The following is a 50,611-nucleotide window of genomic DNA, read 5'->3' on the forward strand; positions in this document are numbered from 1 at the left end:
TCGAAATCTATTAGGTATAAAAACCTTTCTATTTAACTCAACATCTGTCAATAAAACCCAGAAGTGATGGGCTATCCCAGCCACGCAATTAAAAGTCCTGCCACATAAAAGTAACACTAAATTTAATTACGTAAAAAACAATTAACATACTTTTTTAATATAAACGTGATAAAAATAGCATAAAACAAATAAACAATTGTTTTATACAACATAGCTATTTAAGACAAAAAATATCGCTAATTTCTTATTAGTGTTTCCTTTTTAAAATTATTACCAATTTAACTATACATACAGTGAAATTAAAAGTTTTTATAAAATCATTATTAATAATTTTATAAAGCAACTATTAGAATAGGCCACAAAAATAATGGAAATATGTATTACCAGATAATACTTTATCTATTCTATAAAGTTTTCTCTTGAGAAAATTAAATTGGATTTATTGTAAAAATAGAAATATCAGTTGAGAATGATTTTATTTAAAAAAAGAGTTAATATAATAACTGAATTATTTATAGGTTATTATGATTTGATTTTATTCGTTTCGCAATTATCTTTGTCATTGGATTTTATTATTTTCAATAACCTATTTAACATTACCATATATATGAAATAAAACTGAATTATAATTATCTCGACCTTATTTATATTAAGAGAACTATTTACTCTATTGAGTAATCGGGAGCGCCAGACCAACAGTATACAAATAACGACTTGATACTTATAAGGGCGCATCCAAGGAAGTCTATTACGCATTTTCTCCTTTTTCCCCATATTTAGGATCGTTACGGATCATTCCGTTTATGGTTGGCCGTTTCTGATTACTGGTAATTACATGCCATTTTAGCCATAATAGCTATTCGAGCCATTTTAGACGGTAGGTGATGTATGGAAATTATTCCCGCACAGCTAGCTAAGAATCAGTTTGGTGATCTGCTTATGAAAGTTCAGCGTGAGCCAGTGACAATTAGTAAGCATGGTAAGCATGTGGCCGTGGTTATCTCTCCTGAAGAGTATGACCAGTTCGCACAGCTCAAGCTACAGAGTTTAAAAGCCGTTTTGGCTGAATCTATTGCACAGGCTGATCGTAGTGAATTACATAGCATTGATGATGTGTTTGCGCCGCTAACAGTTGATGAACTTGAGGGTAAGGCTTAGGGATGAGCGTTCGGTTTACTAAGAAGGCCAGAGAGCATATTCGTGCAATCAAACTCTATTCTATGCGTCGATGGGGGGTGATGTCGCGGAAGCTTATGCCACTTCGTTGCGTGTGACCATGACGGACATTCTTGATCGTCTGCCATCCCCCGGTCGCGATCGTAGCGAGGATCTTTATTTTGGTGTGCGGAGTTTCCCCGTTGAGAGCCACATTAGGAAGCGGCAAATATGTGGGAATAACAGATTATCCACTGCCTCATAATTCATGGAGAAAATGATGGAAACTGTGGATTATTTTGCCCAGAGGGTTCTAATTATGTCCAAGTCTGAGCCCGGTATTTTACTGGACTCAGACTCTTTAATTTCTACTTGATTCGGTAATGGTTGTGGTAATAAATGGAAGCTCCCAATTCTACCGACCACTATTTATCACTCGCTAAATAGTCATTTATTCATTACCGGAATATTTCCCCGTAACCAACTACCTAATTTACGCTGGTAAAATGGCTGCGTATGCTGAATTAAATAATGGCTGATGCCACGCTCTTTTTCATCAACTAAACAGAAGTCAATCGGTTCTTCTTCTGATGTGTATTCACAAGCAATACTGCCCGCTTCATGGATCAGTTGTTCAATTTCATCTACGGTGCCATTTATTTCCAACCCAATTAATAGATTAGGATTTTCATCCACATTTTTATCATGGGCTTGAATAATAAAAGCACGGCGAACAGGTTTACGTTGGCTAAATAAACTGACCAAAGCTTCAATGAGCTGCGAAGGATATTCTTCCGGTTGGCTAAGTGTTATTTTACTACCACTTGGAACATCCATCTCAACCGAAGTTAATTCACTTAATGAACTCATAAAAATCTCCAATCAGTTTTTTAGATAAAATAAATTTATTTTGCCTTCGCCAACAACAAATTAGCAATCGAACGAACCCCATAACCTGTTGCACCAGCAGACCAATGTTCTACCGCAGATTTACGATAAGTTGCCGAGCAATCAATGTGAACCCAACCTTTTTGGTATTCTTCCACAAAGTGAGACAGGAAAGCCGCCGCGGTACTGGCACCCGCAGTATGCGATGGCGCAGCAACGTTGTTTAAATCAGCAAAATTCGATGGCAGTTGGCTACGATGGAATTCAGCTAATGGTAAACGCCAGAACAATTCATTCTCGGATGCAGCCGCCGCCAACAGATCAGCCGCCAGTTTGTCATCAAAGCTGAGTACAGAGTGGTAGTCATTACCCACCGCTGTTTTCGCTGCACCGGTCAAGGTTGCCGCATCAATGATTAATTTCGCTTTCTCTTTACTGGCATCAATTAAACCATCAGCCAGCACCAGACGACCTTCCGCATCCGTATTCATCACTTCAACAGATTTGCCATTACGGTAATGAATAACATCACCCAGTTTAAAGGCGTTACCGCTGACCATGTTATCCGCTATGCAGAGGAACAGTTTAACTCGCTGTTTCAAGCCACGACTGATTGCCAGCGCCAATGCGCCTGTCAGAGTTGCTGCTCCACCCATATCCGATTTCATGGAATCCATAAAGGAAGATTGTTTCAGACTGTAACCACCAGTATCAAATGTGACGCCTTTACCTACCAGGCAGGCAAACACCGGCGCTTGTGGGTTGTCAGTTGGGTTGTAATCCAACGCCAACAAGATCGGATCACGAGAAGAACCACGGCCAACGGTATGAATGCCAGCATAACCCTGTTCACGTAAATCTTCGCCTTTAATAATGCGATAACTTACTGACTCACCAGCCATGCCACACATCAGGTCTATCGCACGCTTCGCCAATTGCTCCGGCCCAAGCTCTTCCGCCGACATATTGATCGTGTCACGCACCCAATCAATAATTTTAATTCTGCTTTCCAATTCCTGTTTTTCAGCCGCAGGCAATTGAGGCCATTCGATAGAACGGTTGCCTTTTGGCGCACGGAATCCTTGCCAGAAAGCCCAACTTTTCTCCAAATCCCAACCTTCGCCAACCAGAGCTACATGACGAATTCCCTGCCCGTCAATTTTACGTCCAGCACGTTGAACCGCCCCTAATTTACCTTTACCCACCAGATGAATCATCACCCCTTGATCACTGGAACTAATCAGCGCTTTTTCACCCCAGCAAGCTGCTGCTGGTTCATAAGACAGTGTTATTGGCATGATTTGTTTAGTCATTCTTTTCTCACCTCTTATTATTACCGCTTAATGGCAGTGAGAAGCTTATTCAAGCTTCTACCGATATAATTCTTCGTCTGCCAGATATTCATCCTATAAAAAAACCGGCCAAAGCCAGTTTTTCATTGAAGTTCAGCCTAACTTAAAACGATGACAGATAAATAACAAATTAATGCTATTTGTTATTCAAACTCATCTAACCAAACGAGCAGAATTGCTTCTAAAATCTTTTCATTGGATTTTTCAGGCACATCATCAAAGTCATCCAGTTCACAAATCCACTGGTGCATATCAGCAAAGCGAACGGTTTTTGGGTCCACCTCTGGGAATTTGTCATATAGCGCTTCACCGATTTCACGGCTGTTGGACCATTTCAGGCTCATTTATTTTTCTCCTGCCAATCAGTGCTCACGGGCATGGTTAATGGTGTATTTTGGAATTTCTATCACCAAATCTTCGTCAGAAACTTTAGCCTGACAACTCAGACGACTTTCCGGTTCCAGCCCCCAAGCTTTATCCAGCATGTCATCTTCCAGTTCAGAACTCTCTTCTAGTGAATCGAAACCTTCACGAACGATACAGTGGCAAGTTGTGCAAGCACAGGATTTTTCACAAGCATGCTCAATCTCAATCCCATTGCGCAATGCAACATTCAGAATGGATTCCCCCTCTTTGGCTTCCAGAACCGCACCATCAGGGCAAAGATCGTTATGAGGTAAAAATACAATTTTTGGCATAATTAAATCTCGTCCACAGAATGGCCCGCCAACGCCCGACGAATAGATGAATTCATCCGGCGGGCAGCAAATTCCTGCGTTTGCTTATCCAGTTGTTTAATTGCGTTTTCAATAATTTCAGGATCACTGCCCTGAACGCTTTTTATAAGTATTTCCACGGCAGCATCAATTGCCGCCTGTTCTTGTTCATTCAGTAGATCGGCATCTTTTTCTAACGCCTTGGTGACACTTTCCAGTACCCGTGCCGCTTCAACTTTTTGTTCTGCCAGTTTGCGCACACTGATATCTTCCTGAGCATTTGCCATAGAATCTTTTATCATGCGAGCGATTTCTTCATCAGATAAGCCATAGGAAGGCTTCACCTGAATAGAAGCTTCGACGCCAGTGGATTTCTCCAACGCACTGACATTCAGCAAACCATCAGCATCTACCTGGAAAGTGACCCGGATATGGGCCCCACCAGCCGGTAATGGCGGAATACCACGTAGGGTAAAACGGGCCAGTGAACGGCAATCACTTACCAATTCTCTTTCCCCTTGCACCACATGAATACTCATTGCACTCTGGCCGTCTTTGAAGGTGGTGAATTCCTGCGCTTTGGCAACCGGAATGGTCGTGTTACGTGGGATAACTTTTTCAACCAAGCCCCCCATCGTTTCCAGCCCAAGTGAAAGCGGGATCACATCCAACAGTAGCATGTCACTATCTGGCTTGTTACCCACCAGAATATCCGCCTGAATCGAAGCACCCACAGCTACCACTTTATCAGGATCAATGGAAGTCAGCGGTTCGCGGCCAAAAAATTCACCAACCCTGTGACGAACCAACGGTATACGGGTTGAACCACCCACCATAATCACCTGTAGAACCTCACCCGCAGAGACTTCTGCATCTTTCAATGCCCGGCGACTTGCCAGTAAAGTGCGTTTTATCAACGGGGTTATCAGGGCTTCAAATTCACAACGAGTGATTTTACCTTGCCAACCGGCAATGTTTATCGCTGCAATATCAGCATCACTCAAGGTGATTTTTACCTGAGTAGCCATATCCAGTAGCTGACGTTGCAAACTATGGTCATTTCGATTGCCAATCCCCGCCTGTTCACTGATCCAGTCAGCCAGTATCAAATCGAAATCATCACCGCCAAGGGCAGTATCGCCACCGGTTGCCAACACTTCAAAAACACCACGACTTAACCGCAGAATAGAAACGTCAAATGTTCCGCCACCTAAATCATAAACCGCAATCACACCTTCTTGACCAGAATCCAGCCCGTAGGCAACCGCAGCGGCAGTCGGTTCATTAAGCAAACGCAGAACATGTAACCCAGCTAAACGCGCCGCATCTTTTGTTCCCTGACGCTGTGCATCATCAAAGTAGGCAGGAACAGTGATCACAACACCATCAAGTTTCCCATCCAGTGTCTCTTCTGCACGCTGCGCTAGAGATTTAAGAATTTCAGCAGAAACCTGAATAGGATCGACCAAACCGGTTGCGGTATTGATCAACGGCAACCCGTTTTCACTCGCTTGAAATTGATAAGGAAGATTTGGATAACGTTGCTGAATGTCAGCCAGAGAGCGGCCCATCATACGTTTTACTGAACTGATGGTATTCGCGGGATCACACGCAGCCTGTTGACGGGCCTGCCAACCAATTTCAAGGCCCTTTTCATGGTAGCGAACAACCGAAGGAAGCAGGGAACGATCTTCACTATCCATCAATGTTTCCGCTTGCCCACTGCGAACAGTGGCAACTAATGAATGTGTCGTGCCTAAATCAATACCGACAGCTAAACGACGTTGATGTGGTGCAGCGGATAAACCCGGCTCGCTAATTTGTAATAAAGCCATATGCGCTTTCCTTAAAAGTCGTCCAGTAAACGTTCTTCCAGTTGCTCAATCTGCTGTTGCAATTTATCGAGAAAACGTAATTTACGTACCGTATCGGCTGCTTGCTCCCACTGCTGTTCATCTAATTGCTGCACCATTAGCTGACTACGGGTTTTAATCATCCCGTCCAGACGAGCAGCAAAATCAGCTAATGCCACTTCTGCATCGGTTTCACTGGCAATACTTTCCAATTCTTCCCGCAACATAAGCTGTTCCATCAGGAAAGCGTTGTCATTCATGGTGTGCTGTTCATTGGCTAAATCAAAACCATGCAGAGAGAGCATATATTCAGCGCGTTTCAGTGGATGTTTGAGCGTTTGATAACCGTCATTGATAGTCACTGCCTGCTGCAACGCCAGCGTTTTTTCACGCTCTGGCTGACTAGCAAAGCGATCCGGATGAAACTGACGCTGCAATTCTTGATAACAGCTTGCCAGTTGTTCACGATCAACAGCATAACGAGCCGGCAGCCCAAATAAAGTGAAATAGTCCATAATCTAAACTTACTCTGGATTTGGCCGAAAAACGGAATTAAACGTTAAAACTCTCTCCACAACCACATTCGCTGGAAACATTTGGGTTGTTGAATTTAAAGCCTTCGTTAAGGCCCTCTTTAACAAAATCCAGTTCCGTACCGTCGAGATAGACCATGCTCTTGCCATCTACGATAACTTTGACACCCTTATCTTCAAACACAGTGTCATCTTCGTTAATCATATCAGCAAATTCAAGCAGATAGGCCATACCTGAGCAGCCTGATGTTCTGACGCCCAGACGCAAACCAACACCTGTTCCACGGTTACCCAGGAATGACGAAACGCGTTGTGCGGCACTTTCTGTAAGGGAAATTGACATACAACAACCTCACTTATTAAAACCAGCAAAGGCGGATATCGGATGGTATGTAACAGCCAGTATCCACCAAATTTTTTTCTATTTTCTTATTATCAAGGGCAATTATTTGCCCTGGCGTTTACTTTTGTAATCCGCAATCGCTGCTTTAATCGCATCTTCCGCCAGAATAGAGCAGTGGATTTTCACTGGCGGCAGTTCTAATTCATCTGCAATTTCAGTATTTTTAATCGCTTCTGCCTGCTCCAGAGATTTGCCCTTCATCCATTCAGTCACTAAAGAGCTGGAAGCAATCGCAGAACCGCAACCGTAAGTTTTGAAACGCGCATCTTCAATAATGCCTTCATTATTGACTTTGATTTGCAGTTTCATGACGTCACCACACGCAGGGGCACCGACCATGCCGCTGCCAACCATAGGATCTTCACTATCGAAAGAACCGACGTTACGTGGATTTTCATAGTGATCAATTACTTTTTCGCTGTAAGCCATGTTATTACTCCTGAAACCGTCTGATTAATGATGAGACCATTCGATACTATTTAGATCCACACCTTGTCTAAACATTTCCCACAGTGGAGAAAGTTCACGCAGGCGGCCAATAGATTTGTGAATCAGTTCAATGGCATAGTCGATCTCTTCTTCTGTCGTAAAGCGCCCTAAAGAGAAACGGATAGAGCTGTGAGCCAGTTCGTCATTCATCCCCAACGCACGCAATACGTAGGAAGGCTCCAAGCTGGCGGAAGTACATGCAGAACCCGAAGAAACCGCCAGATCTTTTAATGACATCATCAGTGATTCACCTTCAACATAGTTGAAGCTGACATTCAGAATATGTGGCGCCCCGTGCTCTAAATCTCCGTTAAGGAAGACCTCTTCGATATCTTTGATACCCTGCCACAGGCGCAACCGCAGACCACGCAGACGCTGGGATTCACTCTCCATTTCCTGCTTAGCAATACGGTAAGCTTCACCCATACCCACAATCTGATGAACAGGCAAAGTACCAGAACGCATTCCACGTTCATGACCGCCACCATGCTGCTGTGCTTCAATACGAATGCGTGGTTTACGGCGAACGTACAGCGCGCCAATCCCCATCGGCCCATAAATCTTATGGGCCGAGAAAGACATCAGATCGACTTTCAATTTGGTTAAGTCAATTGGCAGCTTGCCTACGCTCTGAGTAGCATCAACATGGAAAACGATACCGCGACTGCGACACATTTCGCCGATAGCGGCAATATCCTGTACCACACCAATTTCATTGTTAACATGCATGATAGAAATCAGAATGGTGTCATCACGCACCGCGGCTTCCAGATCGTTTAAATCAATCAACCCGTTGCTCTGAGGTGCCAAATAAGTGACTGCAAATCCTTCACGTTCCAATTGACGGCAAGTATCCAGCACCGCTTTATGCTCAGTTTTGCTGGTGATGATGTGCTTGCCCTTTTTCTGGTAAAAATTAGCCGCCCCTTTAATGGCAAGGTTGTCAGATTCCGTTGCGCCAGAAGTAAAAACAATTTCACGCGGATCCGCACCCACTAAATCAGCAATCTGATTACGGGCAATATCAACCGCTTCTTCAGCCTGCCAGCCGAAACGATGTGAACGAGAAGCGGGGTTACCAAATATCCCGTCCCTGGTCAGATAGTTCATCATCTTTTCAGCAACACGCGGATCAACCGGTGTCGTTGCTGAGTAATCTAAATAAATTGGTAATTTCATTGCTCACATACTCCCTACTTCTAATACTTCAATTCATCACAAGTTCTGCTTATGGACGCAGATTGACATTAATTGTTTCTTGTGCTCTGCCGTTAGGTGCACGGCGTTTATCGTTATCCTGGCGACCAGCAACGTCCAATACTTCTTGGTTATTGACTAATTCTTCTAAACTGATACCGCTCAGGAAACCGGTAATACGATCACTTAAATCGCGCCATAAAGTATGAGTCAGACAGCGATCACCGCCCTGACACCCTTCTCTACCCTGACAACGGGTAGCATCTACTGATTCATCAACTGCGAAAATCACTTCGGCAACAACAATTTCACTGGCATCTTTGCCCAACAAGTAACCGCCACCCGGACCACGGACACTTGAAACCAGACCATTTTTGCGCAAGCGCGAAAATAGCTGTTCAAGATAGGAGAGGGAAATACCCTGACGTTCAGAAATGTCGGCCAATGGTACCGGACCTTCTTGTGAGTGTAACGCCACATCAAGCATGGCAGTTACTGCATAACGCCCTTTAGATGTCAATCTCATAAATGAATTACCCCGTGGTGAAATATGAATAAATTGTGTCATTCCTGAGTGTTTTAGTCAACTATTTAACCTAGTAATTTACTCAACTATTTCTTCGCCCATTTTTCAACGGAGGACAGGATGCCACGCAGAATATTCAGTTCCTGCATCTCAGGCCGGGCACGGGTAAAAAGCCGCCTTAATCTATTCATTATTTGGCCTGGGTGCGCTTTCCTAATAAAACCTGAATCATTTAATACACGTTCAAAATGATGATAAAAGCGTTCCATATCATCAGCTAATGGATATTCCACTTCATCGTTTTTTTGCTCAGTTTTATCCTGACGCGCCAAATAGGCCATACGGATTTCATAACTGACAAGCTGAACCGCCATTGCCAGATTTAATGAACCGTACTCCGGATTAGTTGGAATATTCAGATGATAATGGCACTTCTGCAATTCTTCATTGATCAACCCTACCCGCTCACGGCCAAAAACAATGGCAACTGGCGCATGTGCAGCCTCCTGAACACTACGCTCACCACATTCACGAGGTTCGACCACCGGCCATGATAACGTTCTTGAACGGGCGCTGGTACCAATCACCAAGCCGCAACCCGCCAGCGCTTTATCCAAACTATCGACAATCGTCGCATTACCAATAACATCGCTAGCACCCGCAGAAAGTGCAATCGCATGAGAGTCTGGCTGAACCAAAGGATTAACTAGATAAAGATTAGTTAATCCCATTGTTTTCATTGCCCGGGCGGTTGACCCCATATTTCCGGTGTGGGAAGTTTCAACCAAGATAATGCGGATATTTTCTAACATGACAACTTCTGAATAGTCTGGATGGTTATAAGAGCCAAATATCTTAACACAGCATTAGTCATTTTTCCGAATTACTGCTATACTATGCGCCGATTAATTACCCGTTCTTTAACATCCTGGTGGAAGATATCCCATGCATCCAATGCTGACTATCGCCATACGCGCAGCGCGTAAAGCCGGCAACCTAATTGCCAAAAATTATGAAACTCCCGATGCGGTTGAAGCTAGCCAAAAAGGCAATAACGACTTTGTTACCAACGTTGACAAAGCCGCAGAAGCGCTCATTATCGACGTTATTCGCAAATCTTATCCCAAACACTCGATTATTACCGAAGAGAGTGGCGAGTTGTCAGGAGAAGATACTGATATTCAATGGGTAATCGATCCACTGGATGGCACGACTAACTTTATCAAACGCCTCCCTCACTTCGCCGTTTCTATTGCAGTACGCATTAAAGGCCGTACTGAAGTTGCGGTTGTTTATGATCCAATGCGTAATGAGCTTTTCACCTCAACCCGTGGTCAAGGGGCACAGTTAAATGGCTACCGTCTGCGTGGCACCAATGCCCGTGATCTGGATGGTACTATTCTGGCAACAGGTTTCCCATTCAAAGCAAAACATCATTCCACTGTTTTTATTAGTATTTTGAGTAAATTATTTGTTAGTTGTGCTGATTTCCGTCGTACAGGTTCGGCTGCTCTGGATCTGGCTTATGTTGCGGCTGGCCGGGTAGATGGTTTCTTTGAAATTGGCCTAAAACCGTGGGATTTTATGGGTGGCGAACTGTTAGTTCGTGAATCTGGCGGTATCGTAACTGATTTCGTTGGCGGTCATAATTATATTCATTCTGGCAACATTGTTGCAGGTAATCCACGCGTTGTTAAAGATATTCTGGCTGAAATGCGTGATGAATTATCAGAAGCGTTGAAACGTTAATTCCAGTTAATTTTAAATAAGAATGGCAAGACGGTAATCAGGTAGACTGCAAAAATGCGGTCTACCCTCCGCTCCTACAATTCATTTAACAATAAAGACCATTGTTACTTCGTTAACCAATAAATTGTTACTCCGCTAACCAGTAAACGGCTTCATAAGGCTGTAGCTGCATATCTTTTGCAGGTAACTGGTTTTCAGGATAGTTCCCCATCAATTTAACCCATGAGCAATCGGATAAAGAAGCGTCCAGCGACCATTCCTGCACTTCAACACTGAGATTGGCAATAACCAACAACGTCTGATTTTCCCAACGACGCACATAGCACCAAAGAGAAGGATGAGACGGTAATAAGTCTTCATAGCTACCATAAGTCAATACAGGATATTCCTTACGCAGCTTGATTAAGCGTGCATAACAATGAAAAACTGAATCATCATCCTGCATAGCGTTTTCAGCATTCACATCCTGATAATCACTATTCAGCGCTATCCACGGCTCCCCTTGAGTAAACCCTGCATTAGCCGTCATATCCCACTGCATTGGAGTTCGACCATTATCACGAGATTTCTTCGCCAGGACCGATAAGATTTGCTGTTTATTATTGCCCTGCTCAATCTTCTCTTGATAAATATTTAAACTTTCTATATCCCGGTACGCTTCAATGTGAGAAAAACGAGGGTTAGTCATTCCCAGCTCTTCCCCTTGATAGATATAAGGGGTTCCCTGCATACCATGCAGTACCATTGCTAACATTTTAGCGGACGGCACCCGCCAAACACCTTCACCGCCAAAGCGTGAAACAATACGGGGTTGATCGTGATTACACCAGAACAGCGCATTCCATGCCCGTTCGTGCATGCCTTGTTGCCACTTAGCAAAAATTTTCTTCAATTCAATAAAATCGGGCGGCGCTGCAACCCATTTTTCACCATTGGGGTAATCGACTTTTAAGTGATGAAAAGCAAAAACCATCGACAACTCTTCGCCATCTAATGAAGAATAACGCTGACAATGTTCCAGTGAAGTAGAAGACATTTCCCCGACCGTCATCACTCCGGCAGGCTGGAATACTTCTCTGTTCATTTCTTGCAGAAATTCATGAATACGCGGGCCATCGGTGTAGAACTGACGCCCATCCCCCTGAGTTGATTCAGGAAAATCTTGCTGCTTAGAAACCAAGTTAATGACATCCAGACGGAAGCCATCAACACCAAGGCCAGCCCAGAATTCACAAATCTTTTTCATTTCAGCCCGTACTGGCTCATGTTCCCAGTTTAGATCGGCCTGCTCAACAGCAAACAGGTGCAAATAATACTGTTTGCTTGCTTCATGCCACGCCCAAGCATTACCACCAAATTTCGACAACCAATTATTAGGCGAGGTTCCTGGTACCCCATCCCGCCAAATGTAATATTGCCGATAAGGGCTATCAATATCTTGCGCTTGTTTAAACCAAGGATGTTGAGTCGAGGTATGGTTGAAAACAATATCCACGATGACACGGATATCACGTTGATGTGCCTCATCAACCAAACGCTTAAAATCATCCATTGAGCCGTAAGCCGGGTCAATCGCATAATAATCAGCGACATCATAACCGTTATCTACCTGTGGTGAGAGGTAAAAAGGCGTCACCCAAATAGCATCTACGCCCAGTTTCTTCAAATAATCAAGCCGATAAGTAATACCATTAAGATCGCCTGTTCCGCTACCCGTAGTATCCTGGAAACTCTTAGGATATATCTGATAGATGACACCTTGTAACCACCACGGAATGATTTTGTCCATCAAAAACACCTTATCAATATATTTCCTGAATTGAATAACCAAATGGTTATTTTTATATCTGTTACTTGTGAAGATTTAACAGCATTATTCAACAGCTAACATACCGGTCATATTCTTCTTTCGATAAACAACGGTCGTGAGAATCAACGGAACAATGATGGCGACAAACATAGCTAATGCGTAAATTAGCCAAAATTGCGGTTTAATCGAAAGAATACCTGGCAGACCACCCACACCAATACCGTTTGCCAATACACCACTCAACCCACAAATCAACCCAGCTAAACCGGAACCAATCATGGCACAGAGCATAGGGAATCGATATTTAATGTTAATACCGTACATTGCCGGCTCAGTAACGCCTAAATAGGCGGAGATAGCCGCAGGCACGGATAATTCACGTTCATTATGCTTCTTACTGACTAAAATAATACCAACAACCGCCGATCCCTGAGCAATATTAGATAATGCAATAATAGGCCAGATCGGTGTTCCACCTATACTTTGAACCATCTGCATATCTATGGCTAATGTGGTCTGATGTATACCGGTAATCACCAACGGCGCGTAAAAGAATCCAAATAAAGCAGCGCCAATAGGAGCAAAACTTCCGGTCATCAACGCCTTAACAACCCAAGCTACCCCATCACCAAGTAACCGACCAAATGGCCCAATAAGGCTATGCGCTAAAAAGGTTGCCAATATTAACGAGACTACCGGAACAATCACTAAATAGAGATAACTAGGAACCACCCGTTTTAACTGAACTTCAACCCACCCCAAAGTAATACCCGCCAAAAGTGACGGAATAACCTGCGCCTGATAACCCACTTTTCCAATCGTGAACAGGCCAAAATTCCATATATCAGGAATTTGTTGCCCTAAGTGATAAGCGCTCATTAATTGCGGAGAGACCAGTGTTATTCCCAATATAATACCTAATATCGGTGTTCCACCCATCATCCTAACCGCCGACCAACAAATACCCACTGGCAGATAGAAGAATATTGCCTCTCCTAGTAGCCATAAAAAATCATATATTGTTTTCCAAATAGGATATATTTGAGCTAAGGTTTTACCTTCACTAAAAGGAATATCACCAATAATGTTACGGAAACCTAGAATAAGCCCACCGCTAATTAATGCCGGTAAGAGGGGAAAAAATATTTCCGCAAACTTAGAAATGAAACGCTCTTGCCATTTCATATTTTTTTTCTCAACCTGTTGTTTATCTTTTTTATTCAATTCAGATTGACCAAGATAACCATTTAAAACCTGATAATAATCACCAACATTGGTACCTATCACTACCTGAAATTGCCCTGCATTGGTAAAACAGCCTTTAACCATCGGTAAATTCTTTATCTCATCCGGCTTGGCTTTAACTGGTTCAACTAATATAAACCTCAATCGGGTAATGCAATGAGTTACACTGGCTATATTTTCACAACCACCGATTAATGTAATTAGTTTTTCTATATCTTTAGAATTTATTTTATTTTTCATAATAGCCAGTCATCATAAGTTAGTATCAATTACTAATTAGCATGCTTAGTAAACTAATTTCATCCTAATATCATTTGGTTATGCTTGTCATGGGAACGTTCCCAAAAGTGGGTTGAAGATCACATTGAGACGGAAATATTTCTTATTTTTAAGCCAACTTACTCGGAATGATTACTTGTTGTTTGGGGTATTGGCGATTTATTTGAGTAATCAATTGACCAGCTGCATATTTACCCGCCTCACTATAACCTAAATCAATAGAAAGCGTGTTAGGGTATAAAAAATTCAATAAAGGCGTATTACCAATGCTACCTATTTGTATATCTTCCCGATTATTTTGCTGCAAATATTTATATGCACCTAACGCCAAACTATCGGTTGCACAGATTAAAGCTGTTGTTTTCTCTCTCAATACCTTATTAACATGCTGAAACCCACTCTGATAGCTTAAATCACATTGAACAGAAAGTGGGCGCAAATCTTGCTGTTCACAACAAGCTAGATAGGATTGATGGCGAAGAAAACCTGTCGTGGTATCACAATCATCTACGCCAAGAAAACTAATATCTCTGTGCCCCCGCCGATAGAATTCATTCATCAATAAACGGACAGCACCAATATCGTCATAACATACAGAAGAAAAACCCGTATATTCACGGGCAAATACCACTATTTTGTCCCGCCAAGGGAAAAGAGACTCTTCTGACAATCCAGTAAAACCGAACAAAATAATGCCATCTGCATGACGTAATGCCAACTGACGTAGATGTTCCTGTAAAAGCTGTGGATCAAAATTGCTTTCCATAATAATAGGGTCGTAACCATGCTGGTAAAACAGGGGTAACATGGTACTTATCGATAAATTCTCTGAAAAAGATCCCAGACGTGACACAATTAAGGCAATGATTTTGTCACTCTTTACTCGCATCGCTCTTGCTGATTTAGATGGAATAAAATTATTTTGTTGGATAATCGCTTCAACTCTTTCACGTACTTGTGGACTTACACTATTTTCATTGTTTAATACCCGCGAGACTGTTGATTTACCGACATTAGCCAAGCGGGCGATATCTTTTATTGTTAATTTATTCGACATAATATCTCATAAAAATATTATTGAGGTCTTTAGTTTCTTACAAAAATATTGTTAATAATTATAAGCTTTAACCTGTGGTCGCAAGAATATAGCAGGAAAAGCAACTAAGGCCATCATCCAGAAAATTCCACTGTGAAGATAATCATACATAAATCCGGCAATTACCGTCATGACAGCGATACCGCCCCCCATTGCCAGTGCAGAATAGGCCGCTTGCAAACGCACAATTTCCCCTTCCTTTCTCGCACCGATAAAACGCATCGCTGCCAAATGGCAGACAGTGAACGTACCACAATGCAAGATTTGAACGATAATCAACACCGGTAATGAAGTGAATGTTCCCATCAATCCCCAACGAACAACACCACATATACCAGAAAGCAATAGAAGATTACGGGCACTCCAGCGCCGAAATAATTTATTACTCAAAGTAAAAATAATCACTTCAGCCACTACGCCCAATGACCAGAGATAACCGACTACCGAGGCAGAATAACCTGCCTTTTCCCAGTAAATCGCACTGAAGCTGTAATATCCCGCGTGGGCTCCCTGCAATAAAGCCACACATAACAGGAATCGACGTACCGATTTTTCAGACAACAACTGTTTAAATGACACAACATCCACTTTGGTAGATTTAGTTTCACCAACAGGCATGATAGAGGGACTAAGTAATGTCACCAACAACGTAGAGAAGACGCTAAACAATATCGTGATGAGGATGGCACGATGTCCCCAGACAGAAATTAATTCCCCGGTTAATGCTGAACTGATAATAAAGGCAATTGAACCCCAGACGCGTATTTTCCCATAATCAAAGGGAAATTGTTTCTGCCATGTTCCTGCCAGCGCATCACTCAATGGCATCATCGGCGAAAAAAATAGGTTGAAGCCAATCATGACGAACAGGAGCCACGCCCAATGATTTCCTAATGTAAAGGCAACAACGAAAATAAAGGTTAGTAATGCCGATATGCGCAACGCAAAAATAAGTTTTGCGGGATCTTTAACGGTAGGCGTGATTAATAAACTCCCCAGGAAACGGGAAACCAAACCAGCACCCAATAAAATCCCCATCATATCGGGTTTTATTCCCTCACCCTGGAGCCAGACTGCCCAGAAAGGCAAAAATATCCCGTAAGAAAAGAAATACGTGAAATAATCTAACGCCAGCCAGCGCGTCGATCGAATAACCATTAGTCCTCCCTGGTAAAAAATGCAAAAAACCCGCCCTTAACTAACTTGGTTAACTCAAGCAATTAAGATATTGAGAGTTATCTTGAAATGGATATTTCTCAGGAAAAATCCACACATCACTCTTCAATTTCTCACTTAAGCAAACAATGTTAGCCGGAGCAGGTTTTATACCCGTTATCTTTCAAGTTGCCTCTTTGTTGGCTGCACTCACTCACCCCGGTCACATAGTTCGCTATGCTCCCGGGGATTCGCTCCCTTGCCGTCGCGATGCATCTTGAAATCCATAGGGTATATAATGACTTATTGAAATTTTAATTTATGCGTAAACCGGATATTTTGCGCAAATAGCCAGAACTTTCTGCTTAGTTGTTTCAATGGTCGCTTCATCATTGATGTTGTCCAATACATCGCACATCCAGCCAGCTAATTCACGCGCTTCTGCTTGTTTAAAGCCACGGCGGGTAATCGCCGGCGTACCAACACGCACACCAGAAGTGACAAATGGGCTTTTCGGATCATTAGGCACGCTATTTTTATTTACCGTAATGTTGGCTCGGCCCAACGCAGCATCAGCATCTTTACCGGTGATGTCTTTATCAACCAGATCCAGCAGGAACAGGTGGTTCTCTGTACCGCCAGAAACTACTTTGTAACCACGTGCCAAAAACACTTCAACCATAGCTTTCGCGTTATCAGCAACCTGATGTTGATATGCTTTGAATTCTGGTTCCATTGCTTCTTTCAATGCCACCGCTTTGCCTGCAATAACATGCATCAAAGGACCACCCTGACAACCAGGGAATACAGAAGAGTTCAGTTTTTTATACAACTCTTCGTCGCCACCTTTCGCCAGGATCAAACCACCACGTGGACCCGCCAGTGTTTTATGCGTCGTGGTAGTGACGATGTGAGCATGAGGAACCGGGTTAGGGTACACCCCTGCGGCGATTAGGCCAGCAACGTGTGCCATATCAACGAACAGATAAGCACCAATGCTATCTGCAATTTCACGCATCTTTGCCCAATCAACCACACCAGAGTAAGCCGAGAAACCGCCGATAATCATTTTTGGCTGATGTTTTTGAGCTTGTGCCGCGATATCGTCATAATCGATTTTACCGCTTTCATCGATACCATAAGGTACAACGTTGTATAACTTACCAGAAAAGTTAACCGGAGAGCCGTGAGTCAAATGACCGCCATGTGCCAAATTCATCCCCAGAACCGTATCGCCCGGTTGCAGCAAAGTCATATAAACGGCCGCATTCGCCTGAGAACCAGAGTGTGGCTGAACGTTGGCATAATCAGCACCAAATAGTGCCTTAGCACGATCGATAGCTAACTGTTCAACAACATCTACATATTCACAACCACCGTAGTAGCGTTTACCCGGATAACCCTCAGCATATTTGTTAGTAAGTTGAGAGCCCTGTGCCTGCATAACTCTTGGGCTGGTATAGTTTTCAGAAGCAATTAACTCGATATGTTCTTCCTGACGAACAACTTCTTGCTCCATCGCCTGCCATAGTTCGGGATCATAACTAGCAATATTCATTTCACGCTTTAACATTGGGTTCTCCTGACTCAGCTAACTTCTCTTCAAACAACACCCCCAAAGGGCCGAATGGCACACAGTGTAAACCCTTTTCACCGAATGAGATAGTCTTGACAAAATATTTTACGCAAACGATTGCATATCCATTACAAGCAAAGTCTATGTCCTAAATAGTGTAATGAAAATTACGCTGCATTTTTCCTCTTTTGTCGGAATTTATGACCTAAAGTAGTCCTTTCCTTAGTGTAAATATCTTTTAGGAATATTTTTTTCACCATAAAGACCACACGCTATATTTACAAAGTCCCCAAAAGAGTATAAGTTGCATTTAAATTACATGTTATAACTTTCGTTACCCACTTGAAAGAAATTCAGGAGTTTCACTATGCTGGATAGCCAAACTATTGCAACTGTCAAATCAACTATTCCACTACTTTCTGCTACTGGTCCAAAACTGACAGCACATTTCTATGAGCGGATGTTTAAACATAATCCTGAGTTGAAAAACACCTTTAATATGAGCCATCAACTTAATGGTGATCAGCGTGAAGCCTTGTTCAATGCGATCTGCGCCTATGCAGCCAATATTGATAACTTAGAAGTACTACTACCCGCAGTGGAAAAAATCGCTCATAAACACGCTAGTCTGAATATTCAACCAGAGCATTATCAGATTGTCGGTACTCACCTGTTGGCAACGTTGGATGAAATGTTCCAGCCGGGAAATGAAATTTTGGACGCCTGGGGAAAAGCTTATGGTGTGCTCGCTGATGTTTTTATCAATCGTGAAGAGCAAATCTATCATAGTGGTGAATCAACAGACGGCGGCTGGCGTGGCTGGCGTCCATTCCATATCAGCCGGAAAGAGCTAAAAAGTGATGTCATTTGTAGCTTTGAATTTGTACCACAAGATGGCGGGAAAGTGATGGATTACAAACCTGGCCAGTATCTGAGCATTTATTTGGAAGATGATAGTTTTGCTAACCGAGAAATTCGCCAGTATTCACTGACGGCAGCACCAAACGGCTCCAGTTACCGGATTGCAATTAAACGTGAACCACAAGGAATCGTTTCCAACCATATGCACGATAAACTACAACAAGGTGATACCGTCTGGCTGGCCGCTCCACGCGGCGATTTCTTCCTCGATATTAAGCCAGAGACGCCGGTTACTCTGATTTCAGCGGGGGTTGGCCTGACTCCCATGATGAGCATGTTGCATCACCTCCACCAGCAAAACCATAATAGCCAGATTAATTGGTTACATGCGGCGGAACACGGCGGCCATCACGCGTTTAGCAATGAAGTCGCAGCGATTGCGCAGGCAATGCCGAATTTTGCTAGCACAATTTGGTATCGAGAACCAAGAGATGAAGATCAACAAGGTATTCATTATCAACACAAAGGTTTTATGGATCTGACGGTTCTGAATGAGACATTGAAAACAGAAGGAATGCATTTCTATTTCTGTGGTCCAGTCCCCTTTATGCAATATGTAGCGAAACAGTTATTAGATATGGGAATTGATAAACAATTTATTCACTATGAATGTTTTGGTCCACATAAAGTGATTTAAATTTTCAACTTAATATTACAGTGATAATAGCCAATAAAGTGAACTGAACAGAAACTATCTTTAAATTTATGGGCTCTAATATTCATGTATATTGAATGTGCTTAATATGACTGAAAAAACCAGTTCATCACTATTTTAGAGACTTTATGGCGTTTGTTTATCATGGAGCCGGCCCCATTGGATGTCAGCTCCATTGATTTCAAAAGCATCTAGCCGACACTTAGGCGATCAGGGAAAACCTGTTTATTCCGTAATGTATATCCGTTGGTTTTGAATGAAGCTCTAAGATGGTGGGTCGTGCAGGATGACTCGGCCTATGGCCTCGCCCTTCGGGCCAGCGCTCACGCGCTGTTGTCTCGCTTCGCTCGGCTCGAACCTGCAACCAATTGATTAAAAATCAACTGCTCTACCGACTGAGCTAACGACACATCTAGGGAATCCGTTTTTGAATGAAGCTCTAAGATGGTGGGTCGTGCAGGATTCGAACCTGCGACCAATTGATTAAAAGTCAACTGCTCTACCGACTGAGCTAACGACCCATCTAGGGGAATTTGTTTTGAATGAAGCCTCAAGATGGTGGGTCGTGCAGGATTCGAACCTGCGACCAATTGATTAAAAGTCAACTGCTCTACCGACTGAGCTAACGACCCATCTTGTGACTTCTCTCGGCAACGGCGGCATATATTACTGATTTCTCCGCGCCACGCAATGATTATTTTTTCAAATTACGTTTAAATGCTTATTAAGCACTCGATTAACCCCGAAAATGTATTACTACGCCCTTCCGGGGCCAATAATTACAGCGTAGAAAGCTTTTTCTCCGCCAATTTAGCCGCATTCGAACCAGGATATTGGTTCATGACCTGCTGATAAACCGATCTCGCTTTATCCTTTTGGCCCTTGTCTTGCATGATTAAACCAACTTTATAAAGCGATTCACCACTCTTCTGCGACTTAGGATACTCTTTTACTACCGTAGCAAAGTAATAAGCGGCTTCGTCTTTCTTACCCTTGTTATAGTGAAGTTGCCCTAACCAGTAATTAGCATTAGGCATGTAACTCGATTTTGGGTAACTCTTCACGAAATTCTGAAAGGCCACAATCGCTTTATCATACTCTTTGGTATTCACTGCCAAATGAACAGCCGCGTCATAATCACCCTTCTCACCGCCCGTGCCGACAGATGATGATGCCTGATTGCCACGATTACTTGCCGTTGAAGAAGCGGTATTTGCAGTAGGCTTACTCCCCTCAGAACTGGTAGCCCCTTCCAGTTGCTGATAAATATCCTTCTGCCGCTCTATAATCTGATTGAGCTGATATTGGTTCTCCTGAATCTGCCCTCGAAGCATGTCAATATCACGTTGAGAATCAGCTAGTTGTTGCTGGAGCTGAGTTAATAGCTGACTGTGAGCATTAGAAATACGCTCTAATTGGGTAAGACGCTCGTCGGTGGAGCCCGATCCGACATTACTGATTGGCGCTTGGGCAATAGCGGCCCAAGGAACCGCTACGCCAACCAATAACGACAGACCCAAAAAATGATGTCTGAAGTTACTGTTCATGAACTACTCTTAGTATGCCAGTACTGCGCGACGGTTTTTACCATAGGCTGCTTCGTCGTGACCCAGTACAGCAGGTTTCTCTTTACCGTAAGAGACGATAGAGATTTGCTCACCGGAAACACCTTTGCCTTGCAGGTACATTTTCACTGCATTAGCACGGCGTTCACCTAATGCGATGTTGTACTCAGGAGTACCACGTTCGTCAGCATGTCCTTCTACAACAACTTTGTAAGATGGGTTGCTGCGCAGGAATGCTGCGTGAGCGTCTAACAGCTGAGTAAAATCTGAGTTGATATCGTATTTGTCAAAACCGAAATATACGATGTTGTTGTTTTGTAGCTCTTGCATTTGCTGACGAGCTAATTCCTCTGCTGATAGACCCGCATTAGTTTCATTAACAGTGCCTACACCAGTCTGATCGTTATCAGCATTCTTGTTAGAACTACACGCTGCTACGGCCATAACGGGTAAAGCTAACATCAGCCCTTTTAGCACTTTGTTCAGTTGCATCTCTTTGATCCTTTTAAAATTTGCCATACATATTATTATGCATCACAGATACGGCGACCAAGCAGGAAATTTTACCTGTCCATCGGTTGCCGGAAGACGCGCTTTGAAACGCCCGTCAGTCGAAACTAGCTGCAATACAGTCCCCAACCCTTGGGTGGAGCTATAAATCACCATAGTGCCGTTAGGTGCGATACTCGGCGTTTCATCCAGGAACGTGTCCGTCAAAATTTGAACGGCTCCCGTTGCCAGATCTTGTTTAGCAATGTGCTGCTTACCACTCTCTGAGCTGACCATCACCACAAAATTACCATCTGCACTCACATCAGCATCCTGGTTTTGTGTGCCTTCCCAAGTGAGACGTTGCGGAGCACCGCCATTAATATCGATTTTGTATAACTGTGGACGGCCACCCTGATCAGAGGTATAAACCAAAGTCTGGTTATCTGGCATCCAACTTGGCTCAGTATTATTACTGCGGCCATCTGTAACCTGACGAATTTGAGCTGAACCCAAATCCATCACGTAAAGATTCAAACTACCCGATTTAGATAGAGCAAATGCCAATTTGCTGCCATCAGGGGAAAATGCAGGTGCACCGTTATGACGCGGGAAGGAAGCAACCTGACGTACTTCACCACTCGCCAAGGTTTGAATAACCAAAGCAGAACGGCCACTTTCAAAAGTCACATAAGCCAGTTTGGCGCCATCAGAAGACCATGCCGGTGACATCAACGGTTCTGGCGAACGGTGAACAGTGAACTGGTTGTAACCATCGTAATCAGATACACGCAGCTCATACGGGTATTTACCACCATTAGTCTTGACAATATAAGCCAGACGAGTACGGAATGCGCCTTTAATGCCCGTCAGTTTTTCAAATACTTGATCACTGGCTGTATGTGCAGCATAACGCAACCACTGTTTGGTCACTTTAAACTGATCCTGAGCAAGTACTGTGCCCGGAGCACTCGAAGTATCAACCAACTGATAAGAGATTAAAAAACCACCATCCGCACTGGGTTGAATCTGCCCAACAACAACAGCATCAATCCCCAACGCCGACCACCCAGCAGGTGTCACCTCAGATGCCGTCGTTGGTTGCTGTGGCATGCGGCTGATATCAATAGGGTTAAATTTACCACTGTTGCGAAGATCGGCTCCAACAATCGCCCCTATCTCTTCAGGTGCATTGCCCGCGCCAGTCCATTTAAATGGCACAACACCAATAGGACGCGCAGAATCAACACCTTGGGTGATCTCAATACGAACTTCCGCATGAACAACCGTGGCCCACAACATTAAAATGCCTAGCACTACTTTAAAAGCCTGCCTCATTAATCTCTCCCTTATCACGATGGAATAGTCGCAATAATTCGCAGAATATTAACAAACGTCAACAAACAAAACCAGATAGCTTAATAACATTGAATGGTTTTGTTTGTTATTAATAACTTCTCAATAACAACTTTATTGTGGTTTGAAATCAAGTGGAGCATTTTTAAACACTTCGTAAACCTCCTTGCTTGGTGGCTTCGGTATTTTCGCTTGCTTAGCCGCCGCTACCGCAGCCTGACACAATGCCTGATCCCCCCCTTCTGGTTTTACATCAATTAACAAGCCATCAGGAGCAAGCTTAATCCGTAATGTACAGGTACGTCCACGATACATGTCCGCATCGTAAAACTTATTCTGTATCGCTATCTGGATCTGCCCTAGATAGTTATTAATATCGGCATTTGAAGCTCCACTTTTCTTGCCACCACCTTTACCGGCGGCAGAAGCCCCTCCCTGCTGTTTTGGTGCATTAGAGGTTAAACCACCCAGTAAATCATCAACTTCACTTTCCTGTTTGGCCGCTTGTGCAGCCGCTTTTTTCTTGGCGTCAACTTCGGCCTTGGCTTTAGCCTTTGCATCTGCTTCCGCTTTGGCTTTAGCATCCGCTTCAACTTTAGCCTTGGCTTTTGCTTCAACCTCCGCTTTAGCTTTCGCTTCTTCTGTAGCTTTTTGTTTAGCAGCAGAGGCTTCAGCTTCTTTTTTAGCTTCCGCTTCGGCTTTCTTTTGTGCTTCTGCCTGCTCTCTAATCAATCTTTCTTTTTCAGCTTTGGCTTTAGCTGCCGCTTCTTCTGCCAATTTTTGCTCTTCACGGGCCTTTTTCGCGGCTTCCTCAGCTTGCTTTTTCTGTTCTTCCGCGGCCTGTTGCACTTTAATTCGCTCTTCTTCTACCGCTTTTAAACGTTCCTGTTCTTCAGCCTGTTTTTCCCTTAATTCGGCTGCCTGCTGTTCCGCTTTCTTCTTTCGTAACTGCTCTGCACGTTCAGCGTCAACCTGTTGTTGTTGCTGTTGATTGTACTGTTGTACTACCGCATTCGGATCGACCATAACAGCATCAATAACAGAACCATCCTGACCACCGCCACCCATTTCAGTTTTTCGTGTCAGGGACCCCCAAATAAGTAACCCAATCAAAATAATATGCAACACAACCGAAACGATAACAGCGCGATTTAATTTATTGTTTTGCCCGTTTGTCTTTCCCACGCTCGATATCCAAGATTTTCAAATAACAGCAACTGCCGGCTAAACTCAGATAGCCTGAGTCATTAAACCAACGGATTTCACACCTGCCTGATGCAGCATGTTGAGTGCCTTAATAATCTCATCGTAAGGCACTTCCTTCGAACCACCAATCAAGAAAACGGTTTTTGGATTCTCTTTTATTCGTGCCTGCGCTTCCGCAATAATCTGCGGCTCAGGCAATAGTTCCAACCGCTCATGGTTAATTATCATGGTGTATTGACCAACACCTGAAACCTCCACGATTACCGGTGGATTGTCGGAGTTGGAAACCGTTTTAGAATCTACCGCATCCGGCAGATCAACTTCTACGCTCTGAGTGATAATCGGGGCTGTTGCCATAAAAATCAGCAACAGAACCAACAATACGTCCAGTAAGGGAACGATATTGATTTCGGATTTCAGCTCACGCTTGCGACTACGAGTGCGAGTGCGTGCCATAGCTTCCCCCCTTACTATTTGTTTTCTGCTTTATTTTCAGCAGCGAAAGCCTGACGATGCAAAATAGCCAGAAACTCTTCCATAAAGTTATCGTAATTTTGCTCCAGCTTATTAACACGCTGATTCAAGCGGTTGTATGCCATAACTGCCGGAATCGCCGCAAACAGACCAATCGCTGTTGCAATCAACGCTTCTGCAATACCCGGTGCTACCATCTGGAGAGTGGCCTGTTTTACCGCACCTAACGCGATAAATGCATGCATAATCCCCCAAACCGTACCAAACAGACCGATATATGGGCTAATTGAACCAACCGTGCCCAAAAATGGAATATGACTTTCCAACGATTCCAATTCACGATTCATTGAGATGCGCATTGCACGTGAGGCCCCGGTTACTACCGCTTCTGGAGCATGATTATTTGCATGGCGCAAACGGGCAAATTCTTTGAACCCAGAATAAAAAATTTGTTCCGTTCCACCTAAAGAATCCCGACGCGACTGACTTTCCTTATACAAGCGTGATAATTCAATACCCGACCAGAATTTGTCTTCAAACGCTTCCGCCTCACGAGTTGCTGTATTGAGAATTTTAGTCCTTTGAATAATGATCGCCCATGAAGCAACGGAAAAGCAGATCAAAATAAGCATGATCAGCTGTACCAAAAGGCCCGCCTTCAGGAATAAATCGAGAATGTTCATGTCAGTCACTGCTTAAACTCCGCGACAATAGACTTTGGAAGCGCAATCGGCTTCATTTGAGATGTATTCACGCAGGCGATCAACACTTCTGCGCTGTTAAGAATTGTTCCATTACCATCAACAATGCATTGAGTAAATGTTAAAGACGCTCTACGAATATCGGTAATTTCGCTCTGCACCTCCAACATATCGTCAAGCAAGGCTGGGGCACGGTAATCAACCACCATACGCCGAACAACAAATGCAATTTGTTCATCAAGTAAACGCTGTTGATGAATTCCATGTTGACGTAACATCTCAGTACGTGCTCTTTCATAAAAGACGACATAACGACCGTTATAAACTATCCCACTTACATCTGTATCTTCGTAATAAATACGGATCGGCCACCGGAACAACGTATTACTCACTTTCAATCCTACATAAGGCGAATTAACGCTGCCACTATACTCAAGACAATGAGGCTTTGGAATAATGTGCAAATAAAAAATTTATGGGTTAAAAGCCCCATAACATGCAAAATTAACACACAAAGAAATGATACAAACCCCAAATCACAATCAAGAATGCCGGTAGAGGAGAAAAAAAGATACGCCAGACAATATTTCTTGGCTGAAAACCCACCCCAAAAGTCACACCTGTACATACAGACCATATTAGCAAAATACTTTGCCAAATCTGCAATGAACTGGTATTAGCCGCAAAACGAGCGGGGTCCCAGAATACACAAGCAGCAAACACTAATGCCATAATAAGGATAAGGCCCCGAACAGGGCCTTTATCCATTAGCCGATAATATTTATCTATCAACACGACTTCTCGCCATTTTTAGTGGCTTTTTCTTCTTCATTATGCTCAAGTGCTAAGGCTGCGATTATAGCGAAACTACAAGCCAAGAGCGTTCCGAGAATCCAAGCAAAATACCACATGCTCTGTGCTCCTTAGTACAGTGAATGTTTGTTATTTTCAATAAAGCTTTTATCCAAACGCCCAAACATTTTGTAGTAACACCAAATGGTGTATCCCAGAATAATTGGGACAAAAATCAGTGCAACCACAAACATGACACGCAACGTCATCAAGCTTGAAGTCGCATCCCACATTGTCAGGCTGACATTTGGATTAGTGATTGATGGCATAACAAATGGGAACATCGTCACACCGCAGGTCAAAATGATGCAAGCAATGGTCAGTGAAGAGAACAGAAATGCCCATCCTGCCCGATTCATACCGGTCATCAATATCGTCAGCAGAGGAGAAACAACACCCAGTGTCGGTAACGCCCACAACCACGGATAGTGATTAAAATTGGTCATCCAGGCGCCCGCCTGATGAGCAACTTCTTTATGCAATGGGTTAGACTGGGCCATTGTATCCAAGCCGCCAGTCACAACATAACCATCAATACCATAAATCAGCCATATACCTGCCAGCAGAAAAGCAACCATTGTCACCAGCGCACAGAGATAAGTTGCGCCACGGGAACGCAGACGCAGTTCACCGGTAGTACGCATTTGCAGATAAGTTGCCCCCTGAGTCACAATCATCATCAGGCTGATCACACCCGCCAATAAACCGTATGGATTTAGCAATCCGAAGAACGAACCGCTATAGAACAGGCGTAGTTGAGAATCAACGTTGAACGGCACCCCTTGTAACAGATTACCGAATGCAACACCGATAACTAATGGCGGAACAAAACTACCGACAAATATCCCCCAATCCCACATGTTGCGCCACTTACGGTTTTCCAGTTTGGAACGGTAGTCAAAACCAACCGGACGGAAAAACAGCGCGGATAACACCAGGATCATGGCGACATAAAAGCCAGAAAACGCGGCGGCATAAACCGTCGGCCATGCTGCGAACAATGCGCCACCAGCGGTGATCAGCCAAACCTGATTACCATCCCAGTGTGGTGCTACTGAGTTAATCATGATGCGGCGTTCAGTATCGTTTTTACCAATGATGCGTAACAGGACACCCACGCCCATGTCAAAACCATCAGTTACCGCGAAACCGATTAGCAACACACCAATCAGCAGCCACCATATAAACCGTAGTACTTCATAATCAAACATAAGTGGACTCCTGTTTACTGAGCTTCAGGTGCTAAAGTTGTTTTCTGTTCAAAATGATAACGACCCGTTTTCAGGCTACTTGGGCCAAGGCGGGCAAATTTGAACATCAAAAACATTTCCGCAATCAGGAACAAGGTATAAAGACCACAAATCAGCGCCATAGAGAACAGGATATCGCCGGCTGCTAAATTTGAACTCGCCACCGCAGTTGGCAGAACTTCACCAATTGCCCACGGTTGACGACCATATTCCGCCACAAACCAGCCTGATTCTATGGCAATCCACGGCAATGGAATACTGTACAGTGCTGCACGTAGTAACCATTTTTGTTTACCAATACGGCCACGGATAACACTCCAAAACGCCAGACCGATCAACAGTAACATCAGGAAACCTGCTGCAACCATGATACGGAATGCAAAATAGAGCGGTGCAACACGAGGAATAGAATCTTTTGCGGCTGCTTTGATCTGCTCTTCACTGGCATCAGTCACTTTGCTGGTATAACGTTTCAGCAACATGCCATAACCCAGATCTTGTTTATTTTCATTGAATGCGGTACGAACAGTTGGGTCTGTGTTACCTGCACGCAATTCTTCCAACAGATGATAAGCCTTTATACCATTACGAATACGCTGCTCATGCTGGTCCATCAGATCGCGCAGACCAATAACCGGAGTATCAACAGAACGGGTAGCAATCAGCCCCATAAGATAAGGGATCTGAATGGCATATTTGTTTTCCATTTTATCCTGATCTGGGATACCTATTAGTGTAAAAGCTGCCGGCGGTGGCTGGGTTTCCCATTCAGCTTCGATGGCGGCCAGCTTAGTTTTCTGTACATCGCCCATTTCGTAACCAGATTCATCACCCAACACAATAACAGACAGCACAGCCGCGATACCAAAACTTGAAGCAATCGCAAATGAACGTTTAGCAAATGGAATATCACGGCCTTTAAGCAGGTAGTAAGAGCTGATGCCAAGAACAAAAATCGCCCCTGTCACATAACCCGCTGCAACGGTATGAACAAATTTCACCTGAGCAACCGGGTTCAGTACCAATTCAGCAAAACTTACCATCTCCATACGCATGGTTTCAAAGTTGAAATCAGAAGCAATCGGGTTTTGCATCCAACCATTAGCAACCAGAATCCAAAGTGCAGAGAAGTTAGAGCCTAAAGCAACCAGCCAGGTTACCGCCAAGTGCTGTTTTTTACTGAGACGATCCCAACCGAAGAAGAACAAACCGACGAATGTGGACTCCAGGAAGAACGCCATCAGACCTTCGATCGCCAGAGGCGCGCCGAAAATGTCACCGACGTAGTGAGAAAAGTATGACCAGTTAGTCCCGAACTGGAACTCCATGGTCAACCCTGTTGCAACACCCAGAGCAAAGTTAATACCAAATAACTTGCCCCAGAATTTTGTCATATCTTTGTAAATTTGTTTACCGGAGAGCACATATACCGTTTCCATGATCGCCAGCAAAAACGCCATGCCAAGCGTTAGCGGAACGAACAGGAAATGATACATTGCAGTTAAGGCAAACTGTAATCGTGACAGTTCGACAATATCAAACATCTTGACTCCTTGCTCCTAGCAGGAAAGCACCGGCTTGCGGCAACCTGGCTTCGTACAAGAACCTATTCAGGGTTCTAAAACGGAAACCTTATAACTACCAGCAATAAATGCCTTTAAAATAACAACTCATTACCAAGTGAATTAAAAACCTAATTAGACTAATAGTATAGTACGCTTATATTCCCATACAATAAATAGGTTTTACGTGATTCAGATTAGAATTCTGAATATAGATCAATAATTGCGGTTATTGTTTAATGGGGACTTATTGATCAGGATCAATTTAAGCAAATTAGAAAAATAATGCTATAGTAATAACTTGATTTTAATAATTTTTTTCTGGTCAGTGTTAACTGCTTTGTCTATTATTTCATTTTGGTTGGCATATTGTTAATTATTTGTTTCTTTAGATAATTGTTGATTTCCATATTGCTGTGAAATGACTTTTAAAATTAACTTCTTATTTTCATCCTTAAGAAAATATTGTTATTAACTTTGAATTGGCAGTGAGATAGCCACCATTTGACTGTCATTCAGATAGCAATAATGGCACGCAGCTTGAAAACTAAACTTCCTCCTTGTGACAAACCTCACCAAACTTAGGATAATGACTTAGTATCCCGACTCCCACAGACTGACACTTCCAAGTTCGCGCCAGTCACCAAACATTAACTGGTCTAAATGGAATTTTTGAGAAACTTAAGGTTTGGTGTATATACACTCATTAAATGAATAATTATTTTTTCTGGTCATTTATTCCGAAATTAAATTTGCATGAAATTTTACTTCATCAATCTTTTCACTGTAAATTGATTACGAGGTAACACAGATATTATTGAGTATGGATTACAAAATAAATAAAGAGAAAACAATAGTTTTCAAATGTTGAATTTTTTATTTTCACCAATTAACTAAAAATAGTTAATCCTTTAAGTTATAAGAACATTTAATTATTAATCAACTGAACTAGACTGTAATTGATATGAATTATTGAAGTATTTTTCAATAATTCAATATGTTGATTATAAAATAATGTTATTTTATTTAAGGAGTATTTATGAATCAAAAAAATGATTTTAAATCTTTTTCTTTCGGCAACGATGCTAATGTAGTGAGCCAAGAAAAGTATGAAATTAATGAACATTTGCAAAAGGGAATTCCAGCAGGTGACATCAACCCTCACATTCATTTGTTAAATAAGGTATTGCGTCAATCGTCAACCATATCATCGGTGGTGGCTGATTTTATTGCGACACAATCTAGTGAGGATGTTCTGGATGATGGAGATAGAGATAAACTCACCGTGCAGTTAAATAAAGCGTTAGAAAAAGTAACCACAGCAAAAATTCCCAATGCCTCATTAACCCAAAAGGGAATTGTTCAACTAACAAATGAAATTGGCGATAATGACACGCTGGCAGCGACGCAAAAGCTTGTTCAGAAAGAAATAAATTCATTGCATGAAAACATTAATGAGAAAGTACCCAATACCCGAAAAATAAATGGGAAAGTATTAACCGGGGATATTACTATTAATGCTGAGGATGTAGGAGCGATATCAACAGATAATGTAATACATTCAATGAAACACGGTGATCTAGATGGATTGGAAAATCTACATAATGGTTGTTCCGGGTTTAACCCCTCCGCGTTGTTCCTGACTAAATATGGGCTGCCACGTGGCAATGGTGGCGTTCAATTAAGAATTAGCAATATAAATGGTAAATCAAACGAAGAGGAAGACGATGTATGGAGCCACAGGCTGATTTTTACCCATTTTGGCGATACATATCGCACAGATCATATAAATGAATATTATAAACTTACACGTAAATTTTGGGACAATATTAATGCCAAACCAGATTTTAATGGATACCTAAAAATATCCTCTCCGATAATAGAAATCTATCCTGATGGCACATTTTCAACTAACGAAGAATCAGAGGGTGCAGAAGTAAGGAAAGAAGAAACAGGAATATACCGTATATCAAATATCTCAGGCTATAACACTGATGGCGCCTGGGGTGTGCATGGCGGTATTTCTATTCCCCAAAATAATAATAATCTTGAGTTGATTTTTGTTGATGATAATGTCGAACCTGACGGTTCTATTATCATTGAAATCTGCCACCGCCAACATTCGCATTTACCTGAAAGATTTCAAAACTGGCGACTCAAATCTGTTGATGACCATGGAAAACAGGTGTTCTACCACGATGGGGAACCCTGTGATATTCCCGAATATTGTCGTTTAGATATTCGTGTCCAAATGCCAGAAGATTCACTCTGGAACTTGAAACGAAACAAGTTACAGGAAGAAATAGAGAGTACCCGCGTTTCTGACGATAAATTGTAGTAACACGGGGCCGTATGGCTCCGTATCTTATTTTATTAAAACTTCAAGATCGGTAACTGAGATTCAGCATCACTCCATGTTTTTTTATGCCTGTAGTGAGTAAGACATCCAGCTTATCGCAGATTCCTGTGGATAGAAATGAAGCTTTGCCGATACGAAACAATATGAAGTTAAAAAAATCTCTACAAGAAAAATAGTGGAGTTTGTTAACAACTTGACATGGGAAACTTGACAATTTTCTACAAAGGGCTATTAGTTATAATACCATCTTTATTTAGTATCCCTTTTACCCTGTAATACCAGAATGACGTATATTCTTGCAACTGTTTATTTAACTGGAGAAATTCTTATGCATATCTACTATTTGTTTTAATCATAACTTACAAATGAAATTACAATATTAACATACTATCACTATCAGTTTAAGATTCAGTGAATAGTAATATTTTAGTATTATTATTGATATGCCGTGACTCGCACACAAGATATATGTGAGTTATTGCTTACAAATCCTCTATTACTTCATGGAATAAAATTATGTCTCTATACAGAAAAATATTTATTCTTTTCATCATGATGTTTTCCCCGATAATATCCAGCTATGCGGATACCGAAATTAAGTTATCTGACAAGGAACTTCAAGCTATATCTCAGCTATTAGAGAAGATTGAACCTAATAAACCGACATTGATAGATTTAACTCAACGAGAAAATGAGGAAGGATATATTGCATTATTACGTTCCCATGGTGTTACAAAACAGACACATCCTGATATTTTTAAAGATATCGAGCTTATGAAGAAGCTAACACGTGAGGAGAGTGGAAAATCGCTTGAATTAGAGAAATCGCCTACAGAGCCAGAAAATTATTTTGGTATTCCCAGAATAGTACTCTCCGAAGATTCCAAATCAGTTTCAGCTCAAGTTTTTAGTTCCATATATTTTCCTCCTGTTACTACTTTAAGCAACGATACCATTAAAACTGACGCTCAAGAGACATCGTCACAGAGTGGCATCACAGTTCTTGGCACAGACAAAAAGGGGAAGGTCAAAGCAACCCCCATAAACGCACATGGAACGGCAATCGACACAGAAATACGGGACTTTTCAATAGGTACCGCGGAATATAATCTTACTGCCTTGAAGAAACTTGATTCTATTTATGCTGTTGCCCGTTTCCAAGGGAAAAAAAACGGGATACCTATCAATAATAAACCAATATTAATTAAGTCAAATACACTGACAGACTTAGAAAATCCTTTTAAACTCTTTCAGCCTCACATAATGAAGAACCACGCGCCAACTCATGTAAAGAATCCATTAACGCAACCGGTAATCGTTTGCTTGAATAGAGCAAACCCTGAACCAGGAACGCCTAGTCAATGCGATTATGGTCCAACATCACCCGGTAATCCAACAATAAAGCTGGAAATAATAGGTGATATTACATTCAATAACCCTATCGCGATTGATGAAAAAGGGAAGCCTACAGCGGTTCCAGGAGTAAAACCAGAGGCAAATCTGACACTAATTGGTCTTAATACTGGAGGGGCATGTAAAGTAAGAGGAATAGATGAAGGCATATTTTGGGAACATACAAGAGTCAATCATGACCCTGCCAAAGGTAATAATACAAAGTTATCATGGGATTTTTCTAAAAACACAGGTTACGCTGATTTTGGACCAATATGTTGGAAAAATAACGAAAGATATATACTAGACCTACAGGCTACTATTGTAACAATGCAAGGTGATAACACATTTCCTGTCCAATTTTCTTATACCAATAACCTCGGTAGTAAAGAGGACGCTGCACAATTCATTTATCCACCCATTCAAATCCAATATGGTTGCATTGCAGAAGGCACATTAATAGATATGGCTGACGGCTCAAAATGGAAAGTTGAAAATATACGCCCAGGCGATAAAGTTTTAACTAAACAAGGCGGTATCTTACAAGTAAAAAGCCGTATTGTCGGTCACGATACTGAATTTATTGATTTAATTTACAATAATGGTGAGCAGATTTCACTGACGCCAACTCATCCTGTCTCAACATCACAGGGAATAGTCAAAGCCGAAGACCTTAAGGCCGGTGATACAATACATACACTTGATGGCCAAATTACCCTTACCTCAGTTAAACAGAGAAAATCAGAACCATCAAACGTGTATAATTTTGTCTTAGAAAAGACAGATAGCCAAAGTGAATTATTACCTGAAGATGCTGTGCTTTCTGCCGGTGGCATTTTGGTTGGTGATAATAACCTGCAAAGAAAAGTGTCGATATCAAATTAATCTCTCAGATTAATGACAAAGTGCTGACTTTTTAGTCAGCACTAATTTCTAAATAGCGCATTTGGGTTATTTATTACTGCCAACAAACACAGTATCTGGACTTTCAGCAAGCCTAGGAAATGAGCATAATGGTGTCCATAATGCGGCTTCGCATCCGCAAGACTCTATTCTATTGTCTCCTTTCGCCGGGCGTACTTCTTTTCGCCCCACAGCATCAACCGGTTTTCTCTAAAATGAAAGCCAGAAGAATAGTGCAATAGCACTTAATAAAGTGAAATAAAGAGTCCCACGAGAAAAATAGTGGTATTTATTAACAATCTGACATGAGAAACTTGACAAACTTTTACAAAGAGCTATTAATTATATAAACGATTATAGCACCACCTTTAGTATCTATTCTTCCTATACTTTAAAAATATTATATATGGCGGATTCAACTAATAAGTGTGATTTTTCAGAAGGCAGTCAGTTGCTATAGTAAGAATCTTTACTACTCATCTTACTCATAATTTCAAAAGTAAATTAAAAAATTTACAAATTATCAATTTAAAGCAGTAATGCGTTAATATTATATTGACTCAAAAATAAAACACATGTAATTAATTCCTTACAAAACCTATATTGTTTCACAGGATAAAATTATGACTCTATACAACAAAGTATTTGTTTTTTTCATCATGCTATTTTCCCCTATAATATCATGCTTTGCTGATACCCAAATTAAGTTATCTGCCGAAGAAAGCCAGGCTATGTCCCAGTTCTTAAATAGTCTTGAATCTAATAAACCCACATTGATCGATTTAACTCAACCGCAAAACGAGAAAGGATATATCGCATTATTAAAATCCCATCATATTACAGAACAGACACATCCTGATATTTTTGAAGATATCGAAACTATGAAAGTACACCAAAATGCATTACTTAAGAATGGACAACGACTTGAAATACAAGATTCGGTTACAAAGCCAAAAAATTATATTAGTCATCCTAGAATAGTATTTTCCGAAAATAACAAATCAATTTCAGCTACTGTTTTTGCTTCCCTATATTTTCCTAGTTCTAATATTTCAAACAGCAATACAATTGAAACTAACGCTGGAGAGGCAAAGTTACAGGGCGGCCTCTCAATTATTAGCTCTGACAACCAGAATGTTAAAACACTACATGTATCCGTACACGAAAATACAAAGAATAATGGGGTACGGAACTTTGTACTATCCACCCCAGAATATAATTTTGCCACCTTTGGACAACATGATAATACGTATCAAGCTATTTCCTTTTTCCAAGGGGAAATAAATGGGATACCACTCAATAACGCGCCAATAGTAGAGAAGTCACTACCGCTGCAAGACCTTGAAAATTCTTTTAGCAACTTTTTTCCTCAAAGTATGGAAAACAAAGCGCCAACTTATGTAAATAATTCACCATCACCAGAGAACGAGAACGATAAACCGATAATCGTTTGCTTAAATAGAGCAAACCCTGAACCAGGAGCTCCTAGTGAATGTGATTACGGTCCTACGTCGCCAGGTGAGCCAAATGATAAGTCAACAATCAAGCTGGAAATAATAGGTAATGTTACATTCAAGAACCCTATCGCCATTGATAAAAATAGGAAACCTATAGCAGCTCAAGGGATTTCACCAACGATAGATTTGACATTGGTCGGTCTCGATACTGGCGGCGCATGTAAATTAGCAAGAGATATAAATGAAGATACATTTTGGCAACATAAAAAAGTCAATAATGATCGTCGCATAGGCAATAATACAAATTTATCGTGGGAATTTTCTAAAAACACAGGTTATGCTGATTTTGGACCAATATGCTGGAAAAATAACGAAAGATATATACTAGACCTACAGGCTACTATTGTAACAATGCAAGGTGATAACATATTTCCTGTGCTGTTTTCTTATACCAATAACCCCGGTAGTGAGAAGAGCGCGTCACAACTCATTTATCCACCCCTTCAAATCCAATATGGTTGTATTGCAGAAGGCACATTAATAGATATGGCTGACGGCTCAAAATGGAAAGTTGAAAATATACGCCCAGGCGATAAAGTTTTAACAAAACAAGGCGGTATCTTGCAAGTAAAAAGCCGTATTGTCGGTCACGATACTGAATTTATTGATTTAATTTACAATAATGGTGAACAGGTTTCACTGACGCCAACACATCCTGTCTCAACATTACGAGGAATAGTCAAAGCCGAAGACCTTAAGGACGGTGATACAATACATACACGTGATGGTCAAACTACCCTTAATTCAGTTAAACAGAGAAAATCGGAACCATCAAACGTGTATAATTTTGTCTTAGAAAAGACAAATAGCCAACATGAATTATTACCTGAAGACGCTGTGCTTTTTGCCGGTGGCATTCTGGTCGGTGATAATAACCTGCAAAGAAAAGTGTCGATATCAAATTAACCAGCTTTTTAACGGTCTGAGGCCACTTCATAGTGGCCTCATAGATAAGCATCTCTTATTAACGCTTACTTGCCAGCAAGTAAATCTTTCACCGCATCACCAATGTCTGCCAAGCTACGAACAGTTTTCACACCCGCCGACTCCAGAGCAGCAAATTTTTCGTCCGCCGTTCCTTTACCACCTGCGATAATGGCACCAGCATGGCCCATACGCTTACCTTTCGGCGCAGTCACACCTGCGATGTAGCCAACAACTGGCTTAGTGACGTGCTGTTTAATATAAGCCGCCGCTTCTTCTTCCGCATTACCACCAATTTCACCAATCATTACGATGGCTTCTGTTTGTGGATCTTGCTGGAACAATTTCAGGATATCAATGAAGTTAGAACCGGGGATAGGGTCGCCGCCGATACCAACACAAGTAGATTGCCCTAAACCGGCATCAGTCGTCTGTTTTACCGCTTCATAAGTCAGTGTTCCTGAGCGGGAAACGATGCCAACTTTACCTGCTTGATGAATGTGGCCCGGCATAATGCCGATCTTACATTCACCTGGCGTAATGACCCCCGGACAGTTAGGGCCGATCATACGCACACCGGCTTCATCCAGTTTCACTTTAACCGCCAGCATATCCAGAGTCGGGATACCTTCCGTAATCGTGATGATCAGTTTAATACCAGCGTCGATCGCTTCCAGAATAGAATCTTTACAAAATGGCGCAGGAACATAGATAACAGAAGCCGTTGCCCCTGTTGCGTCTACCGCTTCACGAACGGTATTGAAAACAGGTAACCCTAGATGTTCAGTACCACCTTTACCCGGCGTTACCCCACCCACCATTTGGGTACCGTAAGCAATCGCTTGTTCTGAATGGAAAGTACCCTGACTACCGGTAAAACCTTGACAGATAACTTTGGTGTTTTTATCAATTAAAATAGACATTATTTTGCCTCCACTGCGGCTACTGCTTGCTTAGCTGCATCTGTCAGGCTGGTTGCAGCAATGATATTTAAACCACTGTCAGCCAGTTTTTTCGCGCCCAGCTCAGCATTGTTCCCTTCTAAACGAACTACGACCGGTACGTGAACACCCACTTCTTCCACCGCACCAATAATACCGTCAGCAATCAGGTCACAACGAACAATACCACCAAAGATGTTAACCAATACCGCTTTCACATTTTCATCTGACAGAATGATCTTAAACGCTTCTGTAACACGCTCTTTGGTTGCGCCACCACCTACATCAAGGAAATTAGCTGGCGCACCACCGTGCAATTTAACGATATCCATCGTTCCCATTGCCAAGCCTGCACCGTTTACCATGCAACCAATGTTGCCATCCAGCGCGACATAGTTCAGTTCCCACTGTGCCGCCTGCGCTTCACGAGGATCTTCCTGAGATGGGTCATGCATTTCACGCAACTCAGCCTGACGGAACAGTGCGTTACCATCAGCGCCCAGTTTGCCATCCAGACAAATCAAATCACCTTGAGCAGTGATAACCAGTGGGTTAATTTCAACCAGAGCCAGATCGCGCTCCAGGAATAGATTTGCCAACCCTAAGAAAATTTTAGTGAACTGGCTGACTTGTTTACCAGTTAAACCTAATTTAAATGCTAGTTCACGCCCCTGATAAGGCATAGGACCAATCAGCGGGTCGATAATCGCTTTATGAATCAGTTCCGGTGTCTCCTCCGCAACTTTTTCAATTTCAACACCACCTTCAGTAGAAGCCATAAACACTACACGACGTGTACCACGATCAACCACAGCACCGAGATACAGCTCCTTCGCAATATCAGTTGCCGCTTCCACTAAAATCTGACGAACAGGCTGCCCTTGCACATCTGTTTGGTAAGTAACCAAACGTTTACCTAGCCACTGCTCTGCAAAAGCGCGAATTTCTTCTTTACTGTTAACCACTTTCACGCCGCCCGCTTTACCGCGACCGCCAGCGTGAACCTGGCACTTCACCACCCAAGGGCCAGAGCCGATTTTAGATGCAGCTTCTTCTGCTTCACGCGGTGTCGTGCAGGCATAACCAGCCGGAGCGGGTAAACCATACCGTGCAAAAAGCTGTTTTGCCTGATACTCGTGTAAATTCATGATGTTCTATCCATAATCTAGTCTGAGAAGAGCAAATTGCTCTCTTAATTTTTTTGTTGCTCTGGATATAGCCAGTCCAAAGAAAAGACTAGCTGTACATATACATTTGTTTACTTCAGACCGGGCAGATATTAGCGCGTATCCGCCCTTATTATGTTGCTATACGTCCAGCAGCAAACGTGCAGGATCTTCCAGCATTTCTTTGATGGTCACCAGGAAGCCTACAGACTCACGCCCGTCAATCAGACGGTGGTCATAAGACAATGCTAGGTACATCATTGGAAGGATCTCTACCTGACCATTTACCGCCATCGGACGATCTTTAATGGCATGCATGCCAAGAATCGCGCTCTGTGGCGGGTTAATGATCGGCGTAGACATTAAAGAGCCGAATACACCACCATTGGTAATCGTGAAATTACCGCCGGTCAGCTCTTCGACGGTCAATTTACCGTCACGGCCTTTGATAGCCAGCTCTTTAATACGTTTTTCGAGTTCAGCCATGCTCAGTGCATCCGCATCACGCAGTACCGGCGTTACCAAGCCACGCGGTGTAGATACCGCAATACTGATATCGAAATAGTTGTGGTAAACCACATCAGTGCCATCAATAGAAGCATTCACTTCCGGATAGCGTTTCAGCGCTTCGACCACCGCTTTCACATAGAAAGACATAAAGCCCAGACGCACACCGTGGCGTTTTTCAAACGCTTCGCCGTACTGTTTACGCATTTCCTGAATCGGCTTCATGTTAACTTCATTAAACGTTGTCAACATCGCTGTGTTGTTTTTCGCTTCCAGCAAACGTTCAGCCACACGCTTACGCAGGCGAGTCATTGGAACACGTTTTTCACTGCGGTGTGGCAACAGAGAATCCTGGACAGAAGCAGCAGGGGCCTCTGCTGGCTTGCTAGCCACTTTTTCGTTATCAGCCATGTATTTTTCCACGTCTTCACGGACGATACGTCCACCAACACCACTACCTTTAATCGCTTTAGCATCAAGATCATGCTCTGCAATCAAACGGCGGACCGCTGGGCTGAGTGCATCATTGCTCTCTTCTTCTAAACCGGCAGTCTGGCGTTTCGCCAAAGTTGCTTCTGTTTTTTCTTTTATTTCTACCGGCTTGCCGGTGCTATCGCCCAAACGGATACGACCAAGAAGCTGACGGGACAGAACAGTGGCATCTTTCTTTTCCAAAATGGCTTCTAAAACACCCGCCTCACTGGCAGGCACTTCCAGCACAACTTTATCTGTTTCGATTTCAACCAGCACTTCATCACGTTCAACACGGTCACCCTCTTTTTTGTGCCAGACTGCCACAGTGGCATCAGCAACAGACTCAGGCAGATCCGGAACCAGAATATCTACGCTACTCATTTTATATCCTTTATTTATTCAACGTTCAGTGCGTCATTAACCAGCTCTTGTTGTTGTTGCTGGTGAACTGACATATATCCAACTGCCGGGGAAGCAGACGCAGGACGACCTGCATAACGTAAAGAAGCCCCGAACGGGATCACTTCACGGAAGTTGTGCTGACTGCAATACCAGGCCCCCTGATTTAATGGCTCTTCCTGGCACCAGACAAAATCATGCACATGAGCATACTGTTCCAGTGTTGACTGAACATCCTGATGAGGGAATGGATATAGTTGCTCAATACGCACGATAGCGACATCAGTTTGTTCATTTTTACGGCGTTGCTCCAACAGGTCGTAATAGACTTTACCTGAGCAGAGTACAACTCGTTTAACGCCTTTCGGATCAAACTCATCAATTTCACCAATAACCGTCTGGAATTTACCGTTAGCCAACTCATCCAAGCTAGAAACGGCTAATGGATGACGCAACAGTGATTTTGGTGACATAACGATCAACGGACGACGCATACCGCGCAAAGCCTGACGGCGAAGCATGTGGTAGACCTGAGCCGGCGTTGACGGCACACAAACCTGCATGTTCTGTTCTGCACACAGTTGCAGATAACGCTCCAAACGGGCTGAGGAATGTTCAGGCCCCTGACCTTCATAACCATGCGGCAACAGCATAACCAGACCGCACATACGGCCCCATTTTTGCTCACCTGAGCTGATGAACTGGTCAATAACAACCTGTGCTCCGTTAGCGAAATCACCAAATTGCGCTTCCCAGATGGTCAGAGCGCGGGGTTCCGTTGTCGCATAACCATATTCAAACGCCAGAACAGCTTCTTCAGACAGAACAGAATCCCAAACATTGAATGCTCCCTGACCGTTATGAACGTTCGACAGAGGCACATAAACAGAACCATTAGCCTGATTATGAATCACAGCATGACGATGGAAGAAAGTACCACGGCCCGCGTCCTCACCAGACAAACGCACCGGAACACCTTCATCGACTAAAGTTGCGTAGGCTAACGTTTCCGCCCCACCCCAATCGAACAATTTATCGCCGTTCGCCATCTCTGCGCGGTCATTATAAATTTTCGCTACGCGGGAGTGCATTTCCACTTCTTCCGGAACAGAACTGATACGTCGACCCAGATCCTGCAAACGCTTAATATCGACTTTATATGGATATTCTTCATCCCAATCGTGATTAAGATAAGGTTCCCAAGTAAATGAGTGCAGCCCCATTGAACGCCACTCATCAACGACACAATCACCACGGTCGAGGGCATCACGATACAGGTTAACTATCTCGGTCAGATCATCGACTGATATCAAGTTCTCAGCCACCAGCTTGTCACCATAGATTTTACGTGGCGTTGGGTGTTTCTTAATTTTCTGATACATCTTTGGCTGAGTTGCACTTGGCTCATCAGCTTCGTTATGACCATGACGGCGGTAACAGACCAAATCGATCATCACATCGCGTTTGAAGGTATTACGAAAATCCAGTGCTAGACGGGTAACAAATGCCACCGCTTCTGGATCGTCTGCATTAACGTGGAAAATCGGCGTCTGTACCATTTTGATAATATCGGTACAGTATTGTGTTGAACGGGCATCCTTCGGATTAGACGTTGTGAAACCGATTTGGTTATTGATGACGATACGAATTGTACCGCCCACTTCATAACCACGAGCTTGAGACATGTTCAGGGTTTCTTGCACGACGCCCTGGCCGGTAACAGCAGCATCACCGTGGATAGTGATTGGCAAGACCATATTACTGCGGCCTTCATCCAGACGATCACGGCGGGCACGTACTGAACCAATAACGACAGGGCTGACAATCTCAAGGTGAGATGGGTTAAATGCTAACGCCAAATGAACCTTGGCACCCTCAGTGGCAAAATCAGACGAGAAACCTTGATGATATTTCACGTCACCGGTACCAAGGTGCTCTTTATGCTTGCCCGCAAATTCATCAAACAGATCAGCTGGTTTTTTACCTAAAATATTAACCAAGACGTTGAGGCGACCACGGTGAGCCATTCCCAGCACAACTTCTCGTGTGTCATGTTTACCCGCATGGCGGATAAGATCCTTCAACATTGGGATCAGCGCATCACCACCTTCAAGAGAGAAACGTTTCGCTCCCGGAAACTTAGCGCCCAGATAACGTTCTAAACCTTCGGCTGCCGTCAGTTCCGCCAGAAAACGCTGCTTTTCCTCTACGCTAAACTGAGAGCTGACAGTAACAGACTCCAGACGCTGCTGAATCCAACGTTTTTCTTCCGTATTGGTGATATGCATGTATTCAGCACCAATAGAACCGCAATAAGTGCGTTTCAGTGCTTCATACAAATCAGCCAACTTCATCGTTTCTTTGCCGAGAGCAAAAGAACCTACGTTAAATGTCTCTGCAAAATCAGCTTCCGTCAGATTATGGAAAGCAGGATCTAAATCAGGGACACTATCCTGTTTCCATAACCCCAACGGGTCAAGATTCGCATTTTGATGACCGCGAAAGCGAAATGCGTTAATGAGCTGCAAAACTTTAACTTGTTTTGCATCCATTGCTGGATCGCTGACAGAGGAATGATAACGCGTAGTATCTTTCGCAAGACGGCGGAAGTAATCACGCGTCTGCGAGTGGAGTTGTTCACCGCTGAGTCCCGCATTCGGCAATTGTTGGAAAATTTCTCTCCAACTTGCATCAACGGAGTTTGGATCGGTTATATAGTCTTCATAGATCTGCTCTACGTAAGACTGGTTTGAACCAGCCAGGAAGCTTGAATCCAGCCAGTCCTTCATTGCGCCGTTCTGCATTGTGATCCCTTAAGCTTTAAAAGCTTTAGTTTTCGCCGTGGTTAACTGTTACCGCTTAAATACGGTATCGATAAAAGGTTCATTTGGACGTGCTTTATGCATGTTCTCTTTTGGGTTTCGGAACCCTTCAAGGAACCTTTAAAAACCGCCTAACCGTTTTTAAAGGTTCCTCACTTCAAGCTTTTGTCATCATTAGCAGTTGGCAACTTATACTCTTCAATTCTTTATGCCCTCCACAGAGAAAATCTCGCGGAGGGCGGACCTAATTATGCACTATGCTTTAGCAACATAGACTTAATATGGCCTATAGCTTTTGTTGGATTCAACCCCTTAGGGCACACACTGACACAATTCATGATGCTATGGCAGCGGAAAACACTGAAAGCATCATTCAGCTTATCTAATCGTGAAGCCGTTTCAGTATCACGGCTGTCAATCAGGAAGCGATATGCTGCCAGTAAGCCCGCAGGCCCGATAAATTTATCAGGATTCCACCAGAATGACGGACAGGAAGTTGAACAACATGCACACAGAATACACTCGTACAGACCATCGAGTTTTTCCCTTTGTGCAGGTGACTGCAAATGTTCACGTGCCGGCGGGTTTTTACCGTCATTCAGCAAATATGGGCGAATCTTCTCATATTGTGCATAGAATTGCCCCATATCTACAACCAGGTCACGAATAACCGGCAAACCCGGCAATGGACGGATAACAATTTTCTTGCTACCACGCCGCAAAGCCGAAACAGGCATAATACAGGCCAGACCATTTTTACCATTCATGTTGAGGCCGTCAGAACCACAAACACCTTCACGGCAAGAACGACGGAAAGAGAGTGTTGGGTCCTGCTCTTTAAGCTGGATTAACGCATCCAGCAACATCATGTCACGCCCTTCTTCTGCTTCCAGCGTGTAATCCTGCATATGAGGAGCGCTGTCAACATCCGGGTTGTAACGATAAATCGAAAATTCAAGTTTCATAATCTATTCCTCCGCAACTGGATTATCAGCAACTCATTAGTAAGTACGCGCTTTCGGCGGGAATGCTTCACGCAGCTTTGGCTGCATGTTGACATCACGACGAGTCATGGTCTCAGTTTGCGGTAGATAGAGGGTATGGCATAACCAGTTCGCATCATCACGATCCGGATAGTCGAAACGGCTATGAGCACCGCGACTCTCCGTACGAAAGTTAGCGGCAACAGCCGTAGAAAATGCCGTTTCTATCAGGTTATCAAGCTCCAGACACTCAATACGTTGGGTATTAAACTCTGATGAAGTATCATCCAAACGTGCACTTTTCAGACGTTCACGGATAACTTTCAGTTCTGCTAAACCCTTCGCCATTGCATCACCTTCACGGAATACCGAGAAGTTGTTCTGCATACACGCTTGTAAATCTTTACGAATTCTAACTGGATCTTCACCCGTACGGGTATTATTCCAACGGTTTAGACGTTGCAAGGATATTTCAATATCCGATTCGCTGGCTTCACGGCTAGTACCCTGCTCCATCAACGATTCTTTCAGGTGCAAACCGGCAGAACGGCCAAACACCACCAAATCCAGCAGCGAGTTACCACCCAAACGGTTTGCGCCATGGACTGATACACAGGCAATTTCACCGACAGCAAACAGGCCCGGAATAACCACATCTTCGCCTTTCTCGTTAATAGTCAGTGCTTGACCGGTCACTTTAGTTGGGATTCCCCCCATCATATAGTGACAAGTTGGAATAACCGGAATAGGTTCTTTTACCGGATCAACGTGGGCGAAAGTACGAGATAATTCAAGAATACCCGGCAGACGAGATTCCAGCACTTCTTTGCCCAAATGATCCAATTTCAGCTTAGCATGAGGCCCCCAAGGACCCTCACAACCACGGCCTTCGCGAATTTCGATCATAATGGAACGTGCCACTACATCACGACCAGCCAAATCTTTAGCATTTGGCGCGTAACGCTCCATAAAGCGCTCGCCATCTTTATTCAGCAAATAACCACCTTCACCACGGCAGCCTTCTGTTACCAGAACACCTGCCCCGGCAATACCGGTTGGGTGGAATTGCCACATTTCCATATCCTGTACAGGTACACCCGCACGCAGCGCCATACCGACACCATCACCAGTGTTAATGTGGGCGTTAGTTGTTGATTGATAAATACGACCTGCACCACCCGTTGCCAGAATAGTGGCCTTCGCTTTGAAATAAACCACTTCACCGGTTTCAATACAGATCGCGGTACAACCCACAATACTGCCATCCTGATTTTTAACCAAATCCAACGAATACCATTCGGAAAAAATAGTGGTGTGATTTTTTAAGTTCTGCTGATACAGCGTATGCAACAAGGCATGGCCGGTACGGTCTGCCGCCGCGGCGGTACGTGCAGCTTGTTCACCACCAAAGTTTCTTGACTGGCCACCGAATGGACGTTGATAAATACGACCGTCATCCAAACGCGAAAATGGCAACCCCATGTGTTCCAGTTCCAGAATTGCCTCGGGCCCGGTCTTACACATGTACTCAATCGCATCCTGGTCACCGATATAGTCGGAGCCTTTCACCGTGTCATACATGTGCCATTCCCAGTTATCGTCATGGGAGTTACCCAACGCAACGGTGATCCCCCCCTGCGCGGATACAGTATGAGAACGGGTTGGAAATACTTTGGAAATCAAAGCACAGGATAATCCCATTTGTGAAATTTGTAGTGCAGCGCGCATGCCAGCGCCACCCGCACCAATAACGACTGCATCAAACTCTCTTACTGGCAGTTTCATCTATACACCCCACACCACAATTGTTCCATAAATCAAGTAAGCCATCAGTACAACGATAATCGCCAATTGCAGCATTAAACGCAGTGCCAACGGCTTTACATAGTCAGTGAGTACTTGCCACATCCCAATCCAAGCGTGAGCCAGAATGGAAAACAGTGCCAGCACAGTGAAGACTTTAGTGATGGATGAAGCGAAGAAACCCCGCCAGACTTCATAGGTGATATCCGACGTTGTAACGACAAAGCCCAGCATATAAAGAACATATAAAACAATAATCATTGCGGACGCGCGCAATAATAGCCAATCATGGATACCCGTGCGACCCAATGCAGATGCGTTACTTACCATACCAGTACTCCAGCCAGAATCGACAGAATAACAGCAATCCCGATTGCCACTTTGGCAGAGAGACTACCGACCGCTAAGTTTTCTTCCAAGTAGCCGAAATCCATCAGCATATGACGGACACCACCACAGATATGATAAGCCAGTGCGGTCAGAATGCCCCACACAATAAACTTAGCGAAAAATCCCGTCATAATATCGGCGGCTTGCTGAAACCCTTCTTGCGAGGAGAGAGACATTCCTAACAACCAGAGGAGAATTCCTACTGCTACGAAAGTAATGACGCCGGAGACACGGTGCAAGATCGAGGCTATTGCAGAGACTGGAAAGTGTATCGTCTGCAAATCAAGGTTGACAGGTCTTTGTTTTTTCACAATTTTGCCCACACAGCTCTTTTATTATTTTCCTTCCTCCGGACCTGGGCGGAAATCAGACAGCGATAAGAGGATACAAAGACACAACATTCAATCAAACGATAGATCCTTCATGTTAAAGAATGTTGTGATTTAGTTACGCTGGGTGCTCCTACAGCAGGGTAATCCGGAGACCTGGCGGCAGTATATGTGCTTCACATTATTATTACAATTACAACACAATATGATTAGCTACATTTCCACTGAACAGTGATTAAGATCACGATTCAAACATATTGCACAAAATTAATTATCTTGTTTGACAAACTTTAAACATTTATCTTACATATATGGTTGAAAACACTTTTGAGATTGATTTTTGATAAGAGGAAAGACCTCAAGAAAAGCTAAAGTTATGTAACTGTATAGTCCACACGAATCATAATCATTTTTGTAGTCAATGCATAAAACATAACTCTCAAAAATTCGCTAACAATCTAAAAACCATTGTCGTCCAGGGTGAGATTTCAGCCTTAAATGTGATATTGGCCTGATTTCAGTTTTTCCCCGGTAGTACAGTGTCAGGGGACGCAGTATAAGAACCTATTCCACCAGACATCATAGGTGTAGGCCATTCTTGTCAATAAATTGGGAACACAGATTGCACAGCAACCGGAGTATGCGCACAGTCTGTAAGAGGCGGTTCATTCACAAATCGCTCACCGGCGCGGGCCACACCAAAGTGCATTCAAAAGTGACCGCTTTTGTCAGAGCACCGTCCAAGCCCGTTCTTGATGACAAAGAATGGTCGATAAAATAGCCTGATAAGATAGATTCTATACGGTGTCTTTCTGCCGTGGTTGTTAAGAGTTATAAAAATGAAAGCGCTAAGGAGACTGTAATGGCAGATAACAAAGCAACTCTAACCCCAAATGGTTCAGTTGCTATTGAATTGGACGTGCTAACACCGACCCTTGGGTCTAAAGTCATCGACGTTCGTACTCTCGGCTCCCAAGGTTTCTATACCTACGATCCTGGTTTTACTTCTACCGCATCTTGCGAATCCAAGATCACCTACATTGATGGTAACGAAGGTGTATTGTTGCACCGTGGTTTCCCTATCGACCAGCTAGCGACAAAATCCACTTATCTGGAAGTCTGCTATATCCTGCTGTATGGTGAAACACCAACACAAGAACAGTTTGATAAATTCCAAAAAACCATTACCCGCCACACCATGATTCACGAACAGATCCATCGCCTGTTCAACGGCTTCCGCCGTGATTCGCACCCAATGGCCGTACTGTGCGGTGTTACTGGTGCTCTGGCTGCTTTCTATCATGATGCCCTGGATGTGAACAATCCACGTCACCGTGACATTACCGCATACCGCCTGCTGTCAAAAATGCCGACAGTGGCCGCCATGTGCTACAAATACTCTATTGGTCAGCCATTCGTTTATCCACGCAATGACCTCTCCTATGCAGGCAACTTCCTAAACATGATGTTCTCTACACCATGTGAAGAATATAAAGTGAACCCAGTACTGGAACGTGCCATGGATCGCATCTTTATCCTACACGCGGACCATGAACAGAACGCGTCTACCTCGACAGTACGTACCGCAGGTTCCTCCGGTGCTAACCCATTTGCCTGTATTGCCGCAGGTATCGCTTCTCTTTGGGGGCCTGCTCATGGCGGCGCAAACGAAGCTTGTCTGCGTATGCTGGAAGAAATTCAGTCGGTTGAACATATTCCGGAATTTATTAAACGTGCCAAAGATAAGAATGATGCTTTCCGTCTGATGGGATTTGGTCATCGTGTTTACAAAAACTATGATCCTCGTGCAACCGTCATGCGTGAAACCTGCCATGAAGTGCTAGATGAACTCGGCCTGAATGACAGCCTGCTGGAAGTTGCTATGGAGCTTGAACGTATCGCTCTACACGACCCCTACTTTATTGAGAAGAAACTGTATCCAAACGTGGATTTCTACTCAGGCATTATCCTGAAAGCGATGGGTATTCCATCCACCATGTTCACTGTTATTTTCGCCATTGCCCGTACTATCGGCTGGATCGCTCACTGGAATGAAATGCATGATGCTGGCGTGAAAATCGCTCGCCCACGTCAACTCTACACCGGCTACACAAAACGTGATTTCGGAAGCCAGTTGGAAAAATAATAATAAAATCTGATTACGATAAGGGCAAAGCTGTGACTGCTCCCCGCCGCAAACGGCGAGACTTCCCACTTCTCAGGCCGCAACCGTCGATATGACGGATTTACGCTGGCCTCCGTGGGCAGAAACGACGAGTCCCACCGCCTGTAATTCTGTTGTGCCCTTGCACTGTATGTTGAGCGCCGCATTGATATCGCAGTCATGTTCAACACCACAGCAAGGGCATTGCCAGATCCGCTTATACAGCGGCATTTCCGGCACTTTAATGACCGCAGCAATAGCAGGTTTTCGAGCTGGCGAACCACTGATCCAGATTGATCTCATCACCTTCCTTGTGTATGCTCTTTATCCAAGAGTAGGTACTAGAGACTTGCTCTCTAAATTATCAAACGTAGCCTCTATTTGCGTGTGTAGCGAGATCACCAGGATCAAAATTCACAATTCTATGAATCGGATAGAATAACGTTATTGACAAAAAAACGTTAATTATGAAAAGCCTGTCAAAAGCTTTGAAGCCCACAATTAGTGGGCTTCGTTTATTTCCGCCTTAGGAAAACGTGATCAAGCCGGATTTGGAATATCGATAAAAGTCACGTCCAACCCATGATTATCAGCCAACCATTCACCCAACGCCTTAATACCATAACGTTCAGTAGCATGATGGCCCGCGGCATAAAAATGTAGCCCCATTTCACGGGCAATATGAACCGTCTGCTCTGACACTTCACCGGTAATGAAAGCATCAACACCAAATTCAGCCGCTTGTTGAATAAAACTCTGACCACCGCCAGTACACCAAGCAAGAGTACGAATCTCCGCAGGTGCATTGTCACCGACATGAAACGCTTTGCGACCAAGCGCCTGTTCAATACGTGAAGTTAACTCCACCGATGTTATCGGCTGTTCAAATTCCCCATGCGGCACAAATGCATCAATTAATCCAACGACTTTCGCGCCGATCTGATGGGCTAATTGCACGTTATTTCCCAGTGATGGATGGGCATCAAGGGGCAGATGATAACCATATAAATTTATATCATTACAGAGCAAAGTTTTCAGGCGATTACGTTTCATACCACGAATCACTGTTGGCTCATTTTTCCAAAAATAGCCATGATGAACGATGATGGCATCAGCCTGATGACGAACCGCTTCATCCAATAAAGCCTGACAAGCAGTAACACCAGTAACAACTCGCTGAATATGAGCACGCCCTTCAACTTGTAAACCATTGGGGGCATAATCCTGAAACTCGTCAATTTTCAGCTCTTGGTTAATCACATTTTCCAGCTCAATATTACGCATCATATTCGTCCTGTGTATTGATTGTATGACAATAATATACCGTTACCTGCCTCCAATTGTCAGTTGTCAGCTACTTCTGACTGTCATAACCTGCTCTGATTGTTTTAACCATACGGGTTTATCGCTGGTTTTTACCCAAATACGATACAAATAACTGTAAAAACGGACGCGATCACGACGAAACAACATAACCGGAAACACCAAGATACCGAAAGTAACAGCACCAATACGACGCAAAAGAACCTGATACCAAGGATACTCACGATATGAAGACATATTAGTCCTCCTTAAAATGATTCCACTTTTCCGCAGAATCTTAAAAATAATCAATTTGTAAATTGTTTAAAATTTTATCGCAAAAAATGAAAATTTACCACTTATATGACCACTTTTAAGCCGTTATTATCGCTATATTTTCTATTTTATGTAATTTTATTACATAAAATAGAGTAAAGATGTAATATTACAAACAAATTATGAACATTTTATTAACAATCAGGGAATGGATTGGGCTCAATAGATAATCCTATTGGAAAAAATAAAAAAATGCCTACGGAGAACGATATGGACATTTGAAAATAACCGCTTGACTCTGGCAATAAAAGTAAGGATTGCCAATATGAAAATTTTCATTGAAAATTATTATATGAACATGGGAAAATAATGTAAGCCTTTGCACCATACTATTTTTCCATGCTCATGGATTAACTATAACAGATAATAGGAGAAAAGATGAAGGTATTAACTGTTATATTATTGATATTAATAACAAATATTTCAGGTTGTGTCTCCAAAAAACATTCTTTTTCTATTGACTATAAAGCAAATGGCGAAACTTTTCGTTTGACTCCATTATGTATAGAGGAAATCACCCCGAAAAAAAGGGATAATTACTATTCCATTTTCATCAAAGTAAAAAACAACTCTCATTGCAGTAAACCATTTAATCTCCTTATAAAGCAAAACGTAGGAAAAAAACTATCTGTTTTCTTTAACAATAAACCAATATTGGAAAATACCAATATAATTACGCCAATGCATGTCGAAAATGGCTTCTATCAGGGAATAGACTCAAATACAACATTTGAAGAAATAGTCAACTCTTTAAATTGACGAAAATCTATGGCTTATTTTTCCCGAAAAAAAGCCATAGATTAATTAAATATTTTTTAAAAAAATTCATATACCTAATAGATTTCGA

The 50,611-nt window shown here is 43.0% G+C and carries 43 protein-coding genes, 3 tRNA genes and 4 pseudogenes; 8 read left to right on the forward strand and 42 right to left on the reverse strand.

Going from position 1 to position 50,611, the window contains the following annotated elements; all coding sequences use genetic code 11:
* Positions 1–888 precede the first annotated feature (888 nt).
* Positions 889–1,158: a type II toxin-antitoxin system Phd/YefM family antitoxin gene (locus KZ793_RS00630; RefSeq protein ID WP_225812625.1), complete on the forward strand. Its 270-nt coding sequence runs from the start codon at positions 889–891 to the stop codon at positions 1,156–1,158.
* A 444-nt stretch (positions 1,159–1,602) separates the two neighbouring features.
* On the opposite strand, the pseudogene KZ793_RS00635 reads toward KZ793_RS00630, so the two are convergent.
* The 11 genes and pseudogenes from KZ793_RS00635 to trmJ all read right to left on the reverse strand — a co-directional run.
* Positions 1,603–1,995, reverse strand: a pseudogene (locus tag KZ793_RS00635) (enhanced serine sensitivity protein SseB C-terminal domain-containing protein); the annotation flags it as partial.
* A gap of 65 nt (positions 1,996–2,060) precedes the next feature.
* Complete coding sequence (gene pepB, locus KZ793_RS00640; RefSeq protein WP_225812639.1) at positions 2,061–3,356, reverse strand: aminopeptidase PepB; 1,296 nt, start codon at positions 3,354–3,356, stop codon at positions 2,061–2,063.
* A 182-nt stretch (positions 3,357–3,538) separates the two neighbouring features.
* Entirely contained in the window at positions 3,539–3,739 is a 201-nt protein-coding gene (iscX, locus tag KZ793_RS00645) for a Fe-S cluster assembly protein IscX (protein ID WP_118985754.1), read from the reverse strand.
* A gap of 18 nt (positions 3,740–3,757) precedes the next feature.
* Entirely contained in the window at positions 3,758–4,093 is a 336-nt protein-coding gene (gene fdx, locus KZ793_RS00650) for an ISC system 2Fe-2S type ferredoxin (protein ID WP_118985753.1), read from the reverse strand.
* Between the two features lie 2 nt (positions 4,094–4,095).
* Positions 4,096–5,946, reverse strand: a complete 1,851-nt coding sequence (hscA, locus tag KZ793_RS00655; protein WP_225812641.1) for a Fe-S protein assembly chaperone HscA — start codon at positions 5,944–5,946, stop codon at positions 4,096–4,098.
* 11 nt (positions 5,947–5,957) lie between these two features.
* Complete coding sequence (hscB, locus tag KZ793_RS00660) at positions 5,958–6,479, reverse strand: co-chaperone HscB (RefSeq protein ID WP_225812643.1); 522 nt, start codon at positions 6,477–6,479, stop codon at positions 5,958–5,960.
* A 37-nt stretch (positions 6,480–6,516) separates the two neighbouring features.
* Positions 6,517–6,840, reverse strand: a complete 324-nt coding sequence (gene iscA, locus KZ793_RS00665) for an iron-sulfur cluster assembly protein IscA (RefSeq protein WP_118985750.1) — start codon at positions 6,838–6,840, stop codon at positions 6,517–6,519.
* A gap of 102 nt (positions 6,841–6,942) precedes the next feature.
* A complete protein-coding gene (iscU, locus tag KZ793_RS00670; RefSeq protein WP_225812645.1) occupies positions 6,943–7,329 on the reverse strand; it encodes a Fe-S cluster assembly scaffold IscU in 387 nt (128 codons plus the stop codon).
* Positions 7,330–7,353: 24 nt separating this feature from the next.
* Complete coding sequence (locus KZ793_RS00675; RefSeq protein ID WP_225812647.1) at positions 7,354–8,568, reverse strand: IscS subfamily cysteine desulfurase; 1,215 nt, start codon at positions 8,566–8,568, stop codon at positions 7,354–7,356.
* Between the two features lie 49 nt (positions 8,569–8,617).
* A complete protein-coding gene (gene iscR / locus KZ793_RS00680) occupies positions 8,618–9,112 on the reverse strand; it encodes a Fe-S cluster assembly transcriptional regulator IscR (protein ID WP_225812649.1) in 495 nt (164 codons plus the stop codon).
* Between the two features lie 86 nt (positions 9,113–9,198).
* The gene (gene trmJ, locus KZ793_RS00685; RefSeq protein ID WP_118985746.1) at positions 9,199–9,924 is read right to left on the reverse strand and encodes a tRNA (cytosine(32)/uridine(32)-2'-O)-methyltransferase TrmJ; all 726 of its coding nucleotides are present in this window, start codon (positions 9,922–9,924) and stop codon (positions 9,199–9,201) included.
* A gap of 133 nt (positions 9,925–10,057) precedes the next feature.
* On the opposite strand from trmJ, the gene suhB reads away from it, so the two are divergent.
* Positions 10,058–10,861 carry an inositol-1-monophosphatase gene (gene suhB, locus KZ793_RS00690; protein ID WP_225812651.1) on the forward strand — a complete coding sequence of 268 codons (804 nt, stop codon included), beginning with the start codon at positions 10,058–10,060 and terminating at the stop codon, positions 10,859–10,861.
* A gap of 127 nt (positions 10,862–10,988) precedes the next feature.
* Here suhB and treC read toward each other — a convergent pair whose 3' ends face one another.
* The 5 genes from treC to glyA form a co-directional block, all read right to left on the reverse strand.
* Positions 10,989–12,650 (reverse strand): alpha,alpha-phosphotrehalase, encoded by a 1,662-nt coding sequence (treC, locus tag KZ793_RS00695; protein WP_225812653.1) that lies wholly within the window; start codon positions 12,648–12,650, stop codon positions 10,989–10,991.
* 84 nt (positions 12,651–12,734) lie between these two features.
* The gene (gene treB, locus KZ793_RS00700) at positions 12,735–14,156 is read right to left on the reverse strand and encodes a PTS trehalose transporter subunit IIBC (RefSeq protein ID WP_225812655.1); all 1,422 of its coding nucleotides are present in this window, start codon (positions 14,154–14,156) and stop codon (positions 12,735–12,737) included.
* 148 nt (positions 14,157–14,304) lie between these two features.
* Positions 14,305–15,252, reverse strand: coding sequence for a trehalose operon repressor TreR (gene treR, locus KZ793_RS00705; protein WP_225812657.1), 948 nt, complete (start codon positions 15,250–15,252; stop codon positions 14,305–14,307).
* Between the two features lie 51 nt (positions 15,253–15,303).
* Positions 15,304–16,449, reverse strand: coding sequence for a 3-phenylpropionate MFS transporter (locus KZ793_RS00710; RefSeq protein ID WP_225812659.1), 1,146 nt, complete (start codon positions 16,447–16,449; stop codon positions 15,304–15,306).
* A 316-nt stretch (positions 16,450–16,765) separates the two neighbouring features.
* Entirely contained in the window at positions 16,766–18,019 is a 1,254-nt protein-coding gene (gene glyA / locus KZ793_RS00715; protein WP_225812661.1) for a serine hydroxymethyltransferase, read from the reverse strand.
* Between the two features lie 367 nt (positions 18,020–18,386).
* Here glyA and hmpA point away from each other — a divergent pair.
* A pseudogene (hmpA, locus tag KZ793_RS00720) lies at positions 18,387–19,580 on the forward strand (NO-inducible flavohemoprotein); the annotation flags it as partial.
* Between the two features lie 288 nt (positions 19,581–19,868).
* Here the strand turns inward: hmpA and KZ793_RS00725 are convergent.
* The 14 genes from KZ793_RS00725 to cydA all read right to left on the reverse strand — a co-directional run bounded on the left by KZ793_RS00725 (position 19,869) and on the right by cydA (position 29,035).
* Positions 19,869–20,008: transfer RNA gene (locus KZ793_RS00725), tRNA-Lys, on the reverse strand.
* Positions 20,009–20,043: 35 nt separating this feature from the next.
* A tRNA-Lys gene (locus KZ793_RS00730) sits at positions 20,044–20,119 on the reverse strand.
* Positions 20,120–20,154: 35 nt separating this feature from the next.
* A tRNA-Lys gene (locus KZ793_RS00735) sits at positions 20,155–20,230 on the reverse strand.
* Positions 20,231–20,377: 147 nt separating this feature from the next.
* Positions 20,378–21,145 carry a cell division protein CpoB gene (cpoB, locus tag KZ793_RS00740; protein ID WP_225812665.1) on the reverse strand — a complete coding sequence of 256 codons (768 nt, stop codon included), beginning with the start codon at positions 21,143–21,145 and terminating at the stop codon, positions 20,378–20,380.
* Between the two features lie 9 nt (positions 21,146–21,154).
* Positions 21,155–21,655 (reverse strand): peptidoglycan-associated lipoprotein Pal, encoded by a 501-nt coding sequence (pal, locus tag KZ793_RS00745; RefSeq protein ID WP_139656403.1) that lies wholly within the window; start codon positions 21,653–21,655, stop codon positions 21,155–21,157.
* A gap of 42 nt (positions 21,656–21,697) precedes the next feature.
* Positions 21,698–22,990 (reverse strand): Tol-Pal system beta propeller repeat protein TolB, encoded by a 1,293-nt coding sequence (tolB, locus tag KZ793_RS00750; RefSeq protein ID WP_225812667.1) that lies wholly within the window; start codon positions 22,988–22,990, stop codon positions 21,698–21,700.
* A 132-nt stretch (positions 22,991–23,122) separates the two neighbouring features.
* The gene (gene tolA, locus KZ793_RS00755; protein ID WP_225812676.1) at positions 23,123–24,193 is read right to left on the reverse strand and encodes a cell envelope integrity protein TolA; all 1,071 of its coding nucleotides are present in this window, start codon (positions 24,191–24,193) and stop codon (positions 23,123–23,125) included.
* Positions 24,194–24,238: 45 nt separating this feature from the next.
* The gene (gene tolR, locus KZ793_RS00760) at positions 24,239–24,670 is read right to left on the reverse strand and encodes a colicin uptake protein TolR (protein WP_225812678.1); all 432 of its coding nucleotides are present in this window, start codon (positions 24,668–24,670) and stop codon (positions 24,239–24,241) included.
* 14 nt (positions 24,671–24,684) lie between these two features.
* Positions 24,685–25,380 carry a Tol-Pal system protein TolQ gene (gene tolQ / locus KZ793_RS00765; RefSeq protein WP_225812679.1) on the reverse strand — a complete coding sequence of 232 codons (696 nt, stop codon included), beginning with the start codon at positions 25,378–25,380 and terminating at the stop codon, positions 24,685–24,687.
* On the reverse strand, positions 25,377–25,781 hold the full coding sequence (ybgC, locus tag KZ793_RS00770; protein WP_225812814.1) for a tol-pal system-associated acyl-CoA thioesterase: 405 nt from the start codon (positions 25,779–25,781) through the stop codon (positions 25,377–25,379). The genes tolQ and ybgC overlap by 4 nt, the downstream gene beginning before the upstream one ends.
* A 112-nt stretch (positions 25,782–25,893) precedes the next feature.
* Positions 25,894–26,184, reverse strand: coding sequence for a cyd operon protein YbgE (gene ybgE / locus KZ793_RS00775; protein ID WP_225812680.1), 291 nt, complete (start codon positions 26,182–26,184; stop codon positions 25,894–25,896).
* Positions 26,178–26,300, reverse strand: a complete 123-nt coding sequence (cydX, locus tag KZ793_RS00780) for a cytochrome bd-I oxidase subunit CydX (RefSeq protein WP_225812681.1) — start codon at positions 26,298–26,300, stop codon at positions 26,178–26,180. The genes ybgE and cydX overlap by 7 nt, the downstream gene beginning before the upstream one ends.
* A 12-nt stretch (positions 26,301–26,312) precedes the next feature.
* Positions 26,313–27,452: a cytochrome d ubiquinol oxidase subunit II gene (cydB, locus tag KZ793_RS00785; RefSeq protein WP_225812682.1), complete on the reverse strand. Its 1,140-nt coding sequence runs from the start codon at positions 27,450–27,452 to the stop codon at positions 26,313–26,315.
* Between the two features lie 14 nt (positions 27,453–27,466).
* Positions 27,467–29,035, reverse strand: a complete 1,569-nt coding sequence (gene cydA / locus KZ793_RS00790; RefSeq protein ID WP_225812683.1) for a cytochrome ubiquinol oxidase subunit I — start codon at positions 29,033–29,035, stop codon at positions 27,467–27,469.
* Between the two features lie 1,057 nt (positions 29,036–30,092).
* Between cydA and KZ793_RS00795 the strand changes: the two genes are divergently transcribed.
* The gene (locus KZ793_RS00795; protein ID WP_225812684.1) at positions 30,093–31,391 is read left to right on the forward strand and encodes a phage tail protein; all 1,299 of its coding nucleotides are present in this window, start codon (positions 30,093–30,095) and stop codon (positions 31,389–31,391) included.
* A gap of 537 nt (positions 31,392–31,928) precedes the next feature.
* Positions 31,929–33,689, forward strand: coding sequence for a Hint domain-containing protein (locus tag KZ793_RS00800; protein ID WP_225812685.1), 1,761 nt, complete (start codon positions 31,929–31,931; stop codon positions 33,687–33,689).
* 77 nt (positions 33,690–33,766) lie between these two features.
* Here KZ793_RS00800 and KZ793_RS00805 read toward each other — a convergent pair.
* A pseudogene (locus KZ793_RS00805) lies at positions 33,767–33,913 on the reverse strand (IS5/IS1182 family transposase); the annotation flags it as partial.
* 417 nt (positions 33,914–34,330) lie between these two features.
* Between KZ793_RS00805 and KZ793_RS00810 the strand changes: the two are divergent.
* Complete coding sequence (locus tag KZ793_RS00810) at positions 34,331–36,130, forward strand: Hint domain-containing protein (RefSeq protein ID WP_225812686.1); 1,800 nt, start codon at positions 34,331–34,333, stop codon at positions 36,128–36,130.
* Positions 36,131–36,195: 65 nt separating this feature from the next.
* Here the strand turns inward: KZ793_RS00810 and sucD are convergent, their stop codons facing one another.
* The 8 genes from sucD to sdhC all read right to left on the reverse strand — a co-directional run bounded on the left by sucD (position 36,196) and on the right by sdhC (position 45,956).
* Positions 36,196–37,071 carry a succinate--CoA ligase subunit alpha gene (gene sucD / locus KZ793_RS00815; RefSeq protein ID WP_225812687.1) on the reverse strand — a complete coding sequence of 292 codons (876 nt, stop codon included), beginning with the start codon at positions 37,069–37,071 and terminating at the stop codon, positions 36,196–36,198.
* Complete coding sequence (sucC, locus tag KZ793_RS00820) at positions 37,071–38,237, reverse strand: ADP-forming succinate--CoA ligase subunit beta (RefSeq protein ID WP_225812688.1); 1,167 nt, start codon at positions 38,235–38,237, stop codon at positions 37,071–37,073. Before sucC ends, sucD begins: the two co-directional genes overlap by 1 nt.
* Before the next feature lie 159 nt (positions 38,238–38,396).
* Positions 38,397–39,617 (reverse strand): 2-oxoglutarate dehydrogenase complex dihydrolipoyllysine-residue succinyltransferase, encoded by a 1,221-nt coding sequence (gene odhB, locus KZ793_RS00825; protein ID WP_225812689.1) that lies wholly within the window; start codon positions 39,615–39,617, stop codon positions 38,397–38,399.
* A gap of 14 nt (positions 39,618–39,631) precedes the next feature.
* Positions 39,632–42,439, reverse strand: a complete 2,808-nt coding sequence (gene sucA, locus KZ793_RS00830; RefSeq protein WP_225812691.1) for a 2-oxoglutarate dehydrogenase E1 component — start codon at positions 42,437–42,439, stop codon at positions 39,632–39,634.
* A gap of 266 nt (positions 42,440–42,705) precedes the next feature.
* Positions 42,706–43,422 (reverse strand): succinate dehydrogenase iron-sulfur subunit, encoded by a 717-nt coding sequence (locus tag KZ793_RS00835; RefSeq protein WP_225812693.1) that lies wholly within the window; start codon positions 43,420–43,422, stop codon positions 42,706–42,708.
* A gap of 36 nt (positions 43,423–43,458) precedes the next feature.
* Complete coding sequence (sdhA, locus tag KZ793_RS00840; RefSeq protein ID WP_225812694.1) at positions 43,459–45,225, reverse strand: succinate dehydrogenase flavoprotein subunit; 1,767 nt, start codon at positions 45,223–45,225, stop codon at positions 43,459–43,461.
* Complete coding sequence (gene sdhD, locus KZ793_RS00845; RefSeq protein ID WP_118985720.1) at positions 45,226–45,573, reverse strand: succinate dehydrogenase membrane anchor subunit; 348 nt, start codon at positions 45,571–45,573, stop codon at positions 45,226–45,228.
* Positions 45,567–45,956: a succinate dehydrogenase cytochrome b556 subunit gene (gene sdhC, locus KZ793_RS00850; RefSeq protein WP_214054103.1), complete on the reverse strand. Its 390-nt coding sequence runs from the start codon at positions 45,954–45,956 to the stop codon at positions 45,567–45,569. Before sdhC ends, sdhD begins: the two co-directional genes overlap by 7 nt.
* An 868-nt stretch (positions 45,957–46,824) precedes the next feature.
* Here sdhC and KZ793_RS00855 point away from each other — a divergent pair.
* Positions 46,825–48,108 carry a citrate synthase gene (locus KZ793_RS00855; protein ID WP_225812702.1) on the forward strand — a complete coding sequence of 428 codons (1,284 nt, stop codon included), beginning with the start codon at positions 46,825–46,827 and terminating at the stop codon, positions 48,106–48,108.
* 72 nt (positions 48,109–48,180) lie between these two features.
* Here KZ793_RS00855 and KZ793_RS00860 read toward each other — a convergent pair.
* The 3 genes and pseudogenes from KZ793_RS00860 to KZ793_RS00870 all read right to left on the reverse strand — a co-directional run.
* Positions 48,181–48,421 (reverse strand): annotated as a pseudogene (locus KZ793_RS00860) (zinc ribbon domain-containing protein); the annotation flags it as partial.
* A 245-nt stretch (positions 48,422–48,666) separates the two neighbouring features.
* Positions 48,667–49,410, reverse strand: a complete 744-nt coding sequence (locus tag KZ793_RS00865; protein WP_225812815.1) for a type 2 GTP cyclohydrolase I — start codon at positions 49,408–49,410, stop codon at positions 48,667–48,669.
* A 66-nt stretch (positions 49,411–49,476) separates the two neighbouring features.
* Positions 49,477–49,686, reverse strand: a complete 210-nt coding sequence (locus tag KZ793_RS00870) for a YbfA family protein (protein ID WP_225812704.1) — start codon at positions 49,684–49,686, stop codon at positions 49,477–49,479.
* A gap of 456 nt (positions 49,687–50,142) precedes the next feature.
* Between KZ793_RS00870 and KZ793_RS00875 the strand changes: the two genes are divergently transcribed.
* Positions 50,143–50,523 carry a hypothetical protein gene (locus KZ793_RS00875; RefSeq protein WP_225812706.1) on the forward strand — a complete coding sequence of 127 codons (381 nt, stop codon included), beginning with the start codon at positions 50,143–50,145 and terminating at the stop codon, positions 50,521–50,523.
* Positions 50,524–50,611: the final 88 nt, after the last annotated feature.

The organism is Photorhabdus antumapuensis (assembly GCF_020387775.1).
Lineage (GTDB): Bacteria > Pseudomonadota > Gammaproteobacteria > Enterobacterales > Enterobacteriaceae > Photorhabdus > Photorhabdus antumapuensis.

Coding starts and splice junctions, on each gene's coding strand:
- KZ793_RS00630 (WP_225812625.1), top strand. CDS start 889: ATGGAAATTATTCCCGCACAGCTAGCTAAGAATCAGTTTGGTGATCTG.
- pepB (WP_225812639.1), bottom strand. CDS start 3,356: ATGACTAAACAAATCATGCCAATAACACTGTCTTATGAACCAGCAGCA.
- iscX (WP_118985754.1), bottom strand. CDS start 3,739: ATGAGCCTGAAATGGTCCAACAGCCGTGAAATCGGTGAAGCGCTATAT.
- fdx (WP_118985753.1), bottom strand. CDS start 4,093: ATGCCAAAAATTGTATTTTTACCTCATAACGATCTTTGCCCTGATGGT.
- hscA (WP_225812641.1), bottom strand. CDS start 5,946: ATGGCTTTATTACAAATTAGCGAGCCGGGTTTATCCGCTGCACCACAT.
- hscB (WP_225812643.1), bottom strand. CDS start 6,479: ATGGACTATTTCACTTTATTTGGGCTGCCGGCTCGTTATGCTGTTGAT.
- iscA (WP_118985750.1), bottom strand. CDS start 6,840: ATGTCAATTTCCCTTACAGAAAGTGCCGCACAACGCGTTTCGTCATTC.
- iscU (WP_225812645.1), bottom strand. CDS start 7,329: ATGGCTTACAGCGAAAAAGTAATTGATCACTATGAAAATCCACGTAAC.
- KZ793_RS00675 (WP_225812647.1), bottom strand. CDS start 8,568: ATGAAATTACCAATTTATTTAGATTACTCAGCAACGACACCGGTTGAT.
- iscR (WP_225812649.1), bottom strand. CDS start 9,112: ATGAGATTGACATCTAAAGGGCGTTATGCAGTAACTGCCATGCTTGAT.
- trmJ (WP_118985746.1), bottom strand. CDS start 9,924: ATGTTAGAAAATATCCGCATTATCTTGGTTGAAACTTCCCACACCGGA.
- suhB (WP_225812651.1), top strand. CDS start 10,058: ATGCATCCAATGCTGACTATCGCCATACGCGCAGCGCGTAAAGCCGGC.
- treC (WP_225812653.1), bottom strand. CDS start 12,650: ATGGACAAAATCATTCCGTGGTGGTTACAAGGTGTCATCTATCAGATA.
- treB (WP_225812655.1), bottom strand. CDS start 14,156: ATGAAAAATAAAATAAATTCTAAAGATATAGAAAAACTAATTACATTA.
- treR (WP_225812657.1), bottom strand. CDS start 15,252: ATGTCGAATAAATTAACAATAAAAGATATCGCCCGCTTGGCTAATGTC.
- KZ793_RS00710 (WP_225812659.1), bottom strand. CDS start 16,449: ATGGTTATTCGATCGACGCGCTGGCTGGCGTTAGATTATTTCACGTAT.
- glyA (WP_225812661.1), bottom strand. CDS start 18,019: ATGTTAAAGCGTGAAATGAATATTGCTAGTTATGATCCCGAACTATGG.
- cpoB (WP_225812665.1), bottom strand. CDS start 21,145: ATGAACAGTAACTTCAGACATCATTTTTTGGGTCTGTCGTTATTGGTT.
- pal (WP_139656403.1), bottom strand. CDS start 21,655: ATGCAACTGAACAAAGTGCTAAAAGGGCTGATGTTAGCTTTACCCGTT.
- tolB (WP_225812667.1), bottom strand. CDS start 22,990: ATGAGGCAGGCTTTTAAAGTAGTGCTAGGCATTTTAATGTTGTGGGCC.
- tolR (WP_225812678.1), bottom strand. CDS start 24,670: ATGGCACGCACTCGCACTCGTAGTCGCAAGCGTGAGCTGAAATCCGAA.
- cydX (WP_225812681.1), bottom strand. CDS start 26,300: ATGTGGTATTTTGCTTGGATTCTCGGAACGCTCTTGGCTTGTAGTTTC.
- cydB (WP_225812682.1), bottom strand. CDS start 27,452: ATGTTTGATTATGAAGTACTACGGTTTATATGGTGGCTGCTGATTGGT.
- cydA (WP_225812683.1), bottom strand. CDS start 29,035: ATGTTTGATATTGTCGAACTGTCACGATTACAGTTTGCCTTAACTGCA.
- KZ793_RS00795 (WP_225812684.1), top strand. CDS start 30,093: ATGAATCAAAAAAATGATTTTAAATCTTTTTCTTTCGGCAACGATGCT.
- KZ793_RS00800 (WP_225812685.1), top strand. CDS start 31,929: ATGTCTCTATACAGAAAAATATTTATTCTTTTCATCATGATGTTTTCC.
- KZ793_RS00810 (WP_225812686.1), top strand. CDS start 34,331: ATGACTCTATACAACAAAGTATTTGTTTTTTTCATCATGCTATTTTCC.
- sucD (WP_225812687.1), bottom strand. CDS start 37,071: ATGTCTATTTTAATTGATAAAAACACCAAAGTTATCTGTCAAGGTTTT.
- sucC (WP_225812688.1), bottom strand. CDS start 38,237: ATGAATTTACACGAGTATCAGGCAAAACAGCTTTTTGCACGGTATGGT.
- odhB (WP_225812689.1), bottom strand. CDS start 39,617: ATGAGTAGCGTAGATATTCTGGTTCCGGATCTGCCTGAGTCTGTTGCT.
- sucA (WP_225812691.1), bottom strand. CDS start 42,439: ATGCAGAACGGCGCAATGAAGGACTGGCTGGATTCAAGCTTCCTGGCT.
- KZ793_RS00835 (WP_225812693.1), bottom strand. CDS start 43,422: ATGAAACTTGAATTTTCGATTTATCGTTACAACCCGGATGTTGACAGC.
- sdhA (WP_225812694.1), bottom strand. CDS start 45,225: ATGAAACTGCCAGTAAGAGAGTTTGATGCAGTCGTTATTGGTGCGGGT.
- sdhD (WP_118985720.1), bottom strand. CDS start 45,573: ATGGTAAGTAACGCATCTGCATTGGGTCGCACGGGTATCCATGATTGG.
- KZ793_RS00855 (WP_225812702.1), top strand. CDS start 46,825: ATGGCAGATAACAAAGCAACTCTAACCCCAAATGGTTCAGTTGCTATT.
- KZ793_RS00865 (WP_225812815.1), bottom strand. CDS start 49,410: ATGCGTAATATTGAGCTGGAAAATGTGATTAACCAAGAGCTGAAAATT.
- KZ793_RS00870 (WP_225812704.1), bottom strand. CDS start 49,686: ATGTCTTCATATCGTGAGTATCCTTGGTATCAGGTTCTTTTGCGTCGT.
- KZ793_RS00875 (WP_225812706.1), top strand. CDS start 50,143: ATGAAGGTATTAACTGTTATATTATTGATATTAATAACAAATATTTCA.